At 34.2% G+C, this 57,671-nt stretch carries 53 protein-coding genes and 3 tRNA genes (1 of these 56 only partly in view); 31 read left to right on the forward strand and 25 right to left on the reverse strand.

Annotated elements, in window-relative coordinates; all coding sequences use genetic code 11:
• The 8 genes from murG to ACNQGX_RS02050 form a co-directional block, all read left to right on the forward strand.
• Positions 1-218, forward strand: partial view of an undecaprenyldiphospho-muramoylpentapeptide beta-N-acetylglucosaminyltransferase gene (gene murG / locus ACNQGX_RS02015; protein ID WP_417973575.1) — the end only. The gene continues 871 nt to the left of window position 1, outside the view; only the last 218 of its 1,089 coding nucleotides appear in the window; its start codon lies off the left edge, out of view; the stop codon is at positions 216-218.
• A gap of 37 nt (positions 219-255) precedes the next feature.
• Entirely contained in the window at positions 256-1,605 is a 1,350-nt protein-coding gene (murC, locus tag ACNQGX_RS02020) for a UDP-N-acetylmuramate--L-alanine ligase (RefSeq protein WP_417973577.1), read from the forward strand.
• On the forward strand, positions 1,592-2,314 hold the full coding sequence (locus ACNQGX_RS02025) for a cell division protein FtsQ/DivIB (protein WP_417973579.1): 723 nt from the start codon (positions 1,592-1,594) through the stop codon (positions 2,312-2,314). Before murC ends, ACNQGX_RS02025 begins: the two co-directional genes overlap by 14 nt.
• Positions 2,315-2,320: 6 nt before the next feature.
• A complete protein-coding gene (gene ftsA / locus ACNQGX_RS02030) occupies positions 2,321-3,706 on the forward strand; it encodes a cell division protein FtsA (RefSeq protein WP_131915119.1) in 1,386 nt (461 codons plus the stop codon).
• 97 nt (positions 3,707-3,803) lie between these two features.
• A complete protein-coding gene (gene ftsZ, locus ACNQGX_RS02035) occupies positions 3,804-5,747 on the forward strand; it encodes a cell division protein FtsZ (protein ID WP_417973581.1) in 1,944 nt (647 codons plus the stop codon).
• A gap of 353 nt (positions 5,748-6,100) precedes the next feature.
• Positions 6,101-6,550 carry a GatB/YqeY domain-containing protein gene (locus tag ACNQGX_RS02040; protein WP_131915121.1) on the forward strand — a complete coding sequence of 150 codons (450 nt, stop codon included), beginning with the start codon at positions 6,101-6,103 and terminating at the stop codon, positions 6,548-6,550.
• 97 nt (positions 6,551-6,647) lie between these two features.
• Positions 6,648-6,721, forward strand: a tRNA-Arg gene (locus tag ACNQGX_RS02045).
• A gap of 85 nt (positions 6,722-6,806) precedes the next feature.
• Positions 6,807-7,616, forward strand: a complete 810-nt coding sequence (locus ACNQGX_RS02050; RefSeq protein ID WP_417973583.1) for a zinc-dependent peptidase — start codon at positions 6,807-6,809, stop codon at positions 7,614-7,616.
• 26 nt (positions 7,617-7,642) lie between these two features.
• Here the strand turns inward: ACNQGX_RS02050 and rpe are convergent, their stop codons facing one another.
• The 6 genes from rpe to ACNQGX_RS02080 all read right to left on the reverse strand — a co-directional run bounded on the left by rpe (position 7,643) and on the right by ACNQGX_RS02080 (position 13,845).
• Positions 7,643-8,305, reverse strand: a complete 663-nt coding sequence (rpe, locus tag ACNQGX_RS02055; RefSeq protein WP_417973585.1) for a ribulose-phosphate 3-epimerase — start codon at positions 8,303-8,305, stop codon at positions 7,643-7,645.
• 421 nt (positions 8,306-8,726) lie between these two features.
• Positions 8,727-9,590: a sigma-70 family RNA polymerase sigma factor gene (locus tag ACNQGX_RS02060; protein ID WP_007137700.1), complete on the reverse strand. Its 864-nt coding sequence runs from the start codon at positions 9,588-9,590 to the stop codon at positions 8,727-8,729.
• Positions 9,591-9,755: 165 nt separating this feature from the next.
• Complete coding sequence (locus ACNQGX_RS02065; protein ID WP_417973587.1) at positions 9,756-11,888, reverse strand: polyribonucleotide nucleotidyltransferase; 2,133 nt, start codon at positions 11,886-11,888, stop codon at positions 9,756-9,758.
• A 153-nt stretch (positions 11,889-12,041) separates the two neighbouring features.
• On the reverse strand, positions 12,042-12,308 hold the full coding sequence (rpsO, locus tag ACNQGX_RS02070) for a 30S ribosomal protein S15 (RefSeq protein WP_066079886.1): 267 nt from the start codon (positions 12,306-12,308) through the stop codon (positions 12,042-12,044).
• A 105-nt stretch (positions 12,309-12,413) separates the two neighbouring features.
• Complete coding sequence (locus ACNQGX_RS02075; protein WP_417973589.1) at positions 12,414-13,355, reverse strand: energy transducer TonB; 942 nt, start codon at positions 13,353-13,355, stop codon at positions 12,414-12,416.
• Between the two features lie 34 nt (positions 13,356-13,389).
• Positions 13,390-13,845, reverse strand: coding sequence for a GAF domain-containing protein (locus ACNQGX_RS02080; protein ID WP_417973591.1), 456 nt, complete (start codon positions 13,843-13,845; stop codon positions 13,390-13,392).
• Positions 13,846-13,919: 74 nt separating this feature from the next.
• Here ACNQGX_RS02080 and xrtF point away from each other — a divergent pair, with 74 nt between their 5' ends.
• The 8 genes from xrtF (at position 13,920) to ACNQGX_RS02120 (ending at position 21,023) form a co-directional block, all read left to right on the forward strand.
• Entirely contained in the window at positions 13,920-14,468 is a 549-nt protein-coding gene (gene xrtF / locus ACNQGX_RS02085) for an exosortase family protein XrtF (RefSeq protein ID WP_417973593.1), read from the forward strand.
• Complete coding sequence (locus ACNQGX_RS02090) at positions 14,446-14,889, forward strand: exosortase F system-associated membrane protein (protein ID WP_417973595.1); 444 nt, start codon at positions 14,446-14,448, stop codon at positions 14,887-14,889. The genes xrtF and ACNQGX_RS02090 overlap by 23 nt, the downstream gene beginning before the upstream one ends.
• A gap of 58 nt (positions 14,890-14,947) precedes the next feature.
• A complete protein-coding gene (locus ACNQGX_RS02095; protein WP_417973597.1) occupies positions 14,948-15,778 on the forward strand; it encodes an ATP cone domain-containing protein in 831 nt (276 codons plus the stop codon).
• 37 nt (positions 15,779-15,815) lie between these two features.
• Complete coding sequence (locus ACNQGX_RS02100; RefSeq protein WP_417973599.1) at positions 15,816-17,171, forward strand: MBL fold metallo-hydrolase RNA specificity domain-containing protein; 1,356 nt, start codon at positions 15,816-15,818, stop codon at positions 17,169-17,171.
• Positions 17,172-17,225: 54 nt separating this feature from the next.
• On the forward strand, positions 17,226-17,627 hold the full coding sequence (locus tag ACNQGX_RS02105; protein ID WP_417973601.1) for an HYC_CC_PP family protein: 402 nt from the start codon (positions 17,226-17,228) through the stop codon (positions 17,625-17,627).
• A gap of 71 nt (positions 17,628-17,698) precedes the next feature.
• Positions 17,699-19,711, forward strand: coding sequence for a TonB-dependent receptor plug domain-containing protein (locus ACNQGX_RS02110; protein ID WP_417973603.1), 2,013 nt, complete (start codon positions 17,699-17,701; stop codon positions 19,709-19,711).
• Positions 19,712-19,729: 18 nt separating this feature from the next.
• Positions 19,730-20,071, forward strand: coding sequence for a heavy-metal-associated domain-containing protein (locus tag ACNQGX_RS02115; protein WP_417973605.1), 342 nt, complete (start codon positions 19,730-19,732; stop codon positions 20,069-20,071).
• A gap of 271 nt (positions 20,072-20,342) precedes the next feature.
• The gene (locus tag ACNQGX_RS02120; protein ID WP_417973607.1) at positions 20,343-21,023 is read left to right on the forward strand and encodes a DedA family protein; all 681 of its coding nucleotides are present in this window, start codon (positions 20,343-20,345) and stop codon (positions 21,021-21,023) included.
• 75 nt (positions 21,024-21,098) lie between these two features.
• Here the strand turns inward: ACNQGX_RS02120 and groL are convergent, their stop codons facing one another.
• The 7 genes from groL to miaB form a co-directional block, all read right to left on the reverse strand.
• The gene (groL, locus tag ACNQGX_RS02125; RefSeq protein ID WP_131991950.1) at positions 21,099-22,727 is read right to left on the reverse strand and encodes a chaperonin GroEL; all 1,629 of its coding nucleotides are present in this window, start codon (positions 22,725-22,727) and stop codon (positions 21,099-21,101) included.
• A gap of 120 nt (positions 22,728-22,847) precedes the next feature.
• Complete coding sequence (locus ACNQGX_RS02130) at positions 22,848-23,123, reverse strand: co-chaperone GroES (RefSeq protein WP_007137725.1); 276 nt, start codon at positions 23,121-23,123, stop codon at positions 22,848-22,850.
• A 136-nt stretch (positions 23,124-23,259) separates the two neighbouring features.
• Positions 23,260-23,604 (reverse strand): preprotein translocase subunit SecG, encoded by a 345-nt coding sequence (secG, locus tag ACNQGX_RS02135; protein WP_131991953.1) that lies wholly within the window; start codon positions 23,602-23,604, stop codon positions 23,260-23,262.
• A gap of 3 nt (positions 23,605-23,607) precedes the next feature.
• Complete coding sequence (locus tag ACNQGX_RS02140) at positions 23,608-24,489, reverse strand: tetratricopeptide repeat protein (RefSeq protein ID WP_417973610.1); 882 nt, start codon at positions 24,487-24,489, stop codon at positions 23,608-23,610.
• The gene (locus tag ACNQGX_RS02145; RefSeq protein ID WP_131916783.1) at positions 24,467-24,970 is read right to left on the reverse strand and encodes an LptE family protein; all 504 of its coding nucleotides are present in this window, start codon (positions 24,968-24,970) and stop codon (positions 24,467-24,469) included. Before ACNQGX_RS02145 ends, ACNQGX_RS02140 begins: the two co-directional genes overlap by 23 nt.
• Before the next feature lie 100 nt (positions 24,971-25,070).
• Positions 25,071-26,327, reverse strand: a complete 1,257-nt coding sequence (locus tag ACNQGX_RS02150) for a sigma-54 interaction domain-containing protein (RefSeq protein ID WP_417973612.1) — start codon at positions 26,325-26,327, stop codon at positions 25,071-25,073.
• Between the two features lie 53 nt (positions 26,328-26,380).
• Positions 26,381-27,826, reverse strand: coding sequence for a tRNA (N6-isopentenyl adenosine(37)-C2)-methylthiotransferase MiaB (gene miaB / locus ACNQGX_RS02155; protein WP_417973614.1), 1,446 nt, complete (start codon positions 27,824-27,826; stop codon positions 26,381-26,383).
• 492 nt (positions 27,827-28,318) lie between these two features.
• On the opposite strand from miaB, the gene ACNQGX_RS02160 reads away from it, so the two are divergent.
• Positions 28,319-28,546 carry a hypothetical protein gene (locus ACNQGX_RS02160; protein WP_417973616.1) on the forward strand — a complete coding sequence of 76 codons (228 nt, stop codon included), beginning with the start codon at positions 28,319-28,321 and terminating at the stop codon, positions 28,544-28,546.
• Between the two features lie 63 nt (positions 28,547-28,609).
• Here ACNQGX_RS02160 and ACNQGX_RS02165 read toward each other — a convergent pair whose 3' ends face one another.
• Complete coding sequence (locus tag ACNQGX_RS02165; protein WP_417973618.1) at positions 28,610-28,780, reverse strand: hypothetical protein; 171 nt, start codon at positions 28,778-28,780, stop codon at positions 28,610-28,612.
• A gap of 258 nt (positions 28,781-29,038) precedes the next feature.
• Here ACNQGX_RS02165 and topA point away from each other — a divergent pair, with 258 nt between their 5' ends.
• The 7 genes from topA (at position 29,039) to ACNQGX_RS02200 (ending at position 38,766) form a co-directional block, all read left to right on the forward strand.
• A complete protein-coding gene (topA, locus tag ACNQGX_RS02170; RefSeq protein ID WP_417973620.1) occupies positions 29,039-31,555 on the forward strand; it encodes a type I DNA topoisomerase in 2,517 nt (838 codons plus the stop codon).
• Position 31,556: 1 nt separating this feature from the next.
• Positions 31,557-32,708, forward strand: a complete 1,152-nt coding sequence (locus tag ACNQGX_RS02175) for a formimidoylglutamase (RefSeq protein ID WP_417973622.1) — start codon at positions 31,557-31,559, stop codon at positions 32,706-32,708.
• A gap of 269 nt (positions 32,709-32,977) precedes the next feature.
• On the forward strand, positions 32,978-34,387 hold the full coding sequence (gene porK, locus ACNQGX_RS02180; protein WP_417973624.1) for a T9SS ring complex lipoprotein PorK/GldK: 1,410 nt from the start codon (positions 32,978-32,980) through the stop codon (positions 34,385-34,387).
• A gap of 41 nt (positions 34,388-34,428) precedes the next feature.
• Positions 34,429-35,076, forward strand: coding sequence for a type IX secretion system motor protein PorL/GldL (gene porL / locus ACNQGX_RS02185; RefSeq protein ID WP_417973626.1), 648 nt, complete (start codon positions 34,429-34,431; stop codon positions 35,074-35,076).
• 45 nt (positions 35,077-35,121) lie between these two features.
• Positions 35,122-36,669, forward strand: a complete 1,548-nt coding sequence (gene porM, locus ACNQGX_RS02190; RefSeq protein WP_417973628.1) for a type IX secretion system motor protein PorM/GldM — start codon at positions 35,122-35,124, stop codon at positions 36,667-36,669.
• A 53-nt stretch (positions 36,670-36,722) separates the two neighbouring features.
• Positions 36,723-37,613 (forward strand): type IX secretion system ring subunit PorN/GldN, encoded by an 891-nt coding sequence (gene porN / locus ACNQGX_RS02195; protein WP_417973630.1) that lies wholly within the window; start codon positions 36,723-36,725, stop codon positions 37,611-37,613.
• Positions 37,614-37,713: 100 nt separating this feature from the next.
• Complete coding sequence (locus tag ACNQGX_RS02200) at positions 37,714-38,766, forward strand: NAD(P)/FAD-dependent oxidoreductase (protein WP_417973632.1); 1,053 nt, start codon at positions 37,714-37,716, stop codon at positions 38,764-38,766.
• Positions 38,767-38,768: 2 nt separating this feature from the next.
• On the opposite strand, the gene ACNQGX_RS02205 is transcribed toward ACNQGX_RS02200, so the two are convergent.
• Entirely contained in the window at positions 38,769-39,152 is a 384-nt protein-coding gene (locus ACNQGX_RS02205) for a DUF983 domain-containing protein (RefSeq protein WP_417973634.1), read from the reverse strand.
• A gap of 73 nt (positions 39,153-39,225) precedes the next feature.
• Here ACNQGX_RS02205 and ACNQGX_RS02210 point away from each other — a divergent pair, with 73 nt between their 5' ends.
• On the forward strand, positions 39,226-41,133 hold the full coding sequence (locus ACNQGX_RS02210) for an ABC transporter ATP-binding protein (RefSeq protein WP_131916772.1): 1,908 nt from the start codon (positions 39,226-39,228) through the stop codon (positions 41,131-41,133).
• A gap of 32 nt (positions 41,134-41,165) precedes the next feature.
• Here ACNQGX_RS02210 and ACNQGX_RS02215 read toward each other — a convergent pair whose 3' ends face one another.
• Positions 41,166-42,134 carry an App1 family protein gene (locus tag ACNQGX_RS02215; protein WP_131916771.1) on the reverse strand — a complete coding sequence of 323 codons (969 nt, stop codon included), beginning with the start codon at positions 42,132-42,134 and terminating at the stop codon, positions 41,166-41,168.
• 64 nt (positions 42,135-42,198) lie between these two features.
• Between ACNQGX_RS02215 and ACNQGX_RS02220 the strand changes: the two genes are divergently transcribed.
• Complete coding sequence (locus ACNQGX_RS02220) at positions 42,199-43,089, forward strand: diacylglycerol/lipid kinase family protein (RefSeq protein WP_417973637.1); 891 nt, start codon at positions 42,199-42,201, stop codon at positions 43,087-43,089.
• Here the strand turns inward: ACNQGX_RS02220 and ACNQGX_RS02225 are convergent.
• Complete coding sequence (locus ACNQGX_RS02225; RefSeq protein ID WP_417973639.1) at positions 43,082-44,230, reverse strand: 8-amino-7-oxononanoate synthase; 1,149 nt, start codon at positions 44,228-44,230, stop codon at positions 43,082-43,084. The genes ACNQGX_RS02220 and ACNQGX_RS02225 overlap by 8 nt on opposite strands.
• A gap of 96 nt (positions 44,231-44,326) precedes the next feature.
• On the opposite strand from ACNQGX_RS02225, the gene ACNQGX_RS02230 reads away from it, so the two are divergent.
• The gene (locus tag ACNQGX_RS02230; RefSeq protein WP_417973641.1) at positions 44,327-44,605 is read left to right on the forward strand and encodes a 4a-hydroxytetrahydrobiopterin dehydratase; all 279 of its coding nucleotides are present in this window, start codon (positions 44,327-44,329) and stop codon (positions 44,603-44,605) included.
• Positions 44,606-44,664: 59 nt separating this feature from the next.
• On the opposite strand, the gene ACNQGX_RS02235 is transcribed toward ACNQGX_RS02230, so the two are convergent.
• Positions 44,665-45,147 (reverse strand): DUF1761 domain-containing protein, encoded by a 483-nt coding sequence (locus ACNQGX_RS02235; RefSeq protein WP_417973642.1) that lies wholly within the window; start codon positions 45,145-45,147, stop codon positions 44,665-44,667.
• A gap of 180 nt (positions 45,148-45,327) precedes the next feature.
• Between ACNQGX_RS02235 and ACNQGX_RS02240 the strand changes: the two genes are divergently transcribed.
• Complete coding sequence (locus ACNQGX_RS02240) at positions 45,328-46,182, forward strand: leucine-rich repeat domain-containing protein (protein ID WP_417973644.1); 855 nt, start codon at positions 45,328-45,330, stop codon at positions 46,180-46,182.
• 302 nt (positions 46,183-46,484) lie between these two features.
• Here ACNQGX_RS02240 and ACNQGX_RS02245 read toward each other — a convergent pair whose 3' ends face one another.
• The 4 genes from ACNQGX_RS02245 to ACNQGX_RS02260 form a co-directional block, all read right to left on the reverse strand.
• The gene (locus ACNQGX_RS02245; protein ID WP_417973646.1) at positions 46,485-47,135 is read right to left on the reverse strand and encodes a hypothetical protein; all 651 of its coding nucleotides are present in this window, start codon (positions 47,133-47,135) and stop codon (positions 46,485-46,487) included.
• 161 nt (positions 47,136-47,296) lie between these two features.
• Positions 47,297-47,971 (reverse strand): DUF2971 domain-containing protein, encoded by a 675-nt coding sequence (locus ACNQGX_RS02250; RefSeq protein WP_417973648.1) that lies wholly within the window; start codon positions 47,969-47,971, stop codon positions 47,297-47,299.
• A 323-nt stretch (positions 47,972-48,294) separates the two neighbouring features.
• Positions 48,295-48,367: transfer RNA gene (locus ACNQGX_RS02255), tRNA-Met, on the reverse strand.
• A 31-nt stretch (positions 48,368-48,398) separates the two neighbouring features.
• Positions 48,399-48,471 (reverse strand) — tRNA-Met (locus ACNQGX_RS02260).
• 117 nt (positions 48,472-48,588) lie between these two features.
• Between ACNQGX_RS02260 and era the strand changes: the two genes are divergently transcribed.
• Both era and der read left to right on the forward strand, forming a co-directional pair.
• Positions 48,589-49,470, forward strand: coding sequence for a GTPase Era (gene era / locus ACNQGX_RS02265; protein ID WP_131916754.1), 882 nt, complete (start codon positions 48,589-48,591; stop codon positions 49,468-49,470).
• Between the two features lie 175 nt (positions 49,471-49,645).
• Positions 49,646-50,956 (forward strand): ribosome biogenesis GTPase Der, encoded by a 1,311-nt coding sequence (der, locus tag ACNQGX_RS02270; RefSeq protein ID WP_417973650.1) that lies wholly within the window; start codon positions 49,646-49,648, stop codon positions 50,954-50,956.
• Positions 50,957-51,022: 66 nt separating this feature from the next.
• Here der and ACNQGX_RS02275 read toward each other — a convergent pair whose 3' ends face one another.
• Together ACNQGX_RS02275 and ACNQGX_RS02280 are read right to left on the reverse strand one after the other, a co-directional pair.
• Positions 51,023-51,259 carry a hypothetical protein gene (locus tag ACNQGX_RS02275; RefSeq protein WP_132070382.1) on the reverse strand — a complete coding sequence of 79 codons (237 nt, stop codon included), beginning with the start codon at positions 51,257-51,259 and terminating at the stop codon, positions 51,023-51,025.
• A gap of 124 nt (positions 51,260-51,383) precedes the next feature.
• A complete protein-coding gene (locus tag ACNQGX_RS02280) occupies positions 51,384-52,124 on the reverse strand; it encodes a DUF2490 domain-containing protein (protein WP_417973652.1) in 741 nt (246 codons plus the stop codon).
• 161 nt (positions 52,125-52,285) lie between these two features.
• On the opposite strand from ACNQGX_RS02280, the gene ACNQGX_RS02285 reads away from it, so the two are divergent.
• Positions 52,286-55,015 carry an outer membrane beta-barrel protein gene (locus ACNQGX_RS02285; RefSeq protein ID WP_417973654.1) on the forward strand — a complete coding sequence of 910 codons (2,730 nt, stop codon included), beginning with the start codon at positions 52,286-52,288 and terminating at the stop codon, positions 55,013-55,015.
• A gap of 57 nt (positions 55,016-55,072) precedes the next feature.
• Here the strand turns inward: ACNQGX_RS02285 and ACNQGX_RS02290 are convergent, their stop codons facing one another.
• Positions 55,073-57,622, reverse strand: a complete 2,550-nt coding sequence (locus ACNQGX_RS02290; protein ID WP_417973656.1) for a TonB-dependent receptor — start codon at positions 57,620-57,622, stop codon at positions 55,073-55,075.
• Positions 57,623-57,671: the final 49 nt, after the last annotated feature.

The raw sequence follows: 57,671 nt of genomic DNA on the forward strand, positions 1-57,671 counted from the left end.
CTGAAGATCACCAAACTAAAAATGCACAAGCGATTGTCGATAAAAAAGGCGCGCTAATGCTCAAAGAATCGGAGCTTGATTCGCAATTTGGTCTTGTTTTTGAAGTCTTACTAAAAGATCAGGGAAAGCAAAATCAGCTGAGTGAAAATATAAAATTATTGGCTATGCCAGAAGCAACAAAGAAAATTGTTGATGAAATTGTAAAGCTAATTAGATAGAAATAAAAAAGATAATATACCAAAGACTCAAAATAGAATGAACTTAAATCAAATACATAACGTCTATTTTATCGGAATCGGAGGCATTGGGATGAGTAATTTGGCTCGTTATTTCAAGAATCTGGGCAAGAATGTCTCGGGTTATGATAAAACGCCATCAGCTCTTACTAATGAATTAATAGAAAGTGGAATTTCAATTCATTTTGAAGACAGCATTGATGCGATTCCTATAGATTTTTACATAGAAAACACTTTGGTAATCATTACGCCGGCTGTTCCTAAGACACATTCAGAGTGGAATTATTTCTTGGAGAGAGATTTTCAAGTAAAAAAAAGAGCAGAGGTTTTAGGAATAATTACAAAAGATACCTTTTGTTTTGCAGTTGCCGGAACACATGGAAAAACAACGACATCTGGAATTTTAGGGCATATTTTGCAAGAGAGTGGTGCTGATGTTACTGCTTTTATTGGTGGAATTGTTGAGAATTATAATTCGAATTTAATAGGAAGCGGAAAAACAGTAACTGTTGTTGAAGCCGATGAATTTGATCGTTCATTCCTGCATTTGCATCCAAATATTGCCTGTATAACTTCTATGGACGCGGATCATTTGGATATTTATGGAACCAGTAAAGCTATAGAAGAATCTTTCCTTGAATTTGCTTCTAAAATAGAAGATAAGAGTAATCTTTTTATAACAAAAGAATTACCAATAGAAGGCGTAACCTGTGCTGTAAATGAAGATGCAGTTTTCAAAGCTTTTAATGTTAGAATTGGAAATGGCAGTTATGTTTTTGATGTACAGACTCCTACGGAAGTAATCAAAGATTTGCATTTTGGTTTGCCGGGAAGACATAATTTAATGAATGCATTAATGGCTATCGCAATGGCAAAATTATTCGGCACCCCAACCGATGCCATTGCAAAAGCCATTGCATCATTTGAGGGAATAAAAAGAAGGTTTTCATACCAAATAAAAACAGAAAGTAAAGTTTATATTGATGATTATGCACATCATCCAACGGAGATAAACGCAGTGCATCAGGCGGTTCGAGAGTTGTATCCAAACCAAAAAGTTTTGGCAGTTTTTCAACCTCATTTGTTTAGTAGAACGAGAGATTTTGCAGATGATTTTGCCAAAAGTTTGTCGGCTTTTGATGATATAATTTTGTTGGATATTTATCCGGCCCGTGAATTACCAATGGAAGGAATAAACTCACAATGGCTGATGGATAAAATGACGAATAGTCATAGAAAAATTGTAAATAAAGGCGATTTGATTGCAACAATTTTAGCAAGTGATGCATCGATCATTGTAACAATTGGAGCAGGAGATATTGGAGAATTAGTACCATCAATTAAAAAAGCGATAAATGAAACTCTTTAACTGGACAAATATTCGATTATTACTGATGTTTGTGTTGGTAATTTTTCTGTTTTCGTTTACGTCAAATCGTAATGCAGATAGAAAATTAACCAAATCCGTCGTTATTTTTGTAGGAGATAACGCTCCTTTTGTAAAGCAAGAAACGGTTAATAAATTGTTAATAGAAAATAAAAAAGATGCATCAAGCATTCAAAAAGTTAATTTAGATTTGAATAAGCTGGAAACAACTCTCAATGCGCAAGAAATGATTGAAAAATCAGATGTATTTGTGAGTATTGATGGTATGTTAAAAGCAGTGGTAAAACAAAAGACTCCTATTGCTAGAGTTTTTGACAAAAATGGTTCTTTTTATATTGATTACGAAGGAAATAGAATGCCCTTGTCAACTAATTTTACAGCTAGAGTTCCACTTGTTTCAGGGGGAATAAATAAAAAAAATACCGAAGATTTATCCGATTTATTTCGCTTAATCTATGACGATGCGTTTTTGAAAAAAAACATCATCGGAATTCAAATTATGCCAAATGGAAGCTTAAAAATGCTCAATAGAAATTTTGAATATCAAATTGATTTTGGTAGAATGATAAATGTGGAGCGTAAATTCAAGAATTATAAAGCTTTTTTTCAAAAAGCGGTTTTAGATAGTTCGTTGTATAAATATAAAAAAATTGACCTCCGATTTACGGAACAAGTAGTTTGCACTAAATAATAGATAATGGAAAAAGAGAATATTGCAGTAGGTCTAGATATTGGGACAACTAAAATAGTTGCCATGATAGGCAAGAAGAATGAATATGGGAAACTAGAAATTTTAGGTGTAGGAAAATCTAAAAGTTTAGGTGTGGCTAGAGGTGTGGTAAATAACATCACTCAAACCATACAATCAATACAGCAAGCGATTCAAGAAGCCGAAAATAATTCAGGCTATAAAATAAAAGATGTAGTGGTAGGAATTGCGGGACAACACATCCGTAGTATTCAGCATACAGATTACATCAGCAGAAACAATCCCGAAGAAGTAATCGGTGGGAATGATATTCAGCTTTTGATTGACCAAGTGAATAAATTGGCGATGTTACCCGGCGAAGAAATTATACATGTTTTGCCACAAGAATTTAAAATTGACGGACAATCTGAAATCAAAGAGCCTATCGGAATGTATGGTGGAAGATTAGAGTCTAGTTTTCATGTTGTAGTGGGACAAGCTTCATCGATTCGTAATGTAGGAAGATGTATTCAAAGTTCCGGAATCGAATTGTCAGGGTTGACATTGGAACCATTGGCTTCAGCTGATGCCGTTTTGAGTCAGGAAGAAAAAGAAGCTGGAGTTGCGCTTATCGATATTGGTGGTGGAACAACAGATTTGGCGATTTTCAAAGATGGTATTATTCGTCACACAGCGGTAATTCCTTTTGGAGGAAATGTGATTACAGATGATATCAAAGAAGGATGTTCGATCATTGAAAAACAAGCTGAATTATTGAAAGTTAAATTTGGGTCAGCTTGGCCAGGAGAAAATAAAGACAACGAAATTGTTTCTATTCCAGGATTAAGAGGTAGAGAGCCAAAAGAGATTTCTTTGAAAAATCTATCTAAAATAATACATGCTCGTGTTGTGGAAATTGTAGATCAGGTGTTCACGGAAGTGAAAGCTTACGGACACGAAGATCCTCGTAAAAAACTAATCGCAGGAATTGTACTTACTGGTGGTGGTGCACAATTGAAACACATCAAACAGTTAGTAGAGTATATCACAGGAATGGATACTAGAATAGGATATCCAAACGAGCATTTAGCAGGGAATTCAGATGAGGAGATTTCAAGTCCTTTGTATGCAACTGCAGTTGGATTAGTAATGAAAAGCATTGAGAATAAAACACAGAGTGCGGTAAGAATGGATGCCATTGAACAACCTAAAGCTGCGGTATACAGACAGGCAGTTGTTCAAAATCCGGTGGTGAATGAAATTCTTGAAAAAGAGGAAGACGAAGAGGATGAAAACTCAAATGAGAAACATAATTCTACCGTAAACAGGATACAAAGAAATTTTTTTGACCGTTATGTTGACAAGATTAAGGATTTCTTAGATAATGCAGAATAATTTAGAAGTAATAAAAAATATTGTTTTTTTTCCTTTTTGCCCCAAGTAAAAAAAATTAAAAATCAAAAAATAATATAAATATCAAAAACCAAATAAAATGATGAGCAACTCAGAATTTGGAAGTATTTCATTTGATTTACCAAAGAACCAATCAAATGTAATCAAAGTTATTGGTGTAGGTGGAGGCGGAAGTAACGCCATAAATCACATGTTTAAACAAGGGATTAAAGGCGTAGATTTCATCGTATGTAATACGGATTCTCAGGCCTTACAAAGCAGTTCTGTGCCTAACAAAATTCAGTTAGGAGTACATTTGACTGAAGGACTTGGAGCTGGAGCAAATCCAGATGTAGGACAACAATCCGCTATTGAAAGTATTTCCGAGATTGAAAAAATGTTGGATAGAAATACTAAAATGGTATTCATTACTGCCGGAATGGGCGGTGGTACAGGAACTGGAGCTGCGCCGGTTATTGCACAATTGGCTAAAGAAAGAGATATTCTTACTGTAGGGATTGTGACATTACCGTTCTTATTTGAAGGGAAAGTGCGTCAGGAACAAGCGTTAATTGGTATTGAAAAATTACGCAAACAAGTTGACTCTTTAATTGTTATCAACAACAATAAATTAAGAGAAGTGTATGGAAATCTTGGTTTCAAAGCTGGATTTTCAAAAGCGGATGAAGTTTTGGCTACGGCCTCAAGAGGTATTGCCGAAGTAATTACGCATCACTATACTCAAAATATCGATTTAAGAGATGCTAAAACAGTATTGTATAATAGCGGAACGGCTATTATGGGATCTTCTGTTTCTTCAGGTGAAAATAGAGCTAAGGAAGCCATTATTGCTGCTTTAGATTCTCCGTTGTTAAATGATAATAAAATTACTGGTGCCAAAAACGTATTGTTGCTTATCGTTTCTGGAACTAATGAAATTACAATTGACGAAATTGGAGAAATCAACGACCATATTCAAATTGAAGCGGGACATAATGCAAATATTATCATGGGGGTTGGTGAAGACGAATCGCTTGGAGATGCTATTGCAGTGACTATTATTGCTACAGGTTTTGATATTGAACAACAAAACGAAATAGTAAATACAGAGCCAAAAAAAATTATACACACATTAGAAGATGAACAAAGAAGTGTTCATAATCTAAGTAATAAAACGGTTGCTGCTTTTGATTTAAATACAGAATCTCCAGCTTCTAATTCAAGCGAAAGAATAGTTTTTGATTTATTGGAAGATACGGTAGTTGCTCCTGAGCCAGTGGTAACGGCGCCAACTATTAATAAGGAAGAATTGATGGTAATGTCTGAATTTATTAAAAATTTAGATGTGACTTTCGAAATTGTTTCTCCTATTACTGACATTGATTTTACAATTTCAACACCTGTTGCTGAAGTTAAAGAAGTAAAAGCAGTACAGCCAAAAGTTATTGAAAGACAAGAGCAAACTGCTTTCTCTTTTGATTTGCCACTTTTCAAAGCGGAACCGGTAGCGCAAGTTGAAGAAAAAAAAGTGATGTTTGAATTGACGAATGAAACCCGTGATATCAAAGTAAACGAAGCGGTTCAATACGTTCCCGTAACAGAATTGACTGACAATGGAATTATCAAATATTCTCTTGAAGAGTTCATGGAACCAGAGCATGATTTCATGGCTAAGCCAGTTGCTAAAACTCCAGAAGTTGTTATTCCGGCTGAGTTAAACATCACGATGAAACAAGTTGATACGTCAGTAAATGCACCTGTTGACTTTGAAGCTATTTCTCCTATGGAAATGACAATCGAGGAATCATTGCGAATGAGAGCTGATGAAAGAAGAAAAAAGCTAAAAGAATTCAATTATAAGTTTCATAACAATGTTTCTAAAATTGATGAATACGAAAAAGAACCGGCTTACAAAAGATTGGGAATAGATATTTCAAACAACCAAGCCAATAATACAAATTCGAGAATTTCTGTGGGAACAGACAGCAACAACGATCTACAGTTGCGTTCTAACAACTCGTATTTACATGACAACGTAGATTAACTAACACAAACCAAAATGAGGTAACCCGAAAATTCATTTAATTTTCGGGTTATTTTTTATCATTGCGAGGAGTTCTGATAATTATCAGAACGACGAAGCAATCTGTTGTTGTTAATTACAGTAAATTTCTTTAATTTTGTCGGGCCTTAATCCAGCTGTCGTTTCAAGCTTTTTGTCAAAAATGTTTTTTTCATGCACTTAAAAGAGCCCCTAAAGTCGCTTTTTAAGTGCATGAAAAAATTCATTTTCTCCTAAAAAGGCTTTCCACTAGCATCTGGGGCATTAAAAAAAAGTAATCAGTTTGCACTATTCAGTTTTCAGATTGAACAGCAAATTTAAAATTAAATATTATTATGAGTTTATCAGTACAAATCATGGACGATATTAAAACAGCCATGAGAGCCAAAGATACAGTTGCCTTAGAAGCTTTAAGAGCTATTAAGTCTGAAATCCTATTAGCGCAAACCGCTACAGGATCTAAGGAAGAAATAACGGAAGACGATGAAGTTAAATTGCTTCAAAGATTAGTAAAAACCCGTAAGGAAAGTGCTAGAATTTTTACAGAACAAAACCGTTTGGATTTAGCTGAACCAGAATTGGCTCAAATTGCAGTAATCGAAAAATTCTTGCCGGCACAATTAAGCGAAGCAGAAGTAGAAGCTGTGATTGCAAAAATTATTGCTGAAACTGGCGCATCAGGAATTGCTTCAATGGGAAAAGTGATGGGATTAGCTGCAGCACAATTAGGTGGAACTGCCGAAGGAAAAACGATTTCTACACTAGTTAAAAAACTATTGACATAAACAAAATTTTAGATTTTTGATTTTAGATTTAAGATTTTCAAGCATTTTGTCAAATCTTAAATCTTAAATCTAAAATCAGAAATCTAAAATTAATAATGGCTGCGTAGTTCAACTGGATAGAATATCAGATTTCGACTCTGAGGGTTGCAGGTTCGAACCCTGTCGCGGCCACAAACACAAATAAAAATGCTTCAAAAAAATCAAGTTTGCTTGAAATTCTTTTGAGGCATTTTTTATTTTAAAGCGGTTATAAAATATGACAGAACAACTTTTTATTTCAATACTTTTTGGAACATTATTTCTCCTGCTTTTAATTTTTAGAGTAGTTGAACCGGCTTATATTTTACTGTTTAATAAACCACTTTATATCCATTGGTATCCTTTCTCTAAAAAATTAAAACCAAGCCAACGTCAAATTTTAGTAAATGATTTTCCATTCTATAATAGGCTTTCTTCTAAAAGGAAAATGTATTTTGAACATCGGGTAAATGAGTTTATTACCAAGTATGAGTTTATAGGCAAGGAAACTGTTATTACAGAACAAATGAAAATGCTGATTGCGGGAACGTATGTGATGTTGACTTTTGGGATGAGAAATTATCTGGTTGGTTTGTTCAATAAAATAATAATTTATCCTTCAAGTTACTTTTCTACCGTGAATCAAGCGTATCATAAAGGAGAATTTAATCCCAGAATGAAAGCGGTAGTTTTTTCGTGGGAAGATTTTTTATTAGGGCATTTAACATCAAATGACAATATTAACCTTGGTCTGCACGAGTTCTCTCATGTATTGCATTTTCATTGCTTAAAAAGTAATGATCCAAGTGCTATTATCTTTTTTGACGAATTTAATGAAGCCGTAAAATATTACAGTAATCCAGTTTTAAATAACGAGTTGACTCAGAAAGATTATTTTAGATTGTATGCTTATGAAAATCAATTCGAATTTTTATCGGTTATCTTGGAACATTTTTATGAGACACCTCGTGTTTTCAAAAGGGAGCATCCAGAACTATATGCACATATTTCAAGAATGATTAATTTTAAAGAAGAATATTTAAAATAAAAATGGCGCTTTAAGCGCCATTTCTTTTAGAAGTTTGTTAGCTTCTTCAGATCTTGTATCGTTTGGGTTGGATTTTCCGCTTTGAAAACAAAGCTTCCGGCTACCAGAACATCAGCTCCGGCTTCCACTAATTGTTTTGCATTTTTATTGGTTACACCACCGTCAACTTCAATGATTGTGGTTGCTCCTTTTTTAGTGATTAACGCTTTTAGCTTTTCAATTTTAGCATACGTATTTTCTATAAAGGATTGTCCTCCAAAACCTGGATTTACACTCATGATACAAACTAAATCAATGTCGTTGATTACATCTTCCAGTAAGTCAATATTAGTGTGTGGATTGATCGCAACTCCAGCTTTCATTCCTTCGGCTTTGATGGCTTGTAGTGTTCTGTGAAGGTGTGTACAGGCTTCATAGTGTACACTTAGAATATTAGCGCCTAATTCAGCAAAAGTTTTAATGTAACGATCAGGATCTACAATCATCAAGTGAACGTCAATTGTTTTTTTTGCATGCCGGTTAATGGCTTCCAAAACTGGCATTCCATAAGAAATGTTTGGAACAAAAACGCCATCCATGATGTCAATATGAAACCAATCGGCTTCACTGTTGTTGATCATTTCGATGTCGCGTTGCAGATTAGCAAAATCGGCAGCAAGCACAGATGGTGCAATAAGTGTATTCTTCATTGTGTAGTTGAATTGTTTGTGCAAAAGTAGTTTTTTTAGAGCAATTGCAGAAAGTTTTTTTAGGGAAGGGATAACTCGCGAATTGTCCGTACACCGCGTAAGGGATTACTTCACTAGGGGTTTATTTTTTATATGTGTTCAGTGAATTTCATTTGAGGCGATATCCTCGAAGTGTAGAGGAGAGATAAAGCCGAAAGCCCGACCCGAAGTTTTTACGAAGGGTCACGCCCCTAAAAAATAAGGACGAGATTGCTTCGTTCCTCGCAATGACAAAAAATAAAACTCCGGTAATCAGCCGGAGTTTCAATCATCAATCAAAAAACGAACAGTTAATCAGACTGCTGTTTGCTTTAATATAGCCGAAAATCAAAAGTCATAAAGTGTATTACTTTTTACTTTATGACTTTCGAACTTATGGCTATTATCCTAAATAGGTTTTTAGTATTTTACTTCTAGAAGTGTGTTTTAATCTGCGGATTGCTTTTTCCTTGATTTGGCGCACACGCTCACGAGTTAGGTCGAAAGTTTCTCCGATTTCCTCTAATGTCATTGGGTGTTGATCGCCAAGACCAAAGTACAAACGAACAACATCAGCCTCTCTTGGAGTCAATGTTTCTAATGAACGCTCGATTTCAGTACGCAATGATTCGTGGATTAATTCTCTGTCTGGATTTGGTGATTCACCTGAACGTAAAACGTCATAAAGGTTAGAATCTTCTCCTTCTACAAGAGGCGCATCCATTGATAGGTGACGGCCAGAGTTTTTCATGCTCTCTTTTACGTCATTTACGGTCATGTCTAGCTCTTTTGCAATTTCTTCAGCAGATGGTGGACGCTCGTTAGATTGCTCTAGTAAAGCGTACATTTTGTTGATTTTATTGATAGAACCAATTTTATTCAAAGGCAAACGAACGATACGGGATTGTTCAGCCAATGCTTGTAAAATAGATTGACGAATCCACCAAACGGCATACGAGATGAATTTGAAACCACGTGTTTCATCAAAACGTTGTGCTGCTTTTATCAATCCTAAATTTCCTTCGTTAATCAAATCGGGAAGGGTTAACCCTTGATTTTGATATTGTTTTGCTACCGAAACTACGAAACGTAAATTGGCTTTTGTCAATTTCTCTAATGCTTTCTGGTCACCGGCTTTAATCTTTTGTGCTAATTCTACCTCTTCGTCAGCGGTAATAAGGTCAACTTTTCCAATTTCTTGTAAATACTTGTCTAATGAAGCAGTTTCACGATTGGTTACCTGCTTGGTGATTTTTAGTTGTCTCATGTTTTTTTGTCTCCTCAATTTTTAAGTGTACAAATGATTATACGTATGGAGTCCCAAAAAAGTTACAATAGTTTCTAAAATAATTTAATTAAAAAACAAAAATCCCGTTTCAAATTCATGAAACGGGATTTTTTATAAATAAACCTTTAGTAAACTAAGATCTGATTACTCTTTTCTTTCCTCACGTGGAGGTCTTGGCATAAGTGCTTTTCTTGACACTTTTTCTTTTCTTGTTTTTGGATCCATACCTAAGTATTTCACTTGAAAAGTATCACCCATATTAACAACATCAGAAACGTTTTCAGTACGTTCCCAAGCTAACTCAGATACGTGAAGTAATACTTCATTTCCGGGTGCTGCAAGATATTCTACTACAGCTCCAAAATCAAGCATTTTGATTACTTTCACATCATAAGCTTCTCCCATTTGTGGTTTGAAAGTAATGGACTGAATTTTAGCCAATACCGCTTCAATTCCAGCAGGATCTGTACCAAGAATTTCGATAACTCCTTGTTCATCTACTTCGTTGATAACGATTGTAGTTCCGGTGGCTTTTTGTAATTCTTGAATTACTTTTCCACCAGGTCCGATCAAAGCACCAATGAAATTACCAGGAATAGTTCTTGTGATAATTTTTGGAGCATATGCTTTAACATCTGCTTTAGGCACTGCTAAAACGTCAGTTATTTTTCCAAGAATGTGCAAACGACCATCACGAGCTTGAGCTAATGCTGATTCCATGATGTTGTATGCCAATCCTTCGATTTTGATGTCCATTTGACAAGCAGTTATTCCATCAGCAGTTCCGGTTACTTTAAAGTCCATGTCTCCTAAGTGATCCTCATCACCAAGAATATCAGACAATACAGCAAAACGATCTCCGTCAGTAATTAATCCCATAGCAATACCAGAAACTGGTTTGATCATTTGGATACCTGCGTCCATAAGTGCTAATGTACCAGCACAAACGGTAGCCATAGAAGAAGAACCGTTAGATTCTAATACTTCAGATACAATACGAATAGTGTAAGGGCAATCAGCAGGAATCATGTTTTTCAAAGCTCTTTGAGCTAAGTTTCCGTGACCTACTTCTCTTCTTGAAGTTCCTCTTAGAGGTTTTGCTTCACCTGTAGAGAAAGGAGGGAAGTTGTAATGTAAGTAGAATTTCTCTTCACCTTGTTGAGATGGAGAATCAATTTGGTTTGCTTCTCTAGAGGTTCCTAAAGTCGCTGTTGCCAATGCTTGAGTTTCTCCTCTTGTAAACAATGCCGATCCGTGAACAGATGGTAAATAATCTACTTCAGCCCAGATAGGTCTGATTTCTGTAGTTTTTCTACCGTCTAAACGTGTTCCTAAATCTAGGGTTACGTTACGAACTGCTTCTTTATTGGCTTTGTAGAAATATTTAGAAACTAAATCTCCGTTTTCAGCTAATTCTTCTTCTGTAAATAAAGATTTTACTACTTCTTTTACTTCAGCAAATTGAGCTGTTCTTTCGTGCTTTGCTGTTCCTTCTTTTGCAATAGCGTAACACAAATCGTAAGATGCCGTTTTTACTTTATCGTAAATTGCAGTATCTTCTTTTTCTTGCTCGTATGTTCTTACTTCTTTTTTACCAAAAGCAGCAACTAATCTTTCTTGCGCTTCGATTTGAATTTTGATCGCTTCGTGAGCAAATTTGATCGCTTCTACCATTTCGTGCTCTGAAATTTCTTTCATCTCACCTTCTACCATTGCGATAGAATCTTTTGAAGCACCAATCATCATGTCAATATCAGACAATTCTAATTGTGTACGGCTTGGATTGATGATAAATTTACCGTCAACTCTAGCGACACGAACTTCAGAAATTAAAGTTGAAAAAGGAATATCAGATAAAGCAAGTGCTGCCGAAGCGGCTAAACCTGCTAATGCATCCGGCATTACGTTTTCGTCATGAGACATCAATTGAATCATCACTTGCGTTTCAGCGTGATAATCATTTGGAAAAAGTGGACGCAATACACGGTCAACTAATCTCATTGTCAAAACTTCGTTGTCGCTTGGTCTTGCTTCTCTTTTGAAAAATCCACCAGGAAAACGACCTGCTGCTGCAAATTTTTCACGATAATCTACCGTTAAAGGTAAAAAATCTACTGGGCTTGCTTTTCTGGCAGATACAACTGTTGCAAGCAACATCGCATTTCCCATTTGTACTACTACTGAACCGTCAGCTTGTTTGGCTAGTTTTCCGGTCTCGATTGAGATGCTTCTGCCATCTCCTAAATCGATAATTTCTTTTGAAACTTTTGGAATCATAATTTGAATTCTCTTTAGATTAAACAATGGGTTCTAGTTGTGTTGTAGTTGTTGTTGTGCGTAGTTAATGCCTAAAACCCAATGAAAAACCAAACTTTTTTATTATTGTATATAAAAACAAAAAGAGGCACTTTCGCACCTCTTTTATATTGATTATTTTCTGATATTCAATACTTTGATAATTTCACGGTATCTGTTGATTTCTGTTTTCTTCAAGTAATCCAACAAAGATCTTCTTTTACCTACAAGCAATACTAATGAACGCTCTGTATTATAATCGTGACGATTTTTTTTCAAGTGCTCCGTTAAGTGGCTAATTCTGAAAGTGAACAAAGCAATTTGAGCTTCTGATTTTCCAGTGTTTGTTTTTTCTCCGTGTTTAGCGAAGATTTCTTCTTTAATCTCTTTAGTTAAATACATTCCAATATTTGTTTAATGATTTTTATGTATGTCGTACAGCTATTGTAAGACGGGTGCAAATGTAGAAAATAATTATGAATTATAAATTATGAATTGCAAATTATTTTAATATCTTGATTGTATAGTAATAGGTATAGAATAAAGTACACGAACATTAATGCCTCTTTGTTGACCGGGGATCCAGTTTCCATAACTTGTTAAAACTCTTATTGCTTCTAGACCTGTTCCGTAACCTATATCTCTAAGGATTTTGGGTTCTATAATTTTCCCATTTGTGTCAACGACAAAGGTAATATAGATTTTTCCTTTAAGTCCTTGTACTTTTGGTGTATTAAATGTTTTTCCTATATACCCATAAAAATGTTCGATTCCTTTTTTTGGTTTGGGTTTAGATTCAATTACATCATATGGGTGTTCCGTGTTAGAGGAATCAATGCTTACGCCCGAAATGAATTTGCCGTTTTCATAAATTTCCGTGTAGCTCCAATTAAGATTTTTGTTATATCCTTTCCAAATACCATCATGAAAACCGTTTTTTATTTTTCCGTTTTCGTGCTGTCTGTCATCGGAGTATTCATAATCACCGTTGCCGTCAATAACTTTTTGGACGTTTTCGGTATTCCAGAATTGATTAACGCTAATTTCAGAAATAGGTCCATTTTGATTTTCTAGATATTCAATTTCTGATTTGATTTGTCCATTTTCATACCAGTCAAACTGTTTGCCGCTTGGTCTGGAATTCACATAATTTGTAATGGACCTTTTATTCCCATTTTCATAATAAAATATAAATTGGCCTTCTTTCGATAGATAATCTTTGGTTTTTGAGGTTCCTGCCATTTGTAAAACGCCTGATTTGTAATAATCAGATACTTTATAGCTGTCTTGGTTTAAATTGTAGCTCTTGATTATTCTGTAATATTTATGATTTGCTTCCGTAGTTTCATTCCAAAGGGAATCCAAATAAATTTTTTTGCTAATAGGGGTTTGAGAGAATGATAAAATTGGAATTAAAAGAAATAGAATGGAGAATAAATTTGATTTCATAAATGGTTTTAATTGAGAACCAAATGTAGAAATTTTAATACAATTTAGCTATTTCTTCATTCACAAACTCTAGGAATTTTTCATCGTCTTTAGTAAATGGATCCAAGACATGGCTGTCAATATCAATTTGTCCTATGTTTTCGCCGTTTACAAAAAGGGGTACTACGATTTCTGATTTTACGGTAAAACTACAAGCGATATAATTGTCTTGTGCTGCAACGTCAGGAACAACAAAGTTTTCGTTAGAAACCGCCACTTGCCCGCAAATTCCTTTTCCGAAAGGGATTACAGTATGGTCTGTTTCTGCACCTACGTAAGGACCTAAGTGTAGTGTTTTGGTTCCTTGATTTGCAAAATAAAATCCAACCCAATTGTAATATGCAATAGAGTCGCTAAGTAATTGACAAATAGACAAGAGTTTTTCGTCTCTTGACAGCTTTTTATTTAATGTGATTTCGGTTACTTTTGGTTGTAATTCTTGAAATGTCATGTTTTTATTTTTATTTATGCAAAAGTATTTAAAGCCAGTTTCAAAAATTACATAAATTTGTTAAAAAATAGATTTTGAAAAAATATTTTATTCTTTATAAACCGTTTTTGCTTTTTCTGGCAACCTTTTTTCTGACTTATATTGTGCTGACTTTTTTGTATCAGCGCTATCTTATGAGTTTTGAAGAAAATAAAATAGACTCTATTACAAGAATGATGGGTAAAAATACGGCGCAAGTATTGCAATTGTTTAATGACGGATCTGCAATTGAAGAAAATGCTGCGCATCCTTATATGAAGTTGTTTTATAGTCAGAAATATGTAGCCCGAATTGTTGAAGGCTGTAATGCAATCAGTGTAATTATTTTGTTCATTTCATTTGTGGTAGCTTTTTCAGGGAAATTAAAAACGACGCTGCTTTTTATCTTTGGCGGAAGCCTGCTTATTTATGTGTTGAATGTTTTGAGGATTGCAGCTTTAAGTGCACTTATTTTTTATTTTCCAAAACAAGAACCATTTTTACACGGAGTCCTTTTTCCTTTGTATATTTATGGTGTAGTTTTTATTTTATGGTTAATTTGGGTTCGTAAATTTTCAAGATATGCTTCAAAAGATATTAAATAACAAACTAAGATTCATACAATTCCTTTTTTTGGTTGCATTATTAGTGCTTGTTCGCGCTTTTGAAAATCAGTTGTTTTATGATCCCTTTCTGGATTTCTTCAAAAAAGATTTTACTAAGTTACGGTTGCCAAGTTTCAATTCAACCCAATTGTTTTTAGGGTTATTGTTCCGTTATACATTGAATACTACTATTTCATTGGGTATTATTTATGTCCTTTTCAAAGACGTGGCAATGGTTAAATTTGCCTTCGTCTTGTATTATTTTTTCTTTATAATTTTAATTGTTGCTTTTTTCTACATAGTCTACTTCGCTCATGAACACAGTAATTGGATTCTGTTTTATGTTCGCAGGTTTCTGATTCAGCCAATTTTTGTCTTATTATTTGTTCCGGGATTTTATTATCAAAAACAAAATAAGTAGTCTTTTTTCTTTATCTTTAATGTTGATTTAAGTATTTGTTTATCAAATCAATAAGGGTATGAAAATCATCAAACATTCTGGAGATATTGTCGAATTTAATTCTGAGAAACTCAAAAAATCACTTTTAAAATCAGGAGCAAATGCTATTGCGGTCGACAACATACTTTATACGATAAAAAAACAAATGTATGAAGGTATTTCTACGAAGCAAATCTATAAAATGGCTTTTTCATTATTGAAAAAAACAGCTAATTCCCATGCGGCACGTTATAATTTAAGAGAAGCAATACGATTGTTAGGTCCGGCAGGTTTCTTTTTCGAAAAATATATAGCCCGTCTTTTTGCTTCGGAACAGTATCAAACGGTAACAAATATAACCTTACAGGGCAAATGTGTCTTGCATGAAATTGATGTTTTAGTAAAGAAGAATGAGGATATTTCCATGGTTGAATGCAAATATCATGTGGGTAGAGACGCCGCTTCGGATGTGAAAGTTCCCATGTACATTTTGTCTCGTTTTAATGATTTGAAGGAAAGACAACATGCCATTTTTGAAAAAAGAGATATCATTTCAAATTGTTGGATCGTCACAAATAACAGATTTACAACAGATGCTGTCGATTTTGCAAAATGCTCCGGATTGAGTTTATTGAGTTGGAATTATCCGGAAGACAACAATCTAAAAACCAAAAATGACACGCACTATCTTTATCCGGTGACTTGCTTAACCACTTTGTCAATAGCCGAAAAAGATAAGTTGTTGATATTGGATGTGATCTTGGTAAAAGAAATAATAAACCATTCCGATTGCTTAGAGAAAATTGGATTAAGCCCAAACCGAATAAGAAACGTATTAAAAGAAGCAACGGAATTATGCAGTTATATTTAAAATAATACTGGATTGTTTAATTTTAAATTCAAATCAAATGAAAGTTAAATTTATTGGTGGGGCAGGTACAGTGACCGGTTCTAAAACATTGATTGAAAGTAATGGGATTCGGATTTTGATAGATTGTGGTCTGTTCCAAGGGATAAAACCTTTGCGGGAACTCAATTGGGAACCTCTGCCTATTTTGCCGTCCACGATAGACTTTGTTTTGCTTACTCATGGTCATTTAGATCATTGTGGCTGGTTGCCAAGATTGGTAAATCAGGGCTTTGACGGCAAAATTTATTGCACGAGTCCCACAAAAGATATTACTAAGCTTATCCTTTTGGATAGTGCTAAAATTCAGGAGGAAGAAGCTAAAAATGCGAATGAAGGGAAATATTCCAAACATGAAATTGCCGAACCACTTTATACGGTTGAACAGGCTGAAAAAGTTTTTCCGTTTTTTAGAGTAATTAAAACCAATGAGCCTGTTCCTTTGGATGCCCAAATTGAAGCTGTTTATACGAATGCAGGGCATATTCTGGGTGCTTGCAGTATTGCATTGACACTTGAAAATAAAACCTTAGTTTTTTCCGGAGACATTGGTCGTGATAATGATGTGTTGATGTATCCGCCAACCAAACCCAAAAAAGCTGATTATGTTTTTCTCGAAAGTACATATGGTGATCGACTGCATCCTCAAACAGATACCAAATTAGAACTGGAAACTTACATCAACAATACTATTGAGAAAGGCGGAACGATTATTATTCCGAGTTTTGCTGTAGAGCGTGCCCAAACCATCATGTATCTGATATGGCAGCTTAGAGAAGAGAATAGGATTCCCAATATTCCTTATATTATTGATACTCCAATGGGAATTAATGCACTGAATATTTTTTCGAATAATAAAAAATGGCATAAGTTATCGCTGGAAGAATGTGCCGAAATGAGTAAAATGTTTTCATTGGTTTCTGATTATCAGGAAACAATTGAAGTGATTTTTGACGAACAGCCTAAAGTAGTGATTGCAGCCAGCGGAATGGTAACCGGAGGAAGAGTGTTAAGTTATCTCGAACATTATATTGGTCTTCCGGAAACTACTGTAATCATTGTAGGATATCAGGCCGAAGGGACACGTGGAAGAAAATTACTAGAGGGAGCAAAAGAAATTAAAATTCATGGGCGGTATTATCCTGTAAAAGCAAATATTTTGGAAATACAGGGTTTGTCAGCGCATGGAGATCAAAAGGATTTGCTTAATTGGCTGTCAGAGTTGGAAAATAAACCGACAAGAGTTTTTCTCGTGCATGGAGAAAATCAGCCGATGGATGAACTTCGGATAAAAATTCATGAAAAATATGGTTTTGATTGTAAAATTCCTTTAATGGGACAAGAGTTTGAATTGTAGATTTTTAACATGAATTTAGCTTTTGGAGTTTAATTAAATCACTAATTTAGCAACATGAAATTCAAAAGACCTATTTGTCTTCTTCTTGCTTTTTTCCTGTTGGTTTCCAATATGGGATTAGCATTTAATGTTCGTTATTGCGGTAATGAGATTGCTTCGGTTACTCTTAAAACTCCTGTTCAGGATCAAAATTTAGAAAAAGATTGTTGTGGGGTTGTTGAAAAAAAATCACATTGTTGCAAAGACAAAGAGGTTAATTTTCAAAAGAAAACGGATGATTTAATTCAAAAAATAGTTTCTTTTCATGCGGATTTTACATTTTCAATAGAGGAATGGAATCCTTCTGTATTTTCATTTGTTTCAAATTTTAAAAACTGCCAGTTTACTTCGTATTATTGCGATGCAAATGCGCCGCCTTTTTTTAAATTATACCACCAATATATTTTCTACGCGTAGTTTTAATGTTTTAATAAAAACTTGAATCACACCTTTGTGATTTTACATTTTTCTAACATTAAAAATCAATCATGCAAAAACAAATTTCAATACTTTTATTGTTCTTCTTTTGCGCTTTTAATTCTTATTCGCAAGATACTTTGCAGGAGATAAAAGTAAAAGGCAACAGTAAAAGTTTAAAAAAATCATATAGCTTAACGGCTAATACTACAACGCTGACAAGCAAAGAATTACTTAAAGCCGCTTGTTGTAATCTGGCAGAAAGTTTCGAAACAAATCCTTCAATCGACGTCAATTTTTCGGACGCTTTGACGGGAACGAAACAAATAAAAATGTTAGGATTGACGAGTCCTTATTTGATGATTACGGAGGAAAATATTCCTTCGGTTCGTGGTGCTTCTCAAGCCTACGGATTGTCATTCACGCCGGGAACTTGGGTTGAAAGCATCCAAATTACAAAAGGTGCTGGAAGTGTTGTCAATGGCTTCGAAAGTATTTCGGGGCAAATCAATACCGAATTAATAAAGCCAATCAGCGATATTCCATTTTTTCTGAATGCCTATGGTTCTACAGATTCTCGGTTTGAATTAAATACGCATTTCAATACCAAAATTTCTGATAAATGGAGTAGTAGTTTGTTTGTTCACGGAAACACGAGAGTTTCAAAAAACGATATGAATGACGATGGTTTTCTGGACAATCCATTGGCAAAACAAATCAATGTTTTAAATCGTTGGCAATATACCAATGCCGAAAAAGGGTGGGTGAGTTTCATTAACTTCCGTTATATGAATGATCAAAAACAAACAGGAGAATTAAATTTTGATCCGGATAGAGATAAGGGAACGACTAATTATTGGGGCTCCGAAATCAATACGGAACGTTTTGATGTTTCCACTAAATTAGGCTATGTTTTTCCAGATATGCCGTATCAGAGTATTGGTTTTCAGAATGCTTTTAACAGTCATGATCAAAACTCTTATTTTGGATTAAATCAGTATAATATCAAACAAAAAAGTTATTATTCGAACCTGATTTTCAATTCGATTATCAATAATACGAAACATAAATTTTCAACGGGTTTGAACTTCACGTATGATAAATACGGTGAGTTTGTCAATGCAAATGATTACAGCAGAATTGATAATTCGGTAGGTGCTTTTTTTGAATATACCTATGATAACACGGAGAACTTTAGCGTAGTTCTTGGCGGTAGAATAGACAATCATAATCGTTTGGGGACTTTTGCTACGCCAAGATTACACGTGCGATACAATCCTTGGGAAAAAGGTGTCTTGCGATTTTCGGCAGGAAGAGGGAAACGAAGCGCTAATGTTTTTGCCGAAAACCAACAGCTTTTGGCAAGTTCAAGAACCTTTGAATTTTTAGATACCAATGGAAAAATATACGGTTTGAATCCTGAAATTGCATGGAATTATGGGGTGAGTTTTATGCAGGGTTTTTTACTTTTCGGCAAGAGTGCTGATGTTGGTTTTGATTTCTACAGAACCGATTTTCAAAATCAGGCAGTTGTTGATGTGTTGGAGAGCCCACAACAGGTTTTGTTTTACAACTTAAAAGGTAAATCGTATGCGAATAGTTTGCAAGTAGAGTTCAATTATGAATTAGCCAAACATTTTAATTTGAGAACAGCCTACAAATACTATGATATTCAAACGGATTATTTATCAGGAACGTATCAAAGGCCATTGCAGGCAAAACATCGTTTCTTTGGAAATTTAGGGTATGAGACCCATATTTTAGATAAGGGAAAACAATGGAAGTTTGATTATACTTTCAATTGGCTCGGAAAACAACAATTACCCAATACGTCAACAAATCCTGAAGAAGATAGACTGCCTGAATTTTCACCTTCATTTTCTGTGATGAATATACAAGTTACCAGAACTTTTTCTTCTACTTTTGAAATGTATATTGGCGGAGAAAATATTGGAAATTACAAGCAAGAGAATGTTATCTTGGGTAATGAGAATCCATTTGGACCTACTTTTGATGCATCGATAGTTTATGGTCCAGTTTTTGGACAAATGTATTATGCAGGTTTACGTTTTAAAATTAAATAGTCTTAAAAAAATTAAATGATGAAAAATATAATAGTAGTAATGTTACTGACATTTGTTGGGTTTACAGTTCAGGCTCAAGAGGTGAAAAATAAAAACGCTAAGGTTGAATTTCATGTGAGCGGGAATTGTGAAATGTGTAAAAAGAGAATTGAAAAAGCGGCACTAAGCGTTTCGGGTGTTAAATCTGCCGATTGGCATATGGATTGTGGCACTTTATACTTGATTGTAAACGAGCAGAAAACGGATATGCCTACAATTCAGAAAACGATTGCAAAAGCAGGCCATGATACAGATGAAGTCAAGGCATTAAAGGAAGATTATGACAAACTTCACACTTGTTGCCAATATGAGCGAAAATAATTTAAAAAAACCAAAGCGAAAGTTTTGGTTTTTTTAATGCCATATTTTAATGATTTTTTTGAGTGAAATCGAGGCTGTTAACTATAAAAAACCATGTTTTTAAGGAACTAGAATTACGATTATTAAAAACAACATTTGATTGTAAACAAGGGAAAGTTAACTCGGCTAATTTAAATAGTTAATAAAACTTTAAAGTAGGACCATAAATTGTGGTTAAGATATATTATCCGTACTTTCACGCACGAATAATTTTAGCATAAAACACCGTAGAATGAACGATTTTGATTGGAAGAATTTGATTGACCCGCTTTTTTATATTCATTTTGATGTTAATGGAATTAAATTGGGTATTTATATAGTTTTATTTATTGTTTTTGCAGAAACAGGTCTTTTTGCGGGTTTCTTTTTACCGGGAGATAGTTTATTGTTTTTGGCAGGGATTTACAGTCGCGATTTAATAGAAAATATTTTATTTATTGAAAATGATTTTGTGAATGTTGTTCTTTTATCAACACTTGTGGCTTTATCAGGGATATTAGGTAATATTGTTGGATATTGGTTTGGTTCAAAAAGCGGTTATTATTTGTACAATAAAGAAGATAGCTTTTGGTTTAAGAAAAAATATTTAGTTCAATCAAAAGATTTCTTTGAAAAATACGGAGGTAAAGCAATTATTTTTGCTCGATTCCTTCCAATATTTAGAACTTTTGCACCAATAGTAGCTGGAATCGTTTCTATGGACAAAAAGAAGTTTATGTTTTATAATATTCTAAGTTCTTTCATTTGGTCATTCACCTTGATTTTCGCAGGACATTATTTGTATGGTTTCCTACTTGAAAATTATCAGATTGATTTGAAAGAGCATATCGAAATAATTGTTATTGCTTTAGTTGGAATTACTGTTTTACCGGTAATTTATAAGTTCAGCAGAAAATCAAAAACTCAAGAATAAATAAATAATTTATAATCCATAAAAAAAACGTCCCGATTTATATCGGGACGGTTTTTTATTTATAATGGATTGCTATTACATCATTCCTGGCATACCTCCACCCATTGGGTTTCCGCCACCATTATCTTCTTTAATATCAATCAAAGCACATTCAGTAGTCAATATCATTCCGGCAACCGAAGCTGCGTTTTCTAATGCTACACGCGTTACTTTTTTAGGATCAATAATACCTGCTTTAAGCATGTCAACGTATTCGTCAGTTTTTGCGTTATATCCAAAATCACCTTTTCCTTCAGCAACTTTTGCAACTACAACTGAACCTTCAAGACCTGCATTTTCAACAATAGTTCTCAATGGAGACTCTACTGCACGAGATACAATTTGAATTCCGGTTGCTTCATCAGCATTGTCAGCTTTAATAGTGCTAAGTGCATTTTTAGCTCTCAATAAAGCTACACCACCACCAGCAACAATTCCTTCTTCAACAGCAGCACGCGTTGCGTGAAGTGCATCATCAACTCTGTCTTTTTTCTCTTTCATTTCTACTTCAGAAGCAGCACCAACATAAAGTACAGCAACTCCACCAGCTAATTTAGCCAAACGTTCTTGCAGCTTTTCTTTGTCATAATCAGAAGTTGTAGCTTCCATTTGACCTTTGATTTGGTTGACACGATTTTTGATCATGTCAGCTTCGCCAGCACCACTTACAATCGTTGTATTGTCTTTATCGATAGTCACTTTTTTAGCAGTTCCTAACATTTCGATAGTTGTGTTTTCTAAAGTGTATCCTCTTTCTTCTGAAATTACAGTTCCTCCAGTTAAGATAGCGATGTCTTCCAACATTGCTTTTCTTCTGTCACCAAAACCAGGCGCTTTTACAGCAGCGATTTTCAAGGCTCCACGTAATTTATTTACTACCAATGTAGATAATGCTTCACCATCAACATCTTCAGCAATAATCAATAATGGTTTTCCAGATTGAGCAACTGGTTCCAAAACTGGTAATAATTCTTTTAAAGAAGAAACTTTTTTATCGTATAAAAGGATGTAAGGATTTTCCAATTCTACTTCCATTTTCTCTGAATTAGTCACAAAATAAGGAGAAAGATATCCTCTGTCAAATTGCATACCTTCAACAACATCAACATAAGTATCAGTTCCTTTGGCTTCTTCAACAGTGATAACACCTTCTTTTCCAACTTTTGCGAAAGCTGCAGCGATTAACTCACCAATTACTTCATCATTGTTAGCAGAAATTGAAGCAATTTGTTTGATTTTTTCAGAATCACTCCCTACTACTTTTGCTTGTTTTGCTAAGTCAGCTACAATAGCTTCAACAGCTTTGTCAATACCACGTTTCAAATCCATAGGATTTGCACCTGCTGCAACGTTTTTCAAACCTTCTTTTACAATTGCTTGTGCCAAAACGGTTGCAGTTGTAGTTCCGTCTCCAGCTAAATCATTAGTTTTTGACGCAACTTCTTTAACCATCTGAGCACCCATATTTTCCAATGGATCTTTCAATTCAATTTCTTTTGCAACGGTAACACCATCTTTAGTAACGGTTGGTCCACCAAAAGCTTTTCCAATAATTACATTACGACCTTTTGGCCCTAGCGTTACTTTTACTGCATTTGCCAATGCATCAACACCACGTTTTAATCCGTCACGTGCTTCTATATCAAATTTTATATCTTTTGCCATTTTAATTTTATTTTCCTCACCCCAGCCCTCTCCAAAGGAGAGGGAGCCAGGATGAATGTTGTTTGTGTATTTTTTTTTTACGGTTAGTCTCCTCCCCTTCGGGGAGGCTGGGAGGGGATTTTAGATTATTGCTAAAATATCGTCTTCACGCATGATCAAATAATCTTTTCCTTCCAGTTTTAATTCAGTACCAGCGTATTTTCCGTAAAGAACAGAATCGCCAATTTTTACAGTCATTGTATGCTCTTTTGTTCCGTTTCCAACAGCAACAACAGTTCCTTTTTGTGGTTTTTCTTTAGCTGTATCTGGAATAAAAATCCCTGAAGCAGTTTTTGTTTCAGCTGCAACGGGTTCGATAAGAACTCTGTCAGAAAGCGGTTTAATGTTTAAAGCCATGATTTTATATTTTTATATTATTTATTTTAACGTCTATAAAGATTTCAGAAATTGTGCCATCTTAATGAAACTGACATAATTTCTTATAAAAAATGCCAGCTTTGACAGGCTGGCATTTAGAATATGTTGTAATAATTTATTTTGCTGGATTTGGTTCAGCAGGTGTGTTTTGAGCAGGAGCAACTGGCGTGTTTGTAGCTGGTGCCGCACTTCCTGTGTTTTCAATGATTTTAGAATCGGTATCACTTAATGTTCCTGTAAAGCTTAAGCTTGAAAGTAATATAAGTGCAATTAGTATAGTTGCTAATGTCCAAGTGCTTTTGTCTAAAAAATCAGTTGTTTTTTGTACTCCACCTAACATTTGAGAACCACCTATTGTAGATGATAATCCTCCACCTTTAGGGTTTTGAACCATGATAACTACGATTAATAGAAAACAAACTATAGTTATTAAAACTAAAAAAATTGAAAATGTGCTCATTGTTTAATTATTATTATGTTGTAAAATCTTAATATCCGATATGCGGTCTGCAAAGAAACTACTTTTTTCTGGATATTTCAAAATTAATATTTCATAAGCTTGAATCGCTTTTTGATATTTTTTTTGTTCCAAATAGACTCTGGCCAAAGTTTCCGTCATCAAGAAGGAATTGTCGGCTGCATTTAAGTCAAAAGTAACGGTGGAAGCAACTCCATGTTTTACTGGAGAAATCTTCGGACTGGCTTCAATAAATTTATCTATTAATTCTAATTTCTTTCTTTTATCTTCATCTATTATAGGAAGCGGTAGATTAATAGGACTCTCTTTTTCTCTTTCGATAGGCTCAGTTCGGGAAAGTTGAAGCCATTCTTGAAAGGAATGTTGTTCGCTTTTAGAGAAATCTAAAGGTTTTCCAATGGCCAGTTTCTCTTCGGTAGTTTTTGAAGTATCATCAACATCGACTGCTGAAGCTTCTTTTATTGAAGTGAGTATGGATCTTTCTAAAGAATTTATTTTGGATTCCGTTTGTTCTTCAGTAACAATAATTTCACTGCCAACCACTTTTATATCAAGAATTTCTAACGCTTTTTTATCGTAAAGACCTTTTTGAATTGAAGTGAATGTATCTGATGTAATGAAATCAAATAAAATAGATCGGTCAGTTGAATGTGCTGCTGTAATTTTTAAAGCAGTATTGTATTTAAAACTGTTTTGATTGTAAAGACCTTTTAATTGAATCGCTCTGGCACTTTGAAAATAGGGGAATTCTTCCAGTACTTTTTCCAAAGCTTCCATTTGCTTTTCATAGATAGCATCTGGTTTATTAATCAAATAAGTATAATCGGTTACGTTCATTTTTTTATTACCATTTTGCGAGTGACTCATTAAAGATGTCTTGTGTAATTCTTTCAAAAATTTCCTTTAAAGCACTGTTTAAAGTCGCCCCTGTCAATTGTTGTTCCGCAGGATAATCGTAGAAGAAAGTGAATGGTTTTTCAAAATCATCTGCTTCTTTTTTCTTATTGGTAAAACGAACATTCACTCGAATCGTTAATCGGTTCTGAGCTGCTCGCTGATCCGCAGTAGCTGTCATTGGACTTATTCTATAATCTACAATCTCTCCTTCGTAAGTCAAATCAGCACCATTTTTGACCAAGTTCAAATTGGTTTGGTTCTGGATTAAATCTTGAAGTTCTAATGTAAATGTTCTGTCAATACCAGGTTCAATTAATTCAGCGTTATTCTGAAAAAAACCAACTTGAAATGTTTCGGCATCAATTTTACCAGTTCCTGTAAAGTTATAGACCGAGCAACTGTTGATGCTTACTATAATTATTGAAAGAAGAATAAATTTTATATGTTTCATTTTCTATTTTAAAAATTGCTTCGCCAGTTCGCTAACGGTCGGGTCAAAGATATTCATTTTGAATTAAGTCATTTGTGTCTTAGCATTTTTGTAGTGAAAACTACAAATCAAATTGCTTAATTTTTCTATATAAAGTCCTTTCAGAAATGCCCAGCTCATCTGCTGCAGCTTTTCTTTTTCCTTTATTTTTTTCTAATGATTTCTTAATCATTTCGATTTCTTTTTGTTCTAAACGCAAAGTTTCTTCCTCTTCGATTGTTTCTGCAAAAAGATAATTATCATCATGTTCCTGATACAGCTCTTCATTGTTTTGAGTAGTGATTAAGGCTGATCTTGGTTCTTCTTCAAAATCGATTTCACTGTCATTTTCTTTCGAACCATATATTTTTTTTATCAAATGCTGATTGGTTTCCTGTACTTTGGACACGCCGTTTTGAATCAATTCCAAAGTTAATTTTTTCAAATCATTCAAATCACTTTTCATGTCGAAAAGTACTTTGTATAAAATCTCTCTTTCGGTACTAAAATCACTTTCGCTTTTCTTATCCTTTATGACAGATGGCAAATTGTTCCCCAGAACCGGCAGATACGATTGTAAAGTCACTGCGGATATATCACGATTCGTTTCCAAAACGGAGATTTGTTCGGCTACATTTCGTAATTGTCTAATATTACCGCTCCAACGGAATTTCTGTAATAATTGGATAGCATTTTCGTCCAGTTTTAAAGGGGGCATTTTATATTTATGGGCAAAGTCAGCAACGAATTTCCTGAACAACAAATGAATGTCATCCTTTCTATCGCGCAAAGGTGGTAAAGTAATATCCACCGTACTTAAACGATAATATAAATCCTCACGGAATTTCCCTTTTTCGATAGCATCAAATAAATTGACATTCGTAGCCGCAACAATTCGCACATCTGTTTTCTGTACTTGCGAAGAACCTACTTTTATAAATTCCCCATTTTCAAGAACACGTAACAAACGCACTTGAGTGGTAAGCGGTAATTCGCCTACTTCATCCAGAAAAATAGTTCCGCCGTCAGCTACTTCAAAATAGCCTTCACGTGTATTAGTTGCACCGGTAAAAGCGCCTTTTTCATGCCCGAAAAGTTCACTGTCAATCGTTCCTTCAGGAATGGCTCCACAGTTTACGGCAATATATTTCCCGTGTTTTCTGTGCGAAAGCGAATGAATAATTCTAGGAATATTTTCTTTTCCCACACCGCTTTCTCCCGCTACTAAAACGGTAATATCAGTAGGAGCTACCTGTATGGCTTTTTCTATCGCACGATTAAGCTTCGGGTCATTCCCGATAATCTCAAATCGTTGTTTTATAGCTTGAACTGTTTCCATATTGTCATTGCGAGGCACGAAGCAATCTCATTAATAATTACTTAAAACTCTTTTTAATTCATTTCACTCAAACCTACTGCTTTCCCTTTTAAGGTTCCACTGGTACAGCTTTCTATTTTAACCAAAACAAAATCTCCAATTTTATAATTCTCTTTTGGGAAAACTACTGTAATACTTTGTGAATTTCTTCCTGAAAATTCTTCTGTTGATTTTTTTGAAACTTTTTCTACCAAAACTTCTACGGTTTGACCAATGAATTCTTCAGAGCGGAACCAAGCGTGTTTTTGTTGTAAATCGACAATTTCCTGTAATCTTCTTGCTTTTGTTTCTTCGGGTACGTCGTCTTCCATTTTTCTTCCGGCCAAAGTCCCCGGACGTTCAGAATACGAATACATATAACCAAAATTATATTTCACATATTCCATCAAACTCAACGTGTCTTGATGATCTTCTTCGGTTTCTGTTGGGAAACCAGTAATCATATCCTGTGAAATCGAGCCATTTGGAATAATAGTTCTGATTTTGTCAATCAAAGTCATGTATTCTTCACGCGTGTGCAAACGGTTCATTGCTGCCAGGATTCTATCGCTTCCTGATTGAACCGGCAAGTGAATGTGTTTGCAAATATTAGGATGTTTCGCAATTACGTGCAAAACACTTTCATGCATATCCTGTGGATTTGAAGTCGAAAATCGGATTCTCATTTTTGGAAAACCAACAGCTACCATTTCCAGTAATTGGTCAAAATCAACTGCAGTAGCTTTTTGCATTTCGGTAGCATTCTCAAAATCTTTCTTTAATCCACCGCCGTACCAAAGGAAACTATCCACGTTTTGTCCCAAAAGTGTAATTTCTTTAAATCCTTTGTCCCACAAATCCTGAATTTCGGTCATGATACTTTGAGGTTCACGGCTGCGTTCGCGTCCGCGGGTAAAAGGCACCACGCAAAACGTACACATATTATCGCAACCACGAGTGATTGAAACCAAAGCGGTGATTCCGTTGCTCATCAATCGAACCGGCGAAATATCACCATAAGTTTCATCTTTCGACAAAATCACGTTAATCGCATCGCGCCCTTCTTCCACTTCTTGTAAAAGGTTTGGTAAATCTTTATACGCATCAGGACCCACAACAAGGTCAACGATTTTTTCTTCTTCCAAGAATTGACTTTTCAAGCGCTCGGCCATACAGCCCAAAACGCCTACTTTCATTTTTGGATTAATGCGTTTCACCGCATTATATTTTTCCAAGCGTTTGCGAATGGTTTGCTCTGCCTTGTCACGAATAGAACAGGTATTGACCAAAACCAAATCGGCTTCTTCCAAAACTTGCGTCGTATTGTATCCGTTCCCGGATAAAATAGAAGCTACAATTTCACTGTCCGAAAAATTCATCGCACAACCATAGCTTTCTATAAATAGTTTTTTTGTATTCTCAGGTTTATGCTCCAGAACAAGACTTTCGCCCTGCTTACTTTCTTCAATAATCTTTTCCATCATGTATTTTCAAAGCACAAAGATAACGCAATTCAAATAAATATGACAAGATGTCAGATGAAGAATTAACAATGTTTTAGAATAATGCTTATCAGCAGCCAATCCCGCTTTTTCGCTACAATCCAGATCCTTCGGGACTCGCAAAGAAAGTTAAGTTTCTAAAGTTCTAAATAGAGCTTCCATTGGTCGCTTTTTTAGAACAGGAAATTTCCGCTTTTTTTCGCTCCGTTTTTTTACTTCAGTCGGTGCTGGTAGAAAAATTATTTCCAAGTTTTTAAAATAGAATCTCAAAAATAAAGGATGCGTAAAATTATTAAAAATATAGCTTATTGAGCTGAAATAAAAATATATTATCTTGTTTTAAGGTTAAATTATGTGAATTATGTATTCTTTTTGTTTAATTATGAAACATTTAATAAAGATAATTTCATTATCTTTGGTAGGTTAAAACTCCTAAAATAGTATTTATCATTAATTTAAAAACAATTTAACATGAAACAATTACAGAACATCAGCGTAATGTCAAAAAAGTGTTTAGCAATTAGTGCGTTTTTCTTTTTTCATAGTCTTTTGTGGGCGCAAAATGAAGAGGTGGATGTAAATTTGACAGTGGGTGAGGAAGGAACTGATTGGTTTGCACAACCATGGGTTTGGGTAGTAGGGGGAGCGGTTTTTATTATAATAATAATAGCTCTTGTAAGGGGTAAAAGTGAAAGCTAATCATTTATTCCTTATTTTTATCATATAAATGATTCGGCATATAAAAAATCGATTATTGTCGGTTTAGTTCTCTAAAACCCATTCAAAGAGACCAACCTTTTGAATGGTTTTTTGACACGCTGTTGAAATTCTGCCGTTAGCAAGGAGTTGGGCAATATCAAACTTAAATTTCAATTCCATACTGATTTCAAAATCATAAAACACCTCTTTAGTATTATTTTTGGACCCATACATCTACTTGGCTGTAATTTTACATGTAATTGCTGAAATCATTTCCAAAGAAAGTTTCTTTTTCTTGTTTAGATTTTTCTTGCCCAAATTCTTACATCCATCTCGTCATAAACCGTAATAATTTTTGTCGAGCTGATTCGTAAAAAAGGCTGTAATTCACAACAGTTTAAATCTTTTGTTCAACGAGAAAAATTACTTTTAGAAATACAAAAGCGCAATATTTAAAAAAAAAAGATACTTTTGTCCCAGAAAAATAGAGCAATGGCAAAGAATTTAGTTATAGTTGAGTCCCCTGCAAAGGCAAAAACAATCGAGAAATTTCTAGGAAGTGATTTTCAAGTAGAGTCCAGTTATGGGCATATTGCGGACTTACCTTCCAAAGAAATTGGAGTAGATGTAGAAAATGGTTTTAAGCCCAAATACGAAGTTTCTGCTGATAAAAAAGCGTTGGTAAGCAAATTAAAGACTTTAGCCAAGAATGCCGAAATGGTCTGGTTAGCAAGTGATGAGGATCGCGAGGGAGAAGCTATTTCTTGGCATTTAGCCGAAGAATTAAAATTAGACAAGAAGAAAACCAAGCGTATAGTTTTTCACGAAATTACTAAAACTGCGATTCTAAAAGCAATTGATAATCCACGTGAAATTGATTATAATTTAGTCAACGCACAACAAGCGCGTCGTGTTTTGGACAGACTGGTTGGGTATGAATTGTCGCCTGTACTTTGGAGAAAAATAAAAGGTGGACTTTCTGCAGGTCGTGTACAATCGGTTTCCGTTCGTTTGATTGTAGAACGTGAAAGAGAAATTCAAAACTTTAATGCAATTGCAACGTATTCTGTTGTGGCTGAATTCACTAATGAATCCGGGAAAACATTCAAAGCAAAACTGCCTAAAAATTTCAATACTAAAAAAGAAGCTGAAGATTTTTTAAATAAAAATATCGGTTCTACATATAAGGTAGCCGATTTAGAAACGAAACCTACCAAAAAATCACCAACTGGGCCATTTACAACTTCGACTTTGCAACAAGAAGCCGCTCGTAAATTGTATTTGCCTGTTGGAATTACCATGCAACTCGCACAACGTTTGTACGAAGCCGGGCTTATTACGTATATGAGAACGGATAGTGTGAACTTATCCAAAGATGCAATGGAAGCTGCTGAAGCTGAAATCATCAAATCCTACGGGAAAGAATTTTCTAAACCTAGAACTTTTGTCAATAAAAGTAAAGGGGCACAGGAAGCGCACGAGGCGATTCGTCCTACGGATATGTCCCGTCATACGGTAGATATTGACAGAGATCAAGCCCGTTTGTATGATTTAATTTGGAAAAGAACATTGGCTTCGCAAATGAGTGATGCACAATTAGAACGCACTAACGTGAAAATTGAAGCGAACAATCACGGTGAAATATTCACGGCATCCGGTGAAGTTTTGCTTTTTGAAGGTTTCTTGAAAGTGTATTTGGAAGGTCATGATGACGATGAAGAAGAGCAGGAAGGAATGTTGCCGGCGATGAAAGTCAACGAAAAATTACAAAACAATTATATCTCAGCAACCGAAAGATATTCTCGTGCTGCTGCAAGATATACCGAAGCTTCTTTGGTGAAGAAATTAGAGGAATTAGGCATTGGTCGTCCTTCTACTTATGCGCCAACAATTTCTACGATTATCAACAGGAATTATGTGGAGAAAGGAAATCTTGACGGTCAGGAACGTAATTATACGCAACTGACTTTGCAATCCGGGAAAGTAGGAGAGAAGTTGTTGAAAGAAAATACAGGTTCTGATAAAGGGAAATTAGTCCCTACAGATATTGGAACTATTGTTACGGATTTCTTGGTAAAGAATTTCGGAAACATTTTAGATTATAATTTCACTGCAAAAGTGGAACAGGATTTTGATGAAATTGCAGAAGGAAATATCGTTTGGACAAAAATGATGCAAGAGTTCTACGATAAATTTCACCCAACAGTGAAAGATGTAGAGGCGAATGCAGACAGAGAAAGCGGTGAAAGAATTCTGGGAACAGATCCAAAAACAGGAAAACCGGTTTCGGTGCGTTTAGGGAAATTTGGACCAATGGCTCAAATTGGAGCTGCTGATGATGAAGAGAAAAAATTCGCCAGTTTAATGGCAGATCAAAATATTGGAAACATCACTTTAGAGGAAACGTTGAATTTGTTTTTATTACCAAAAAAGCTGGGAGAATATAAAGATGAGGAAGTTGAGGTGAGTAATGGTCGTTTTGGTCCTTATATTCGTCACGGTGCCGCTTTTGTTTCTTTGCCAAAAGGTGAAAATCCGTTAGACGTAGATTTTGAAAGAGCTAAAGAATTAATCGATGAAAAAGTAGCCGCCGATGCGCCAATAGCAGTTTATAAAGGAGAAGGTGTACAGAAAGGTGTGGGTCGTTTTGGTCCTTTTATCAAATGGAGCGGTTTGTTTATTAATGTAAGTAAAAAATATAACTTTGATAATCTGTCTCAAACAGATATTGAAGCCTTGATTGAAGATAAATTGCAAAAGAATATTGATAAGGTTTTGCATAATTGGGAAGAAGAAGGAATTTTAGTTGAAAAAGCCCGTTGGGGACGTTCCGTTATCACCAAAGGAAAAATCAAAATTGAATTAAGTAAAGATGTCGATGCTACAAAATTGACATTGGCTGAAGTTCAGGAAATGATTGCCAAGAAAACGCCAGCTAAAAAAGTAGCAGCCAAAAAAACACCCGCAAAGAAAGCCGTAGCAAAGAAACCAGTAGCAAAAAAGAAATAAAATGGAATTTGACTTTCTGAAACCCGTAGATGATGAAATCCTTAGTTATATAAACGGATTGACTTCTCAGCAATTGGGAAGTAAAATTGTATTGCATACAGAAAAACAATTTCCGGATTTGAATAAAATTAAAATTGCCGTAATAGGCGTTTTAGAAAATCGAGGAGATAAAAAGGCTGTTTCGGATGTTGATTTAATACCACTTAGAAAAGAGTTATATGGATTGTTTCCGGGAAACTGGGACGCTTCAATTGCTGATTTAGGTGATATTCTTGCCGGGAATTCTGTTGAGGATACTTATTTTGCAGTAAAAAAAGTAGTTGCAAGTCTAATCAAGAAAAAAATCACTCCTATAGTTATTGGTGGTTCCCAAGACTTGACGTATGCGCTTTATAGAGCTTACGATGATTTGGAACAAATGGTCAACTTGGTTTCCATTGATAATAAATTTGATTTTGGTAAGGATGAGGAGGAGGTTTCGGCTTCTTCCTATTTGACAAAAATAATTGTAGACGAACCTAATAATCTTTTCAATTATTGTAATATAGGGTATCAAACGTATTTTAATTCGCAGGAAGAAATAGATTTGATAGAAAAACTATTTTTCGACGCCTATAGATTAGGAGAAGTTTCGAATAATATTTCTATTTCGGAGCCTGTTTTTAGAGACGCGGATTTAGTGAGTATTGATTTGAATTCAGTTAAATCATCTGATTCAGGAAATTTCATTTCGTTTGCGCCAAATGGTTTTAATGGAAAAGAAATTTGTTCTTTGTCGCGATATGCAGGTATCAGTGATAAAGTATCCTCTTTTGGGATATTCAACCATAATAATTCGGCACAAGAATCTGTCATCATAGCACAGATCATTTGGTATTTTATAGAAGGGTTTCATTATCGTTCTAATGAGTACCCTTTTGGGAGTAAAGAAAATTATTTGAAATACATTGTCCCATTGGAGGAAGAGGAACTTGTTTTTTATAAAAGCGACAAAACGGACAGATGGTGGATAGAAATCCCATTTATTTCAAATGGTAATAATAAACTAAAAAGAAATACGTTATTACCATGTTCTTACGATGAATATTTATTGGCATGCAATCAAGAATTACCTGAAAGATGGTGGAAAGCGCAACGTAAGAATATCTTGTAATTAATTATTTGAGAGCTATACTTCAATCCTTAAAAATAGTTTAATAATTAACGTGATTCATAAGCTTAACATTATAAAACACATAAAAAAATCAGTTTTTGTGTATTTTATCGTTTTTTTTTAGCATTTTATCGACAAAATATTTTTTTTGTATTTTATTTAACATTATTTTTGGGCTCAAATTAATTTCATAACAAAAATATTGTTTTATTAATAAATAATAAATAGGTTTACACACTTAAAAATAATGAATAGATAACCAAATTAATATGAAGAAGTTCATTGCATATACGTCAATTTTGGCCCTTTTAATTGGCTGTGGTAAATCAAGCGATAAAGGAGAGTTAGTTGGTATTAATGGAGGGAAATGGCATCCTGAAAAACCTTATGGAATGGCTTTGATTCCTGGTGGTGCTTTTATTATGGGTAAATCAGATGCTGATTTAGCTAATGTTGAAGATGCTCCTACCAAAACAGTTACCGTTCGTTCATTTTACATGGATGAAACAGAAATTACCAATAGCGAATACCGTCAATTTGTAGAATGGGTAAAAGACTCTACAATGAGAGTTCGATTAGCTATTCTTGCGGATATGAGCGGACAGACTGCTGGTGCAGGAGACCCTAAAGGTAAAGGTAAAAATGCCGGAAGTATCGGTGATTTTGCTTTCAATGATTCAGATCCTGAAAAGATGACCGCCTATGACAAATACATGTACGATAATTATTATAGTATAGGTACTGCAGACGATCCTTATGCGGGAAGAAAATTGAATAAAAAAGTAAAATTAATCAAAGACACTAAGTTGTATCCTGATGCGTATTATGCTGAAGTGATGGATTCAATGTATTTGCCAATAGAGGCTTCATACAATGGATTGCGAACTATAGATGTAGATAAATTGAAATTCCGTTACTCTTGGATGGACATTCAGGCGGCTGCAAAAGCCAAAGTAGGAAATAGAAAAAATTTCATCAGAACAGAAGAAGTAAAGGTATATCCTGATACAACAGTTTGGATTAAGGATTATGCTTACTCTTATAATGAGCCAATGCATAACGATTATTTCTGGCATAAAGCCTATGGAGATTATCCAGTTGTAGGGGTAAAATGGACTCAGGCAAAAGCTTTTTGTGCTTGGAGAACTTTAAATAAAAATACCTACATAAAATCCAAAAAGAAAGGTCACGATTTGATAAACTCTTTCAGATTACCAACAGAAGCAGAATGGGAATATTCAGCTAGAGGTGGTTTAGAATCAGCTACTTATCCTTGGGGTGGGCCTTATACTAAAAATGACAGAGGTTGTTTTCTGGCTAATTTTAAACCAAATAGAGGGGATTACGCTGCAGACGAATCTTTGTATACAGTAGAAGCAAAATCCTATGAGCCAAATGGTTATAATCTTTATAATATGGCAGGAAACGTTTCTGAATGGACAGATTCATCTTATGATCCAAATGCATACGAATATGTTTCTTCGATGAACCCAAATGTTCAGGATTATAAAAATCAAAGAAAAGTTGTTCGAGGTGGCTCTTGGAAAGACGTCGCTTATTTCCTTCAAGTAAGTACTCGTGATCATGAATATGCAGATTCAGCCAGAAGTTACATTGGCTTTAGAACTGTTCAGGATTATATGGGAGTTCAAACTACCGGAAACGGGAAAAAGAAATAAATAAAAAGAAACCAAATCTATTAAATTAAAAAAAAACTATTATGGCATTACTAAGTAAAAAACAAATGAATTTCGCATACGGTATGGGAGCTGCGGTTGTAATTATTGGAGCATTATTCAAAATTACTCATATTGAATTTGGTATTATTACCGGGAATTTAATGCTTACAATAGGACTTATAGTTGAAGCTTTAATTTTTGCTCTTTCTGCTTTTGAACCGGTTGATGATGAATTAGATTGGACATTGGTTTATCCTGAATTGGCAAATGGAGTAAAAGGAGAAGCAAAGAAAAAAGTAGAAACGCCTTCAGATGCTCAAGGATTGTTGTCTCAAAAATTGGATGCGATGTTGAAAGACGCTAAGATTGATGGAGAATTAATGGCGAGTTTAGGAAGCAGTATCAAAAATTTTGAATCAGCAGCTAAAGGTATTGCTCCAACGATAGATTCTATTTCTGCAACTAAAAAATACAGTGAAGAATTATCTATGGCTGCGGCACAGATGGAATCTTTAAATAGCCTATACAAAGTACAATTGGAAAGCGCTTCAAGAAATGCTGAAGCAAATAAAGAAATTGCTGAAAACGCTGGAAAATTAAAAGAACAAATGCAATCTATGACTGCAAATATTGCATCATTAAACAATGTTTACGGTGGTATGCTTTCTGCAATGGGTAATAAAGGATAATTAGTTTCAAACTATAAAAAAACAACAAACTAATTAGTAGAAAATATGGCAGGAGGAAAACTAACCCCTAGACAGAAGATGATAAACCTAATGTACTTGGTTTTTATCGCGATGTTAGCATTAAATATGTCCAAAGAGGTATTATCAGCTTTTGGGATTTTAAATAATAAAATAGTAGAGTCTAACTCTATAACTGATACTAGAAATGAAAGTTCATTTCAACAATTGGCTCAAAAAGCAGTAGATCAGCCAGGGCAATTTGGGGATAAAAAAGCTAAAGTTGAAAAAATTAGAGCTTTGTCTAAAGAGTTTAACGACTATATAGAAAATATCAAAACGACTGTTACCAAAAAATTAGAAAGAGATGCTGAAGGAAATTTGCCATACGAGCAAATGGATAAAGGGGATCTAATTGACAGAATGTTCTTTACTGGAGATAGAGTTTCTAAACAAGGAAAAGAGTTTTTAGATAAGATTAATAATTTCTCAACTCAGATAAAAGCGATTGGTGGAAGTTCAATTGCTGAATCTGAAATGAAAAAGATTGAAGCAAGATTTGCTACAAAACCAGTTTATTCTGAAAAAGCAGGTGCTAAATTAGATTGGATCGATTACAATTATAAAGGATATCCTCTTATTGCGACAATTACTAAATTATCGCAATTGCAAGCAGATATCAAAACAACGGAGAGTGATGTAATGACAGGAATGTTTCAATCGGATTTAGTTGCTGCAGCATCACTTACAGCTTATCAGCCTATTGTAGTTATGGATAAATCAGTTTTCTTTCAAGGGGAAGCGGTAACAGGAAAAATTATTCTTGGAAAATTCGACCCTTCTTTGAAAGCAAAATCGGTAATTGTAAATGGTTCTAGTGTACAAGCGCAAGCGGGTCAAGCTAAATTCTCTTTTGGTGCGGGTGGTATTGGAGAACATTCAATTGGTGGTTCTTTCAATTTTGATGAAAATGGAAAAGTGGTTAGTTTGCCTATTAAAGATAAATACGTTGTTGTTGCGAGACCAAAATCGGCTACTATTTCTGCTGATAAGATGAATGTGGTTTATCGTGGCGTTGTTAATCCTATGACAATCTCGTTTGCAGGAGTAACAGCTGATAAAGTTACGGCATCTGCTCCAGGATTAAGTTCTGCCGGTGGAGGTAAATACAGTATGAGGCCAGGTTCTGGTACTGAAACAGTTATCAATGTTACAGGAACACTTCCTGACGGTTCTAAAGTTTCGGATAAGAAAACCTTTAGAATAAAAGGGATTCCTGGACCAACTGGAACTATTAGAGGGGAAACGGGAGTGGTAAAAGGACCAAAATCAAATTTACAGATTGCTACAATTGGTGCTAAACTTGAAGATTTTGATTTTGAAGTTGGTTTGAATGTCGTTGGATTTAATTTGAAAGTAACAGGTCAACCCACTGTAGTTGTTACAGGAAATAAATTGAATGCACAGTGTAATGCTGTTCTTTCAAAAGCAGTTAGAGGGGATCAAGTTACTATTTCTGAAATAAAAACAAAACTTGTAGGTGCAGGGAGCTATTTATTGCCAAGAACTGCTCCAGTAATTTTTGAAATACAATAAATAATAAGTAAGTTTATATTTGACCTACTTCAATATCTTAGTATGATACCATGATGAATGTAAGAAATTTTTTAATCGCTATTGTCTCTATTACGGGAAGTTTCGCCTCTTTTGGACAGTCTAATTTGCTTAATGCAAAAACTCCGGACCAAATAGGACTTAAAACTGCGGCACAACTCATTTCAGATAATGATAAACCATTAGTCTATGGTTATGTGCATGATAGAGATGTTTTAATGGGTAAGACTACATGGGAAATTATTGACTTAAGTGAAAAAATTAATTTTGCTTTGTATTTTCCTATTGATACTGCAAATATTGGATCTGATAGAAGATCTCTGTATGATGTGCTTACAAAAGCTTTGAAAAATGGTAAAATTACGGAGGTGTATACCGATAGTTATTTTAACACCAAAAAATCTTTGCAAGACATTCAAACTTCATTGACTCGTATTGATACAACTGATGCAGGTAGAGAACAAATTAATGCAGGAAGTCAAATATCTGATGAGTATATTTTAAAACAAGACTTAGCGGCTCAAGATGTAACCCAATATAAAATTAAAGGATACTGGTATTTTGACAAACGTCAGAGTGAATTGAAGTATCGTTTATTGGGAATTTGTCCTGTGACTCCTGATGTTTATACGATGAACAGTGATGAAAAAGATTATATCGAATTGTTCTGGGTATTCTTCCCGGCTGCAAGAGATGTTTTGCATGAAGCAAAAGCTTTCAATGATAAAAATTCAGCGATGCCGGTTTCATTTGATCAAATATTAAACTCTAGGCGTTTTAATAGTGTTATTTACAAAGAAGAAAATGTATACGGAGATAGAACTATCGATGAATACATGAAGGATAACGCTCAAAATCAATTATTAGAATCAGAAAGAGTAAAAGAAAAAATTCGCAATTTCGAACAAGATATGTGGAATTACTAATGCCGATTTTAAAATATAATAAAAAACTCTTACTGTAATGGTAAGAGTTTTTTTGTTTTAATGTGTTTACTTTGCATTTATTTAAAAGGTGTTATTTCAAATGATTGATTATTTAATTATTGGTTCTGGTTTAGCAGGTATTTCATTCGCAGAGATTGCTTTGCGTAATGACAAATCTATTTTTGTATTGGATAATAATTCTCAAAATTCATCTAAAATTGCAGGAGGTTTGTATAATCCGGTTATTTTAAAACGTTTCAGCGAGGTATGGCAGGCCCAAGAGCAATTAGTATTGATGAACGAGTTTTATACTTTTTTAGAAGAAAAACTAAATTGCAAAGTTGATTTCAAAAGTCCTATTTTAAGAAAGTTCTTTTCCATTGAAGAACAGAATAATTGGTTTACTGCTTCGGATAAAACAGCACTGGCTCCTTTTTTATCGACACAATTGATTTCTAAAAAGTATATCGGAATTGATTCCCCTTACGGGTATGGCGAAGTTTTACAAACGGGTTATGTGGACACCGCTTTGCTCTTAAATAAATACAGGGAATACCTGAAACAAAACAATTTATTTCAAGAAGAAGCATTTGATTATAATGCTTTAAAAATCGAAACGGATAGTATTCATTATAAAAATATTCAAGCCAAGCATATCATTTTTGCGGAAGGTTTTGGGATGCATGCAAATCCTTATTTTAATCATTTGCCTTTAGACGGAACCAAAGGAGAGCTTTTTATTATTAAAGCGCCTGAGTTGGATTTAGATGTAATTGTAAATACAAGTGTATTTATTTTGCCACTAGGGAATGATTTATTCAAAGTTGGAGCAACGTATAATTGGAAAGATAAAACAGATTTGCCTACTGAGGAAGGAAAAACGGAATTAGTAACAAGAATAAAAGAAATTATTAGTTGTGATTTTGAAATTATAGAGCATTTTGCCGGCGTTCGACCTACTGTAAAAGACAGAAGACCGTTAGTAGGAACACATCAAAATTATGAATCAGTGCATATTCTAAACGGTTTGGGAACAAGAGGAGTCATGCTAGGACCGGCAATGGCAAAAGCATTATTTGAAAATATAGAAAATCAGGTGCCCTTAAATAAGGAAATTGACATTAACAGATTTCTGTCTAAAGGGCAGCAATAGTATTATTTGTGGTTCGTTTTTGGATCATACGAAACAAACATATTGATATATATGTTTCTGGACCATCGCAAGATAAATGGGAATAAGACAATAAGTGATGCAATTATAGCAATAAATGCCACTTTTAGGCTGGAGCCAAATAGTACAAAAGATATAATAAAGGCTGCAATTCCAACAGCAACATTCAATCCGTAACTGACATACATTGCACCATAAAAAAAGGAAGGTTCAATTTGATATTTTAAACCACAATGGCCGCAATTTTCATGCATTTTCAAGATTTTATTGAAATGTAACGGATTTTTATCCAAATACATACTCTCATTCTGACATTTAGGACAAGTTCCTGTTAAAATGCTATATAATTTGGATCCTTTTTTTAACATTTGCAAAAAATTTAATTTTTCCTTTCTTAGAGTTACAAATTTACGCATTCGAAAAGGAATAAAATAACAATACATGCTTAATATACACAATTTATCCGTTTCGTTTGGTGGTACTTATTTATTTGAAGAAGTTACCTTTCGATTGGGTGCCGGAGACCGTGTGGGTCTTGTGGGGAAGAACGGAGCGGGAAAATCGACCATGCTTAAAATGTTGGCAAAAGATTTTGCTCCTGATTCAGGTGTTATTTCTCAAGAGAAAGATCTTCGCATGGGATTCTTGCGTCAGGATATCGATTTTGAACAAGGAAGAACAGTTCTTGAAGAAGCGTATGAAGCTTTTACTGAGATTAAAATTGTTGAGAAAAAGCTAGAAGAAATCAATCACTTGTTAGTTACAAGAACTGATTATGAAAGTGATGAATACAGCCAAATTATTGAAGACTTATCTGATTATACGCACCGTTTTGAATTATTGGGTGGTTATAATTATGTGGGTGATACTGAGAAAATTTTACTTGGTTTAGGATTTAAAAGAGACGTATTCGATAATCAAACCGAAACTTTTTCTGGTGGATGGAGAATGCGTATCGAATTAGCCAAATTATTATTACAGGCGAATGATGTTTTGTTGCTGGATGAGCCTACGAATCACTTGGATATAGAAAGTATTATTTGGTTAGAAAGTTTCCTTCGTAATTATCCTGGTGTTGTTGTGATTGTTTCGCACGATAAAATGTTTTTGGATAACGTTACCAATAGAACTATCGAAATTTCCCTTGGTAAAGCCTATGATTTCAACAAGCCATATTCTCAATATTTAGAATTGCGTCATGAAATTCGTGAAAAGCAATTGGCAACGCAAAAAAATCAAGCCAAAAAAATTGAAGAAACGGAAAAATTAATCGAAAAATTCCGTGCCAAAGCTTCCAAAGCTTCGATGGCGCAGTCATTAATTAAAAAATTAGATAAAGTAGAACGTATCGAAGTTGATGAAGATGACAATTCGGTAATGAACATTACTTTTCCTGTTTCAAAAGAACCGGGAAGAGTGGTAATTGAAGCCGAAAACGTAACTAAAAGCTACGGTGATAAAACGATTTTGAAAGATATCAATTTGTTAGTGGAGCGCGGAAGTAAAATTGCATTCGTTGGACAAAACGGTCAAGGAAAATCGACTTTTATTAAAGCTATAGTTGATGAATTCGAATATAAAGGAAATATCAAGTTAGGACATAATGTACAGCTGGGTTATTTTGCGCAAAATCAGGCGGAATATCTGGATGGTGAAATCACTTTGTTGCAAACCATGGAAGATGCCGCTGCAGATACGAACCGAATGAAAGTACGCGATATGCTGGGTTCTTTCTTGTTTCGCGGTGATGATGTAGAAAAAAAGGTAAAAGTCCTTTCTGGAGGTGAAAGAAACCGTTTGGCGTTATGTAAATTATTGTTGCAGCCCATTAATGTTTTATTGATGGATGAGCCTACAAATCACTTGGATATCAAATCCAAAAATGTTTTGAAAGCCGCATTGCAAAAATTTGGTGGAACTTTATTGCTGGTTTCTCACGATAGGGATTTCTTGCAGGGAATGTCAAATTTAGTGTATGAATTTAAAGACCAAAAAATAAAAGAATATTTAGGGGATATCAACTATTTCTTGGAGCAACGCAATATGGAAAATATGCGTGAAGTCGAGAAAAAAGATGCCCAGAAAGCCGCGGCTCCAAAAGAAAGCAACAAAGCTTCGTACGAAGACCAAAAGAAAGGGAAAGCGTTACAGAATAAGTTGAGTAAAGTGGAGAGCCAAATTAAGCAATTAGAAAAGGACATTCAGCAAGATGATAAAATGCTCGCTTCTAATTATGACAAACACATTGAAGATGCTAAATTTTTCACGGCATACAACAAGAAAAAAGCAGAACTGGACAAACTTCTCTCAGATTGGGAAATAGTTCAGGAAGAAATAGATAATTTATAAAAACGAGAGTTCCATTTTTTGGAACTCTTTTTTTATACAATGATTCCAATTGATTTTGAGTGCGCAATGGCTTCGCTGCTATTTTTGAAGTAACAAACAGAAACTTTTAGGGTTTCTAGATTTTTTAAAATTGCGATTACTTTCTCCTTTTTAGATTCACCAGTTTGCCTAATGTATACCGCTTTTACCGTAACTGGGAAAATTTTACAAATGGCCTCGTACAAAAATGGATCGTGTTGCGAATCATCTCCAAGAAGCACATATTCTAAGTTTGGGTAAAATTCTAAAATGTGTTTTATTTTGTCAAACTTATGATTGTGATTGCCTCTGCCGGTCAAGAAAAAATCTGTGAGACTCGTTTTAATATCCTTCAACAATAAAACTGCTCTTGGGAGTTGATGAATTTCGGTGAATTTTGTGATAAAACGATACAGATTCCACTCACTGCTCGAAACATAGAAAAAAGCATTAAATTCCTCTTTGTTTTCCCTTCCGGCGGTACTTAAAGCCTGATAATGGGTTACAACATCTTCATATATTTTTCTCTTGTTTACGTTTTTAAATAATAAAACATATAATTTTTTTAAAGGATTCAACGTGTGAGAAACTAAAAAAGTGTCGTCAATATCAGATATGATTCCTAAATTTCCTTTGTGAGGTCGAATGTAACTGTCTCGTGTTGTTATGGACTCATTTTTGTAAACAATACTTACTTCATAATCAATCCAGCCATAATTAGTGTTTTGGTCTAATGGCACACAGAATTTAAAATAACCATCGATTAATGTTTTGGTATGAATTTTGGCATTGTTGTGTTCTAAATAGACATCGGCGTTTGCTTGTGTTTTTATTTGAAACATTTTAATTACAGAAGTAGCATTTTTCAGATTTTTTTTCTGAAAGTTATACTCTTTAATTGTTGTTGGTTTAAAAACATGTCCCATCACAATTAATTCCTGTTCATTAGCGTAGCCACGATATAATTTTAAAATTGGTTTCATTTATTGTAGTACTTTTGATTGCAGTTGAATTTAATTATTTTTAGTCAATAAAAGAAGAAAAAGTTTGAAAAAGAATATTATGCTGGTTGTAAATCCTGTCTCTGGAAATATTGACAAATCAGATTTGGTCGATGCAGTGACAATTTTTGCCGCAAAAGAGAATTTGAATCTGGTGATTTATAATACTTCTGGTGCATCAGATATTGAGAATATAAAAGTACTCTATAAAACTTATAATCCAGAACGAATTGTTGTGGTGGGAGGTGATGGAACTATAAAAATGGTTGCTGAAGCGATGGAAAACCATGATGTTATTATTGGGATTTTACCGGCTGGCTCTGCCAATGGTTTGGCGGTAGATTTAAATTTGCCATCCACAATCGAAGAGAATTTAGAAATCGCTTTTCATAATGATTATATGGAAATAGACATGATTTCTATCAATGGAAAAAAAAGCATTCATTTAAGTGACTTGGGCGTAAATGCAGAAATGATTAAGAACTATGAAAGTAGTAGTATTCGAGGAAAGTGGGGTTATTTTTTACAAACTTTCAGTACTTTAATTGATTTAGATGATCCTTTCACAGCAACAATTACAGGCGATTTTGAAACGATTGAATGTACGGCAAGAATGATTGTAATTGCGAACTCTCAAAAATACGGCACAGGAGTTTCTATTAATCCCAATGGTATTATGGACGATGGAAAGTTTGAATTAGTTATTTTGAAAAATTTGGATCTGCTAGTGCTGGGGAAAATTATTTCTGGGAATATGCCGATAGATTCCGACGATGTAGTCATAATTTCTACGGATAAAGCAATTGTTAGGACAAATGTTCCGGTTAGTTTTCAAATCGATGGGGAATATTGCGGTACCGAAACAAAACTGAATATTGAAATTTTACCCAAACAAATGAAAGTGGCTGTTCCAAATTTAAATAGTGAAGTTATTTAAAAGGGTTACGCTCCTGCCAATTGGTTTCAGGCTCCAGATATCTAAATATTTTTGGCATGTATGAGTTGACTATCGGGTTGCTGTGTGCTATAAATCCGTACATTTTTACAGGCTTTGCGCCAACAGAACTTTTGATTTCCAACGCTGTTCTAGCAAATACAATTTCCTTAAAACTTTTATTAATAGAATACGCTATCATATCATAGAGCATGTTCAAATACAGCATTTTTTCGCGTTGAATACTTTCGTCATACCCCAGGAAATAAGTGTCCATTACGGGACCATTTTTTATTAAAGTATTAAATCCAATTAATTTTTCATCAATAAAATAGCCGTAAAAAAGAAATTTGTCTTTAAAGATTTCTTTAAAAGTTCTGAAGTGGTTCTTAGGCAGGAAAAAAGTGTTGAAAGGGGCGTTTTTGGCTACATGAAAATACAAATCATAAATAGTATCTTCTAAAGCTATAATGTCTTCCAAATGCATTTTTCTTTTCTCAATAACTGCTGCTTTTTTTCGGGCTCTTTTATGCTGATCTCTGTATTTTTTTGAAAGAGAGTCGATGTAATCTTGTTCTGATTTCCAGTTTTCATTAATGTGAAAAACCATATTCGGCTGTGTCGAAAACTGATAATCATTTTTGAATTCCGGAATGGCAAAGTTCGTAATGTCTTCTTTGTGAAAATCTTTATAGGTGGTAATATGAATCTTTTTTCCTTTAGATTGAAACATTTTTTTCAATGCTATTGTTGCTGATTTCAAGGTTTGCAACGCTTTATTTTTATCAATAGATTCCGATAATGCAAAAGAATTTTGTCCGGTCAGCATGTTGTTTCCAATTACGAGAACATGAGAACCGAAATTTCTGAAAACTAAATTTCGAACAGTGGTTTTAATGCATTTATCCCGATCTCCAAAAGACTCCAGTTGATTTAAATCTAAAAATTGAGAAAGTGCAATGCCTATTAAAGTTTCATTTTCGAATAGTCCAATAAAATGACACATCATGTTTTCTGGAGATGATTTCTCTAAAATCTCCAGGTATTTTTTAGATAAAAAAATGGTTGAAACAGCTAAATCATCCCAGTTTTGGGGAAGTTCAGCTATGGAGCTGTAAATTTTAAAAGAATAAGGTATATTCAAATGGAATGGTAATTTTTTTCAAAATTAGTTAATAAAGTTAAAGTATTTCTGAATGTCTCGAAATTAACTAACTTTATATAAATTAAAAAATAAATTATGAAAACCTATTCAGCAGAGACAATTCAATCAGAGTTAAAAGTGCTTAAAGACTGGCAATTTGCTAATAATGGAATAGAGAAAAAGTTTGTTTTTTCAGATTTTACTCAAGCATTAGGTTTTATAGTACAAGTAGGAGTGATGGCCGAGAAAAGAAATCACCATCCGGAATTATTCAATGTGTATAATAAAGTGACAATTAGGCTGACGACACATGATGCAAATGGTGTTACTGATAAAGATATAGATTTAGCCAAAGCCATTGAGCAAATTCAATAAAAATAAATTTCGTCTTGTAGTATTCGAAGACGAAATTTATTTTAATATTTTTTTTGTAATTATTTCCAAGCGCAAATAATTCCTCCCATAATCATAAAGCATACTATCCAAAAACCACCGGTGACGAGCGTGTATTTGAAGCTTCTTTTTTCGTATAATGCATTAGTTCCTATAACTGGTAATACCAAAAATAGCCCGGTCAGAAAACCATGTAAAGCTCCGTGTTTAAAAGTTCTAAATGCTGATCCATAATCTGCCATAAAAGCTTCGTAAGATGGTTTGGCGATACTTGGATCTCCTCCCACCATTCCCATTGCACCAAATTGGTGTATTGTTAGGGATTGAAGAACAAAGCTTATGAAAAAAGCATACAGTACTGATATTCCAAATGTCAAGAGCATATTTCCTCCTTTCATTTTTTCTTCAGTCATACCTGATTCTTTCATCCAAATTGTTCCAAAAACTTTTGGATTGTACCAAACAAATCCTACTACAAGTGTAGACAAGGCAGCAACAAAAAGTGCTAAAAAATTGATTTCCATAAAATTGGGTTTAGAGATTAGTAAATCAAATTTAATAAATTAATATTTAATTAAGAAATTAAACGTTCTTGTAAGATATAACGCCATAAAAAATAAAAAATAGTGCGTTTCGTCGATTTTATTTGCTGATTGGCTACAATGTGTGTAAATTTAGGTGTGTAAAAAATAAATCCAAACGTTATGAAAAATATAACTACTCTATTTTTAACCCTTTTGTTTTCAATTTCAATGTTAGCAGCTGTATCTCAGTCAGAGAAAGATGCTTTGATGAAATTATATCAATCTACAAATGGAAATCAGTGGACTGTAAAATGGGATTTAGCATCGCCAATTTCAACTTGGCATGGTGTTAAGCTACAAGACGGTAAGGTAATTTCCATTAATTTAGAAAATAACAATTTGGTTGGTGAAATTCCGGAAGAAATTTTAAACTTAGTGAGTCTGCAAGAATTGGATTTACACAAAAACCAAATATCAGGAGCGATTCCTTCTTCTATCGGAGAATTAAAAGAAATGAAAGTATTGGATCTTTCTTTTAATAAAATTTCTGGGACAATTCCTTCTTCTATTTGTGAAATGAGCAATTTGAAAAATTTAGAATTGTATATGAACATGCTTTCAGGAGAATTGCCAATGCAAATAGGCGCTTTGAATCAATTAGAAATTCTGTCTTTATTCAATAATGAAATAGTAGGGCAAATACCAAGTTCTTTATATGAAATAAAAACGCTAAAAACATTACTTTTAAACAGTAATAAACTTTCGGGAGGATTAAGTCGTGAAGTGGCAAATATGGCGTCACTTGAGAATCTTAGTTTATTTGATAATAAAATGAATGGTCAAGTCCCTTTTGAGCTTGAAAAATTAAATAAATTGAAAGAAATGAATATTTCTTATAATATGTTTAATGGATTAATATCTAAAAAACTAGCGGTTTTGGATACATTAAATATGACAATGATAAATGATAAAGGTGTAGCGGTTTTATTAGAAGTAAATACAGGTAAAAATACAGCGATTGTTTCTGAGGATTAGTTTTGAAATAAAAAAGAGTTTGCACTGACGCTCTTTTGTGTTATTGGTTAGTGATTTTAATACGTTAGTTTTAATGAACTTAGTTGTTTAAACCTGTGAAGCTTGCTTTACAGGTTTTTTCATTTAAATCACTTTGGTTGATTGTTGTAGAGTTTAGAATTTAAAGAATGTCTTGGAGGAGTGATTTAACGTTAGTCCGCTTCACGCAGTTGCCAATCAAAGAAAGCCGAGTTCTCTCTATCAAGATAAATATGAATCGTGAAAATAAAACCTCCCGAGACCTGAAAATCAGAAATTTAGTCTTAGTTTCGGTTAGCGGATGTTAATTTGTCGTTTAATTTCGTGATCAAATATATAAATCCACAATGAAGTATAAAGTTTAAAATATAATTTAAAGTAGGAATTCCAAAAATTAAAGGGATTTTAAAAGCAATCCATGTAGAAAAAACACTAAGTAATGTAAAAACTATAAGAGTTGAAAACCAATTCAAAATAGTTTTAAAAGTTTGCCCTTTTTTAAATAGCATTGTGAATAATACAATTATTATGATAATAAATACAAGGCTTGAACTTACAAGCATCCAGCTATAAGAGCGTATTTCGGGTTTTCTGGGTATTGGTTTTGTTATATTCTTTTTTTCAATGGGGGTTTTTGCAACTAATAAGTCAATAGTCTCAATATATTCAGAATAATGTTTTTCATAAAATATTGAATTTTCAATCTTTTTCAGATTACTTAATTTCTTAGGCTCGTTGGTATATGATTTTTTTAAGATTTGAATCTTCTCAAGATTTTGGAGTTTATTCGAGAGAAAATGATTATAACTGATTTTAAAAGTAAAATCTAAAATAAATAGTGTGGAGATAATTGAGATTAGAATAGCAATTTTATAAGTCCAATGCTTAGATTTATCTAAAATTAGTTTAATAAAATTTTCTACAGTTTCTATCATTGTATAATGTTCTGAAATAATATCCGCTAACGTTTCCTTGCTACATGAGGTTTGGGGCTAAATTAAGCTCATTATTCGGATTTGCCAAATCATCCCAAATACAAAACCAACTTCCCATTAAGCCTATTGCCCAAATCCGTTGTAGTAGCTGTTATGTGTAGTTACTGTGGTAACTCATAATCTTTTGCAATCATACCAATTGGATTTTTAGTTAGTTCCATTTTATAAACAGGAACATCATCATTAATTCCAGCTGATAGAAATAAAATAATTTTCTCTATTTCAGGGTCACAATTAATTCCAAAATAAATTCCTTTAACACTATTCATGTCATATCTTTTATAACCTCTTTTTGCCCTGCAAACTCTCCATTCATTTTCGTAACTCCAATGTTCTGATTTGATTGCAAAATCTTTTAAAAGATAATCTATCTCTTTTGAATCTGCTTTATCTTCATCATCTATGTCTTCTTCTTTAAATGAAAAGTACCAACCAATATCAAAGGCAGGTAAATTATTCTTATACGATACTTTTTGAACATGTGAATCGTTTTCGTCAATTTCAATTGCTAACACAAAACCTGTATGGGATTGACAGTAATGAGACCAAAGTAGTATATTATCGTATGTTTCACTCAATGAAGAGAAAAAATAATTATTTTCTAAAACTCCCTTTCTTATGGAATTCATGAATTCAGAAATTACTTCATCTCCTAATTCAGAAAGTTGAATATTTTCTTTAATCCCACTTTCTTTTGCTAGTTTCTTGAATTGTTCTATTTCATCTTTAGAGTACTCTCTTTCAATTAAAGCTAATGATTCAAAAGGATCATTCATACTTAAGTATTTATCACACCACAAACCAGCATTAATTATACTTTTAAATGAATTAGTTGTTGGAGAATAATACTTGTATAATAACATAATATTCTATTTAAGTTGGTTTTATAATTACGCATAAACTTGTGTATATGTGTGACTCTATCACACAAAGCAATCCGTATTTAGGTAGATTGGTGTGAGAAACTGAATTGTGTTCAAAACAAATATAGGGATAATCGTACTAACAACAATTAATTATAGTAAGGTTGTAGTTAATGTTATTGCATGCTCAAATTTATTCCATAAAAAAAGCTCCAGATTTCTCTGAAGCTTTCTAGTAGCGGGAACAGGACTCGAACCTGTGACCTTCGGGTTATGAGCCCGACGAGCTGCCTACTGCTCTATCCCGCGATGTGCGTTTGTAATTTCAATAAATTCTTAGTAGCGGGAACAGGACTCGAACCTGTGACCTTCGGGTTATGAGCCCGACGAGCTGCCTACTGCTCTATCCCGCGTTGTTTCGGGTGCAAATGTACGACGAAATATCGTATTTCCAATAAAAACTTTAAAAAATGTTTTATTTCGTCTATTGACTTGATATGCCTACCTTTGCAAAATAAATTATAATAAAAATGTCACATAAAGCAGGTTTTGTAAACATCATAGGGAATCCAAACGTCGGGAAATCAACGTTGATGAACGCCTTTGTTGGAGAAAGATTATCAATTATTACTTCAAAAGCACAAACAACACGTCATAGAATTCTTGGAATTGTAAACGGAGAAGATTTTCAAATGATCTTATCGGATACTCCTGGAATCATCAAGCCGGCCTACGAAATGCAGGAATCGATGATGAATTTCGTTAAATCCGCTTTTGAAGATGCTGATGTACTGATTTATATGGTGGAAATTGGAGAACAAGAGTTGAAAGACGAAGCGTTTTTCAATAAAATAATCCATGCCAAAATTCCTGTCTTATTATTGTTGAATAAAATTGACAATTCAAACCAAGCTCAGTTGGAAGAGCAAGTGGCTTTCTGGACTGCCAAAGTTCCTAATGCGGAAATTTTCCCAATATCGGCATTACAGAATTTTAATGTGCCGGAAGTTTTTGGACGAATCATTGAATTGTTACCGGAATCTCCTGCGTATTACCCGAAAGATCAATTGACAGACAAACCGGAACGTTTCTTTGTGAATGAAACTATCCGTGAGAAAATCCTGTTGAATTACAGCAAAGAAATCCCATACGCGGTAGAAATTGTTACCGAAGAGTTTTTTGAGGATGAAAACATCATTAGAATCCGTTCTTTGATTATGGTGGAGCGCGATACCCAAAAAGGAATCATTATAGGACACAAAGGTGCCGCTTTGAAAAAAGTAGGGATGGAAGCCCGTGCCGATTTAGAGAAATTCTTTGGAAAACAAATCCATATTGAGTTATACGTGAAAGTGAATAAAAACTGGAGAAGCAACGCTAATATGTTGAAACGATTCGGATACAATCAATAATATAATTTGGGCGTGATCACAAGGGTCAGGCTTCCCGATAGCTATCGGGACGTTACAATCTTTGTTGCAAAAAGAATTGCAACAAAGGATTTTCACTGCTATCCTTCACGCAAAAAACGGATAGTAAGAATAAAAAATAATAGAGTACCTTTGCAAAATATTTGAAAATAGAATTATGAATAACATTGTTGCGATAGTAGGAAGACCTAATGTAGGGAAATCAACCCTTTTTAATAGGCTGATACAAAGAAGAGAAGCGATTGTAGATTCAGTTTCGGGAGTAACCCGTGATAGAAACTACGGAAAAAGCGAATGGAACGGAAAGGAATTTTCTGTAATTGATACGGGCGGTTATGTACGTGGATCAGACGACGTTTTTGAAGGCGAAATCCGTAAACAAGTAGAACTTGCTATTGATGAGGCTGATGTCATCATTTTTGTAGTTGATGTCGAAGAAGGTATTACGCCTATGGATGATGCTGTTGCGAGATTGTTGCGTAAAGTGACGAAACCGGTTTTACTTGCAGTAAATAAGGTTGATAATGCGATGCGTGAGAAAGATGCGATTGAGTTTTACAACCTTGGTTTAGGTGAGTATTACACATTTGCCAGTATTTCAGGAAGTGGAACAGGAGATTTATTGGATGCATTGATTGATGCTTTTCCAATTAAACCAGAACCAACACAAGAAGAAGTGGTATTGCCGCGTTTTGCAGTTGTAGGTCGTCCTAATGCTGGGAAATCAAGCTTTATCAATGCCTTGATTGGTAAAGAAAGATATATTGTTACGGACATTGCGGGTACAACCCGAGATTCTATTGATACAAAATTTGACCGTTTTGGGTTTGAATTTAACTTGGTTGATACGGCTGGAATTCGTCGTAAAGCGAAAGTAAAAGAAGATTTAGAGTTTTATTCGGTAATGCGCTCCGTTCGTGCGATTGAACATGCTGATATTTGTATTTTGATTATTGATGCCACTCGTGGATTTGAAGGGCAAGACCAAAGTATTTTTTGGCTAGCTGAGAAAAACCGAAAAGGAGTTGTAATCTTAGTAAATAAATGGGATTTAGTCGAAAAAGAAACGATGTCAACCCGTGATTATGAAGCTAAAATTAGAGAAGAATTAATGCCATTTACAGATGTGCCTATTCTTTTTGTTTCGGCATTGACAAAACAACGTTTGTTGAAAGCATTGGAAGCTACGGTTAAGGTTTTTGAAAACAGACAACAACGTATTGCGACTTCAAAATTCAATGAATTTATGTTGAAAGTGATTGAAGCATATCCGCCACCAGCGACAAAAGGAAAATATGTAAAAATTAAATATTGCATGCAGTTGCCAACACCAACACCACAGTTTGTGTTTTTTGCCAATATGCCACAATATGTTAAAGAACCGTACAAACGTTATCTGGAAAATAAAATTAGAGAAAACTGGGACTTTTCAGGAGTGCCAATCGATATTTACATCAGAGAGAAATAATATGAAAGTCCCGAGAAATCGGGACTTTTGTTGGTTAAAATCGATATTTAATAGTAAAGAGTATTCCTAATTTTCTTCTTCTTCCAAAGTTTCCATTGGATGATCGCCGTACCAATCTTTAAATGTTTTGGTGGTTTTATAATCATCATGTAGTACGGTATAAACCATAAACAGGATTAACGGTATACCAATGCAGTATAGGGTCATTATTACCGGCAAAGCAACGTTAGTTTGACATAAACCGGCAAATACAAAAACATAAATGGTGGTGAACCACACGAGTTTAATTGCAAAATTTTTCATGGCTATATCTTTTTAATAAAGTTACGCCAGAAATTTTAAATTTTAAGTTAATGTATTGATAATCAATATTTAAAATAAAATTAATTATTTGTTTTTCTTATCAATGAAAAGTCATAAATTGTGTTTAAACCTTTTTTTGGACTTTTATTTTGTGGAAAATACTGAATCGGATAATATCTCTGTTGAAATAATCGATTCCATTAGCTCGTCGTTGAAAACTGTTTAAAAAACCCAATTCTAATGCAATATTTTTATTTATGCCGTATTGTAACGCAGCATAAATTCTATTTTGATCAAAAGTATTTTTGATGATCGTTTTTCCTGCATTGAACATTATTTCATCTGAAAGAATAGTTTTTAAATATTGATTTTCTTTTTTCCAAAAAGTATAATCGGCTTGAAGTCTGTATCTGAATCTCCACGAAAATGTAGTGCCAGGTAACAATGATTCTTTATTGGCATTATGAATAAATCGTTCTTCTGCTTGAAATCGTTGATTTAATGTTACTTTACTAACGTTTAGTTTCCATGTAATATCTTGTTGTCCTCTGTATTCCGGGGTTTTAAAAGTATAGGATACTTCAGGGTCTTGTGTCGCAACGGAAAAATGAGTAAAGCCAATTCCTGTTTCTAAATGTTCATTGATTTTATAGCGGCCTTGAATTCGTATGACATATAAATTTTCTTTAACGGGTTTTAAAAAGACCCTATTGTCAAATTCTGTATGTAAAGACCATTTTTCATTTAATAGCAATTGATTGTAATAGCGTGTCCAAAGAATGCTTTGATGATCTATGTTTTTCTCCGTTTGAGCTCGGGATATAAAGCAGACTAAGAAAAAGAAAAGGATTTGGGTTATTTTCATGAAGTTTTATTCAATTTTCGGTAAATTTAAGCAAACGTTTTAAAAAGAATCACTTAGGTTAAACCTTTTATTTATTTCGGGGTCTTACCCCTTTCTAAACAAAGTTTTAGATGTCTAAATTGTACTTTTTTTACTTTTTTTGCTTTTTTGTTTTTCTGCCAATGCACAAGAAGAAATATATTATTAAAGGAACTGTTCTTGATGTGAATACCCAAATTCCTTTAGAGGCGGCAACGGTTTATTTTTCCAATGTAAAAGATTCTACGGTATTAGAATATACAACCACGGATAAAAATGGTCTTTTTAAAATTACTTCCAAAAAATATGAAAAACCCGTTTTTTTGAAGATTTCCTATATTGGTTATCAAACCTATGTTGAGGAGCAAAAAGAGATTTCGGAGAATAAAGATTTTGGGAAACTCTATTTGTTAGAAAATGCAAATGCTTTAGCTGGCGTGACTATAAAAAGCGAAGCACCTCCGATTCGTGTAAAAAAAGACACACTGGAGTTTAATGCAGGATCTTTTAAGGTTCGTCCTGATTCTAATGTAGAGAATTTGTTAAAGCAATTGCCCGGTTTTGAAGTTGATAATGACGGAAAAATAACAGTTAACGGAAAAGAAGTTACCCAGTTTTTAGTAAACGGTAAAACTTTTTTTGATAAAGACGGGGCAATGGCATTAAAAAACCTTCCGGCAGAAATCATTAATAAAGTTCAGGTTTCCGATTTTAAAACCAAAAAAGAGGAATTGTCTAAACAAGAGTCAACTTCAGATTATTCGAGTATCAATTTGACTATTGACGAAAAGAAAAATAAAGGTTTTTTTGGAAAATTCTTAGGCGGTTATGGTACCGATGATCGTTATGAAAGCAGTATGGTAATGAACTTTTTTAATAACAAACAAAAAATAAGTGTTTTAGCTTCTTCGAACAATATTAATTCTTCCGGTTTTTCTATGGATGAGGTATTTGATAGTATGGGCGGAGGAAGAAACAGTAGAGGAGGGAATACTTCTTCAGTAAGTGGAAAAGGAATTACCCAGTCTAATTTGGCGGGATTCAATTATACCGATGAGTGGTACAAAGATTTCAATGCTACTGCAAGTTATAATTTTTCGAATACCAATACTAAAAATGACAGTAAGTCCAAACAAATCAATTTATTGCCAACCGGTAGTTTCTCCACTGAATCGGAGTCGAGATCAAGAGACGAAAATACCGGAAATAAAGCAAATCTGGAGTTTGAATATAAAATTAATCCAACAATGAGACTTGTAGTTACTCCAAAATTGAACCTTTCAAATTCTAATAGTAATTCAAGTGCAGCAAGTTTCTCCAGAGATGAAGATGAAGAACTTTTAAACGAAAGCAAATCAAAATCGTATAGAGAAAACAAATCGACTAATTTTGGGAACACGATAAATTTTAATAAAGCTTTCCAAAAAAAGTCTCGCAACCTAAGTTTTGTTTTCACTAATAGTAATACCAATAGTGGCTCAGATGTTTTAACGGAGTCTAAAACTATTTTTTATCAAGATGGTCAATCTGATGATGAGAGAAATCAAAAGAGTAAAAATGAAAACACGAATGATTCCTACTCAGCTGATATTGAATATACAGAGCCGATAACCGATTCTATACGAGTTCGTTTTGGTGCCGATTTTGATTGGAGGAAGGAGATGAAAGATTTGGAAACCTTTGATTTTGAGGATAATTCTCAATCGTATTCCGTTCTAAATGAGTCCTTGACTAATTTCATTACTTCCAAACAAAATTCCGTTAGTCCCAAAGTGGGTATCACTTTCGAAAAAAATAAATTTACGTTTAATTTGAATTCCAGTACTTCCATTATTGATTTTGATAATCATTCGCTATACTTAAATAAAGGAACAGATTTGAACAAAAAATATGTGCTGCCTTATGGAAGAGCACAAATTAGATACAAGTTGGATCGTTCAAAATTTATTACTTTGCAATATGATTATTCCAAAAGTCTGCCTTCGTCAAGTCAATTGCTGCCAGTAGAAAATTTGGCTAATCCTTTGAATACGATAATAGGAAATCCTAATTTGAATCCTAATGAAAAACATAGTGCCAATATCAATTTCAGGAATTTTGATTTCCGTACCCGTTCAGGTTATAGTTTGTTTGTAAGGGGAGATTATAATAATAGTCAAGTGGTTTCCATTTCGGTATACGATGCCAGTAGAAAAAGGACTACGACTTATGAAAATATTTCAGGAACATACGCTACTGCTATAGGAGGAAATTGGAATCAATCCATAAAAAGAGAAGCACATACGTTACGGTATGGGATTGGTTTGAACAGTAGTTATTCTTTGGATAAAGGGTTTACCAATGGCGTTTTGTATAGTGCTAAATCATTGGGAATTACACCAAGGATATATTTAAATTATGATTACGGGGAAGTGTTGACTATAGCACCATCGTATAGTTTATCTTACAATGAATCAAAATATTCCAATTATGTAACCAATGGAAGCTCTAATGTGGTACACCGGATTAATCTGCAAACGACCAGTTATTGGCCAAAAAACTGGATTTTCGGAAATGATTTCGGTTATAACTACAATTCCAGAATTGCAAGCGGTTTTAAGAAAGATTTTTATCTGTGGAACACCAGTTTGTCCTATAGCTTTTTTAATAAAAACATGATTGCCAAAGTAAAAGTGTATGACGTTCTGAATCAGAACCAGAATTTTTCCAGAACTATTTCGGCTACTACCATTCGCGATGAAGAAAACACCATTTTAAAGCGATATGGCATGTTTTCGCTAACCTATAAAATTCAAGATTTTTCGGGTATGAAGAAGCCTCCTAGAGGTGAAACCAGGAGAGAAGGCTTCCGGGAGAATATGAGAGAAAATTAATAAAAGCGGCTGTGATTCACAACCGCTTTTTTATGGGATTATAGTAGTTTGGAACTATTATAATGAATATTTCAATGTAATTCCATACGTTCTTTGATCGCCTATTACACCAGCATATTGTCCTGTATTTCCACCAGCAGGCAATAGTTGTTCGTAATAATCGTTATTTAAAAGGTTACGTCCCCAGAAGTGAACAGATAAACCTTTCGATGCACGGAAACCGAACCGAGCGTTAAAAATAGCGTAACCAGGAACGATTAAGTATTTTGAAGCAGAAGGACTTGATGAGAATTCAGAACGGGCATAAGAATCAACGGCAATGAAAATTTTACCTGAATTCCCAAAGAATTTTGCATGGTCAGAAAGCTCACCTCCTAAAGATCCAGCCCATTTTGAAGCGCCAGGTAAATCAGTTCCTGAAACATCTTTAAAAGCTACAGAAGCTCCTGTTTCTTCTAGTGGAAGTGGTGCATTTGTGAATTTAATATACTTTCCGTCAGTATAAGTTGCAGCTCCATTTATGGTTAGGTGATTGTTAACTATAAAACTTGCATCTAGTTCTGCACCTCTAACACGTACTTTATCTGCATTGGCAAGATATCCACGGTTTACACCTAATTCGGCAGCTTGAACATTTGTTTGAAAATCTTTAATATCAGTATTAAAGAATGTCAAGTTGAAAACGGAGTTTTTAAAAGGAGAAGTTTTTACTCCTATTTCGTAATGATTTACTTTTTCTGGTTTAATTACCGCAAGGTCAAGTAGAGGCTGACCTGCTGAATTAGTTGGAAGCCCGGCTACATTCACACCAACTGGTTTGTAGCTCTTTGCATAAGTTGCATACGCATTGATTTTGTCTGAAGCTTTAAAAGACAGGGTTAAATTTCCAGAAAAGTCTGTATTATCAGTATTTGATGTAAAAGCCTGGTCAGAATAAACTAATTTTTTTAAAGCAAGTAGCGCAGGATCGGTAGTTTGAAGACCTCCGTATGTTTTACGGCTATAATCCGCCTCTTTTTTGTCAAAATTATAACGTAAACCTGGTAATACGTGTAAACGTTCTGTTATAGCCCAGTCTAATTGACCGAACACTGCCGCACTGGAAGCTCTGATGCGGGCATCGGTTTTGATACCGTATCCTTCAAAAAGACCTGGTGTTTTCCATAAATTACTGGTAGTGCTTTGTGCAAATCTCCATTGAGCATCACCGGATTCTTCTGTACCATCTGTTTGTGATGTTTGGTCAATAAAAAATGCACCCACAACACCACTCAATTTAGAGGTAAGCTGACCCGCATAACGTACTTCTTGTGTTATTTGTGTCTGTCTGGTTGGGTTTTGTGATTTTGCCAAAACTTGTAATCCTGTAAAATCTCTGTCATTGGATGGGTCCCAATTCCAAAAGCGCCAAGCAGTGGTTGCCGTAAGTGTTCCGGTTCCAATTTTTGTGTCAATAATAAGGGATATACCTCCCATATCTTGTCCTGAACGCCATGGCGTATCGTGGTCAATCTTGCGGTCAAAAGTATTCTGACTTGGAAGCGAGTAGTTTAAATCAGCAATAATTGCATTGAACTGACGGTAAGCTGCTCTTTGTGTAGGAGCCACACCGGCAACTACTTGGGCATATCCGTCTGGACGTTGAGTAGTAAGGTCTGCCGCCAATGTAATATTTGTGTTTTCTGTTGGCCTATAAAGCAATTGTCCTCTAAATCCTTGATTGTTTAGCGTGTTTGTTGGTCTTCCTGTTGCAACATTGTCTATTAAACCGTCACGTTGTGTACCAGAAAAAGAGATACGACCTGCGATTTTTTTGCTCAAAGCTCCTGTAATCGAAGCCTTTGCTTGTAGGAACGCATAATTTCCGTAACTCAGTTCGAAGTCGGCACCCGAAGTAAAACTCGGTTTACGAGTAGTTATATTGAAGGCACCTGCAGTCGTGTTTTTACCAAACAATGATCCTTGTGGTCCGCGCAATACCTCAATTTGCTCCACATCAATAAAATCGAGAGTTGTAGCAGCTGGACGCGCATAATAAACACCGTCAACATAGAAACCAACACCTGGATCGATACCGTCATTGGTAAGTCCAAAAGGGGAACCTAGACTACGAATGTTAATTCCCGTATTTCTAGGGTTTGATGAATAGAGCTGAACCGATGGAACCAGTTCTTTTATGCGGTTAACATTGAAAGCACCTGCTTGTTCTGCTTGCTTTCCAGTTATGACTGATATCGCAATTGGAACTTCTTGCGCTTTTTCTATTCGGCGTCTGGAGGAAACTACAACTTCTATAAGTTGGTTTTCTTCTCCCAGAATTATTTCTAAAGGAGTATTCGATACTTTGTTGACTATAATCTCTTTAGATGTATAACCAACATATTGTATAATAAGAGTTAAAGGAAATTTTTCTTGAGAGTCAATTGAGAATTTTCCTATTGCATCGGCATTAGAACTAAAGGTTGTGCCTTTTATTACAACATTGGCTCCTTCTAGAGGTATATTTTGATTATTGGTTATTACTCCTTCAATGTTTTGAGCAAAAGAGTTAGAAAATATAAGTAGTAATACTATGCTTGCAATTGTTTTTGTGTAAATCGTTTTCATTATTTATTAATTATATGTAATTAGTATAGTTTAAATTAAATTTTTTTAA

The sequence above is a fragment of the Flavobacterium glycogeni genome (genome assembly GCF_048286775.1).
Classification (GTDB): Bacteria; Bacteroidota; Bacteroidia; order Flavobacteriales; family Flavobacteriaceae; genus Flavobacterium.

Coding starts and splice junctions, on each gene's coding strand:
- ACNQGX_RS02175 (WP_417973622.1), top strand. CDS start 31,557: ATGGAATTTGACTTTCTGAAACCCGTAGATGATGAAATCCTTAGTTAT.
- ACNQGX_RS02245 (WP_417973646.1), bottom strand. CDS start 47,135: ATGATAGAAACTGTAGAAAATTTTATTAAACTAATTTTAGATAAATCT.
- ACNQGX_RS02165 (WP_417973618.1), bottom strand. CDS start 28,780: ATGTATGGGTCCAAAAATAATACTAAAGAGGTGTTTTATGATTTTGAA.
- ACNQGX_RS02130 (WP_007137725.1), bottom strand. CDS start 23,123: ATGGCTTTAAACATTAAACCGCTTTCTGACAGAGTTCTTATCGAACCC.
- ACNQGX_RS02100 (WP_417973599.1), top strand. CDS start 15,816: ATGAAAGTTAAATTTATTGGTGGGGCAGGTACAGTGACCGGTTCTAAA.
- ACNQGX_RS02235 (WP_417973642.1), bottom strand. CDS start 45,147: ATGGAAATCAATTTTTTAGCACTTTTTGTTGCTGCCTTGTCTACACTT.
- era (WP_131916754.1), top strand. CDS start 48,589: ATGTCACATAAAGCAGGTTTTGTAAACATCATAGGGAATCCAAACGTC.
- ACNQGX_RS02120 (WP_417973607.1), top strand. CDS start 20,343: ATGAACGATTTTGATTGGAAGAATTTGATTGACCCGCTTTTTTATATT.
- rpe (WP_417973585.1), bottom strand. CDS start 8,305: ATGAAGAATACACTTATTGCACCATCTGTGCTTGCTGCCGATTTTGCT.
- groL (WP_131991950.1), bottom strand. CDS start 22,727: ATGGCAAAAGATATAAAATTTGATATAGAAGCACGTGACGGATTAAAA.
- ACNQGX_RS02110 (WP_417973603.1), top strand. CDS start 17,699: ATGCAAAAACAAATTTCAATACTTTTATTGTTCTTCTTTTGCGCTTTT.
- ftsZ (WP_417973581.1), top strand. CDS start 3,804: ATGATGAGCAACTCAGAATTTGGAAGTATTTCATTTGATTTACCAAAG.
- murC (WP_417973577.1), top strand. CDS start 256: ATGAACTTAAATCAAATACATAACGTCTATTTTATCGGAATCGGAGGC.
- porL (WP_417973626.1), top strand. CDS start 34,429: ATGGCATTACTAAGTAAAAAACAAATGAATTTCGCATACGGTATGGGA.
- ftsA (WP_131915119.1), top strand. CDS start 2,321: ATGGAAAAAGAGAATATTGCAGTAGGTCTAGATATTGGGACAACTAAA.
- topA (WP_417973620.1), top strand. CDS start 29,039: ATGGCAAAGAATTTAGTTATAGTTGAGTCCCCTGCAAAGGCAAAAACA.
- ACNQGX_RS02140 (WP_417973610.1), bottom strand. CDS start 24,489: ATGAGTCACTCGCAAAATGGTAATAAAAAAATGAACGTAACCGATTAT.
- ACNQGX_RS02075 (WP_417973589.1), bottom strand. CDS start 13,355: ATGAAATCAAATTTATTCTCCATTCTATTTCTTTTAATTCCAATTTTA.
- ACNQGX_RS02065 (WP_417973587.1), bottom strand. CDS start 11,888: ATGATTCCAAAAGTTTCAAAAGAAATTATCGATTTAGGAGATGGCAGA.
- ACNQGX_RS02090 (WP_417973595.1), top strand. CDS start 14,446: ATGCTTCAAAAGATATTAAATAACAAACTAAGATTCATACAATTCCTT.
- ACNQGX_RS02050 (WP_417973583.1), top strand. CDS start 6,807: ATGACAGAACAACTTTTTATTTCAATACTTTTTGGAACATTATTTCTC.
- ACNQGX_RS02150 (WP_417973612.1), bottom strand. CDS start 26,327: ATGGAAACAGTTCAAGCTATAAAACAACGATTTGAGATTATCGGGAAT.
- ACNQGX_RS02215 (WP_131916771.1), bottom strand. CDS start 42,134: ATGAAACCAATTTTAAAATTATATCGTGGCTACGCTAATGAACAGGAA.
- ACNQGX_RS02095 (WP_417973597.1), top strand. CDS start 14,948: ATGAAAATCATCAAACATTCTGGAGATATTGTCGAATTTAATTCTGAG.
- ACNQGX_RS02025 (WP_417973579.1), top strand. CDS start 1,592: ATGAAACTCTTTAACTGGACAAATATTCGATTATTACTGATGTTTGTG.
- ACNQGX_RS02200 (WP_417973632.1), top strand. CDS start 37,714: ATGATTGATTATTTAATTATTGGTTCTGGTTTAGCAGGTATTTCATTC.
- rpsO (WP_066079886.1), bottom strand. CDS start 12,308: ATGTATTTAACTAAAGAGATTAAAGAAGAAATCTTCGCTAAACACGGA.
- der (WP_417973650.1), top strand. CDS start 49,646: ATGAATAACATTGTTGCGATAGTAGGAAGACCTAATGTAGGGAAATCA.
- ACNQGX_RS02205 (WP_417973634.1), bottom strand. CDS start 39,152: ATGTTAAAAAAAGGATCCAAATTATATAGCATTTTAACAGGAACTTGT.
- ACNQGX_RS02105 (WP_417973601.1), top strand. CDS start 17,226: ATGAAATTCAAAAGACCTATTTGTCTTCTTCTTGCTTTTTTCCTGTTG.
- ACNQGX_RS02290 (WP_417973656.1), bottom strand. CDS start 57,622: ATGAAAACGATTTACACAAAAACAATTGCAAGCATAGTATTACTACTT.
- porM (WP_417973628.1), top strand. CDS start 35,122: ATGGCAGGAGGAAAACTAACCCCTAGACAGAAGATGATAAACCTAATG.
- ACNQGX_RS02240 (WP_417973644.1), top strand. CDS start 45,328: ATGAAAAATATAACTACTCTATTTTTAACCCTTTTGTTTTCAATTTCA.
- porK (WP_417973624.1), top strand. CDS start 32,978: ATGAAGAAGTTCATTGCATATACGTCAATTTTGGCCCTTTTAATTGGC.
- ACNQGX_RS02285 (WP_417973654.1), top strand. CDS start 52,286: ATGCACAAGAAGAAATATATTATTAAAGGAACTGTTCTTGATGTGAAT.
- ACNQGX_RS02145 (WP_131916783.1), bottom strand. CDS start 24,970: ATGAAACATATAAAATTTATTCTTCTTTCAATAATTATAGTAAGCATC.
- ACNQGX_RS02210 (WP_131916772.1), top strand. CDS start 39,226: ATGCTTAATATACACAATTTATCCGTTTCGTTTGGTGGTACTTATTTA.
- ACNQGX_RS02060 (WP_007137700.1), bottom strand. CDS start 9,590: ATGAGACAACTAAAAATCACCAAGCAGGTAACCAATCGTGAAACTGCT.
- ACNQGX_RS02115 (WP_417973605.1), top strand. CDS start 19,730: ATGAAAAATATAATAGTAGTAATGTTACTGACATTTGTTGGGTTTACA.
- miaB (WP_417973614.1), bottom strand. CDS start 27,826: ATGGAAAAGATTATTGAAGAAAGTAAGCAGGGCGAAAGTCTTGTTCTG.
- ACNQGX_RS02280 (WP_417973652.1), bottom strand. CDS start 52,124: ATGAAAATAACCCAAATCCTTTTCTTTTTCTTAGTCTGCTTTATATCC.
- ACNQGX_RS02250 (WP_417973648.1), bottom strand. CDS start 47,971: ATGAATGATCCTTTTGAATCATTAGCTTTAATTGAAAGAGAGTACTCT.
- porN (WP_417973630.1), top strand. CDS start 36,723: ATGAATGTAAGAAATTTTTTAATCGCTATTGTCTCTATTACGGGAAGT.
- ACNQGX_RS02275 (WP_132070382.1), bottom strand. CDS start 51,259: ATGAAAAATTTTGCAATTAAACTCGTGTGGTTCACCACCATTTATGTT.
- secG (WP_131991953.1), bottom strand. CDS start 23,604: ATGAGCACATTTTCAATTTTTTTAGTTTTAATAACTATAGTTTGTTTT.
- ACNQGX_RS02080 (WP_417973591.1), bottom strand. CDS start 13,845: ATGACATTTCAAGAATTACAACCAAAAGTAACCGAAATCACATTAAAT.
- ACNQGX_RS02160 (WP_417973616.1), top strand. CDS start 28,319: ATGAAACAATTACAGAACATCAGCGTAATGTCAAAAAAGTGTTTAGCA.
- ACNQGX_RS02040 (WP_131915121.1), top strand. CDS start 6,101: ATGAGTTTATCAGTACAAATCATGGACGATATTAAAACAGCCATGAGA.
- ACNQGX_RS02230 (WP_417973641.1), top strand. CDS start 44,327: ATGAAAACCTATTCAGCAGAGACAATTCAATCAGAGTTAAAAGTGCTT.